The organism is Vibrio sp. 10N.239.311.G01, assembly GCF_041465805.1.
Taxonomy (GTDB): domain Bacteria; phylum Pseudomonadota; class Gammaproteobacteria; order Enterobacterales; family Vibrionaceae; genus Vibrio; species Vibrio crassostreae_C.
On sequence record NZ_JBFSRM010000003.1, the window covers coordinates 57,672 to 115,342 of the forward strand.

Sequence of the window (57,671 nt, forward strand, 5' to 3'; positions counted from 1 at the left end):
TCGGAGAATCTACCGTCACTAGTTCCGGGTTCTCTTCTTCGATCTTTAGCAATTGCTGCATTAATCGATCGTACTCGACATCAGGGATCTCAGGGCTATCTTCTACGTAATAACGAACGGCGTGATAATGCAGAGTTTCTCTTAACTGCTCTAAGGTAACTTGAATCGATTCTTTCATATCATTCTCTATCGTGATTGAAATATCAAAAAGGGCTCCCTTAGGAGCCCTTTTCTATAAATATAGATTATTTACAAGGCTAAACAATACGGCTAGGCATTCGATGCCGTCATAAAGTCTCTGATTTGCTTGCGGTAGTCAGATAAACGGTTTGGTGTCATTAAGTTGCGTGACTCATCCAACACGTTTCCGCCCATATCGTCAGCAATTTTCTGCGCCGCACTCAGCATCACATTGAAGTTTTGATCAGCTTGACCATAACAAGGCAACGTCATAAAGAACGAAATACCTTTAGTCGTGAAGTCAGCAGGATCATCATGTTCTAGCGTTCCTGGCTGCATCATGTTTGCAACGCTGAAAATAACCTTTGGTGCATCTGTAGATTGTGCAAAGCAGTGGTAAATAGACATCTCACCATAAGTTAAACCGTTGTTCTCCATGCTGCGGAAAAGTTCAGTCCCAACGAATGGGATCTCTCCAGCACAGTGAACATTAAGAACGATCACTTCTAAACCAAGTTCTTCATCTGGTTTTGCTTCTTCAACAGTCGCACTTTGCGGAGTCACGACTTCTTTCGCAACAACGGGCTCTCTTTGAGTAAGCGTTTCGTTTGGAACGACTGGCTCATCAACTGTTTCAGAAGGCTCTTCAAACGAACCGTACTGCACTTTAAAGCCGGCATGGTTTTCTTTTTGCTCGTCAGTCAACTCAAAGCTTGGAACTTCAGGCTCAACGTCCTTCTCTTCCTCAATCACTTCAAGTTCACTTTCAACCTTAATTGGGTCTTCTACGCTGAAAGAAGGAAGATCATTTAATTCGATATCATCTTCGTAAGCTTCTTTCGCTTGTGGCGCTGTTAGCGGATCTGAGTCGATCAGCGGATCAGTATCAGAGGGTGAAACAGCAAAATCCGGCTCTTTACGTTCTTTTCGGATTATCTCAAAATCATCTTCTGGGGCGAATGAACGGTTTGGAATAGTTTCTGCTTCATCTAAGCTGTCGTTATCAAGCTTACCGAGCGGCTTATCTCCAAACTTTGCTTTCCCTTCTTTTTTACTCGTCCATAGACCATGGAACAATAATGCGGCGATAGCTAATGCGCCAACAATAATGAGTACAAATCGCAATTCCTGCATTTTTCGCTCTCAGCTTTCTTAGTCAACTAGCTATAAACACGCTGTCACTAAGTTGGGTTAATTTGGCTAATCTCACTACTCTATCAAAAGTAGCCACTGTTTTAGAACAACTTAATACAATTAGTTCCTTACATGGTGTGATTTTCACCACGCTTTTTTTCTTAATTTCGGTCGAGTACACTAGACATGTTTGCTATTTAACCAAATTCACATGTGACCTAATTTAAATATGACTATTGAATCTGTTCCCCGCTCCGGCTTTGGCTATTTTATTTTCGGAATAAAAATCGCTTTATCACCGAGCATTCGTAAGTTTGTATTAATGCCACTTATCGCGAACGTGTTACTCGTAGGTGGTGCCTTGTTTTATATCTTCTCCAACCTAAACACTTGGATTGAAGGTTGGATTGGTGCATTGCCAAGTTTCTTGTCGTGGTTGTCATACATTTTATGGCCATTACTTGTGTTAACCGTCTTGGCCACATTCTCATATTTCTTTAGTACGCTCGCTAACTTCATTGCCGCACCGTTCAACGGTTTACTCGCGGAAAAAGTTGAAGAGTTGTTGAGCGGTAAAAAAGTTAATGACGATGGTTTACTTGATGTTCTCAAAGATACCCCACGTATATTAGCGAGAGAATGGCGCAAGCTTGTCTACATTCTGCCAAAAGCGATCGGTTTATTCCTACTTTTGTTAATTCCAGCACTAGGGCAAACCGTTGCTCCGTTTTTATGGTTCATTTTCACAGCATGGATGTTAGCGATTCAATACGCCGACTACCCGTTCGATAACCATAAAATCAAATTTGATGACATGAGAAACAATTTGAAACAAAAACAAGGCAAGAGCTACAGCTTTGGCGCGCTTGTTTCTGTGTTCACCACAATTCCAATTCTAAACCTGATCGTAATGCCCGTTGCCGTTTGCGGCGCGACGGCAATGTGGGTTGCTGAGTTTAAAGACCAAGCTCTGCGTTCTCGTCTATAATTCTCGTCTATTCCCCCGCCTATACTTCCTAGTTTCGCCTATCTTTTTGAAGTTCTGATTTCAATAAAGATAGGCGTGAATTCTGCTACATATCTATATGATATAACTTTTTAATCCTTTTACCTTTTTTTCAACTTGTTTAATCTAAATTCAAGCTGAATAAACATCGTAAGACACTAGACGGTAAAGTGATTGATATACTACGTTTAGTTCTGTCATTAAATGAAGGAATATCGCATGAGCAAGATCTACGAAGACAACACCCTAACGATTGGTAACACACCTCTAGTCCGCCTTAACAAAGTAAGCAAAGGTAACGTCCTAGCTAAGATCGAAGCTCGTAACCCAAGCTTCAGTGTTAAATGTCGTATCGGTTCAAACATGATCTGGGAAGCAGAAAAAGCAGGTACGCTTAAGCCAGGTATCGAGCTTGTTGAACCTACCAGTGGTAACACAGGTGTTGCACTTGCATTCGTAGCAGCAGCACGCGGTTACAAACTAACGCTAACTATGCCTGAATCAATGAGCCTAGAACGTCGTAAGCTGCTTAAAGCGCTTGGCGCAAACCTTGTGCTAACTGAAGCACCAAAAGGCATGAACGGCGCGATTGCTAAAGCAGAAGAGATTGTTGCTTCAGACCCAGACAAATACCTACTACTTCAACAGTTCAACAACCCTGCTAACCCACAGATTCACGAGCAGACGACTGGTCCTGAAATTTGGGAAGCAACAGACGGCGAAATCGACGTGTTTGTAGCGGGTGTTGGTACGGGCGGTACTATCACTGGTACGAGTCGTTACATTAAAGGTGAAAAAGGCAAAGCGATTACTTCAGTCGCGGTTGAGCCGGCTGAGTCTCCAGTGATTGCACAGGCACTTGCAGGTGAAGAAATCAAACCAGCTCCACACAAAATTCAAGGTATCGGTGCAGGTTTCATCCCTGGAAACCTAGATTTAGAGATTATTGACCGTGTTGAATCGGTAACTTCTGAAGAAGCGATTGAGATGGCTCAACGCCTAATGAAAGAAGAAGGTATTCTTGCAGGCATCTCATCTGGCGCGGCAGTTGTAGCAGCAAACAGAATCGCCGAACTACCTGAATTTGCAGGAAAAACTATCGTTACTGTACTACCAAGCTCTGGTGAGCGTTACCTAAGCACAGCCCTATTTGCTGGCATCTTTACGGAAAAAGAGAACCAACAATAATATGTGGTCAAATCAATTTTTCGTCCAAAAAAGCCCCGTTTAGGGGCTTTTTTGTTGATCCCTGCCCCACCTTTGGTAATATCAGGTCTGTTTTATTTTTCGCTTCAAAATAAAAGAAGCAATAAACAAATTCTGAAAGTCATGAGTACTCAGCAAAAGACGACCATGGCTGGATAAAAATTTATAACCAGTCTAAGTTCTAACACGAACATGGCGTACTAGCCTCTAGCGCATTTGGGCTAAAGCAGTTAAGCTAATCTGGTTACAAACTTACAAAAAATAAATTAATTGGGGTATATAAAATGTACGAGAAGCAAGTAGAAATCACAGCAGAAAACGGTCTTCACACTCGTCCAGCTGCACAGTTCGTTAAAGAAGCAAAATCTTTCGACGCTGACATCACAGTGACTTCTAACGGCAAAAGCGCTAGCGCGAAAAGCCTGTTCAAACTACAAACTTTAGGCCTAGTAAAAGGTACTAACGTTACTATTTCAGCTGAAGGTCCTCAAGCTCAGCAAGCAGTAGACCACCTAGTTGCTCTTATGGATCAACTACACTAATACGGTCTCCTTCTTTCAAAGCCATTTTGCATAGCAAAGTGGCTTTGTTCGAAATAGATAGGAATAAGCGCGACATTAGTCGACGACTTAAAGTCACACACTCTCCCGTTTACAGTTGAACAACTAAGGTAAGGCTATGATTTCAGGCATCCTAGCATCTCCTGGTATTGCTTTCGGTAAAGCACTACTACTTCAAGAAGATGAAATTGTCCTAAACACTCAATCTATCTCTGACGACCAAGTTGAAGCAGAAGTACAGCGTTTCTTTGACGCTCGTAACAAATCTTCTCAACAGCTTGAAGTTGTTAAGCAAAAAGCACTTGAAACTTTTGGCGAAGAAAAAGAAGCAATCTTTGAAGGCCACATCATGCTGCTTGAAGATGAAGAGCTAGAAGAAGAGATTTTAGCACTCATCAAGAAAGAAAAAATGCACGCAGACAACGCGATCCACACTGTGATCGAAGAGCAAGCTTGTGCGCTTGAATCTCTTGATGATGAGTACCTAAAAGAACGTGCAACTGATATCCGCGATATCGGTACTCGTTTCGTTAAAAATGCTCTAGGCATCAACATTGTGTCTCTATCAGACATCAGTGAAGAAGTTATCCTAGTAGCTTACGACCTAACGCCATCTGAAACTGCACAAATCAACCTAGACTACGTTCTTGGTTTCGCTTGTGACATCGGCGGTCGTACATCTCATACTTCAATCATGGCACGTTCTCTTGAGCTTCCAGCTATCGTTGGTACTAACGATATCACTAAGCAAGTTAAGAACGGCGACATGCTTGTGCTAGACGCGATGAACAACAAAATCATCATCAACCCTTCTGAAGCTGAATTAGCAGAAGCTAAGAAAATCAAAGCAGATTTTGAAGCAGAAGCGGCTGAACTAGCAAAACTAAAAGATTTGCATGCTGAAACTCTAGACGGTCACCGTGTAGAAGTTTGCGGCAACATCGGTACAGTAAAAGACTGTGACGGTATCCTGCGTAACGGCGGTGAAGGCGTTGGTCTGTACCGTACTGAATTCCTATTTATGGACCGTGACGCGCTTCCTACTGAAGAAGAGCAATACGTTGCTTACAAAGAAGTAGCAGAAGCAATGGAAGGCGAGTCAGTGATTATCCGTACTATGGATATCGGTGGCGACAAAGACCTACCATACATGGACCTTCCACAAGAGATGAACCCTTTCCTAGGCTGGCGTGCAGTACGTATCAGCTTGGATCGTCGTGAAATCCTACGTGACCAACTACGTGGCATCCTACGTGCGTCTGCACACGGTAAACTACGTATCATGTTCCCAATGATCATTTCTGTTGAAGAGATCCGTGAACTGAAAAAAGCAATCGAAGAGTACAAAGTTGAACTTCGCGCTGAAGGCCTAGCTTTCGATGAAGAAATCGAAATCGGCGTAATGGTTGAGACTCCAGCTGCTGCTGCAATCGCACACCACCTCGCGAAAGAAGTTTCTTTCTTCTCTATCGGTACTAACGACCTAACGCAATACACTCTTGCGGTAGACCGTGGTAACGAAATGATTTCTCACCTATACAACCCACTATCTCCTGCTGTTCTTACAGTAATCAAGCAAGTGATCGACGCATCACACGCTGAAGGTAAGTGGACTGGTATGTGTGGTGAGCTTGCTGGTGATGAGCGTGCAACGCTACTTCTACTTGGTATGGGTCTAGATGAGTTCTCTATGAGCGGTATCTCTATCCCTAAAGTTAAGAAAGTAATCCGTAACTCTAACTTCGCTGAAGTTAAAGCTATGGCTGACGAAGCACTATCTCTACCAACAGCTGCTGAAATTGAAGCTTGCGTAGAAAAGTTCATCGCTGAGAAAACTCAGTAATCGCCAATCGCTTAATAACGTTAGACGGCTAAAAATAGTCGTCTAATTTGTTAGATTGGTATAGTATATTCTACAGAATAAAACTAAACGTTAGGAGCATGACACAATGGGTCTGTTTGACAAACTGAAAAAGCTTGTATCTGATGACAGCGCTGATGCTGGTGCAATCGAAATCATCGCACCTCTTTCTGGTGAAATCGTAAACATCGAAGATGTGCCAGATGTAGTTTTCGCTGAAAAAATCGTTGGTGACGGCATCGCGATCAAACCAGCTGGCGACAAAATGGTAGCTCCAGTTAACGGTACTATCGGTAAGATCTTCGAAACTAACCACGCATTCTCTATCGAGTCTGACGACGGTGTTGAGCTTTTCGTTCACTTCGGTATCGATACTGTTGAACTTAAAGGCGAAGGCTTCACTCGTGTAGCTGAAGAAGGTCAATCTGTTAAAGCTGGTGACACTATCATCACTTTCGACCTAGCGCTTCTAGAAGAGAAAGCAAAATCTACGCTTACTCCAGTTGTTATCTCTAACATGGACGAAATCAAAGAGCTGAACAAGCTTTCTGGTTCTGTAACTGTTGGCGAAACTCCAGTTCTTAAAGTAACTAAGTAATCTCGATTACTTAACTGCTTTAATTAAAACGCTACCTAAGGGTGGCGTTTTTTGTGCCTGCTATATAGTTCTAATGCCAGATTACCAGCCGCTTTGGCCTTATACCTAACAACTACAAATCCCCTTCTTCTTTGGGCCTCTCACGAACAGAGATCCCTGACATCTCGCTCGGTTCGATTCTGGGATGACGATTAAACACTATGGTTTAAGCCTGAGTGATTGTTACTCAAACCGACCTCTTCTATACAGTTAGCTATAGAGTCACCAATACCCAACTCCCGTCATTCCCTACAGTGAGGCACGAACGTGATAGGGAATCTCGCTTTCCAATCAACTACCAACACCACAACTCCCCTCTCTTCTCCAAATTTCAGGCAATAAAAAACCCAGCCGAAGCTGGGTCTGTTTAGCGCTCATCTCTCACCACGAGCTAATTTGTGGAAGCCTAACGTCAACACTATCGGTCAACGTGGCTTTTCAATCGATTAACCTAGTAGGCTAAGTGCCGAGTTCGGTGCTTGCTTCGCTTGAGCAAGAATCGAGCTTGAAGCTTGAGAAAGGATCTGAGACTTAGTCATCTGAGTCGTTTCTTTCGCGAAGTCGGTATCTTTAATACGGCTCTTAGATGCGTTAACGTTCTCGTTAATGTTGTCTAAGTTGCTGATAGCGTGGTCGAAACGGTTTTGGAAAGCACCTAGCTCAGCACGGTGACTGTCTACATACTTAAGGGCCGCATCGATTACTGCTACAGACTCTTGTGCGCCGCCAACAGATGTTACGTCGATAGTATCAACCGTTACGTCTTTAGCTGCTTGAATACCTAGCTCGCCCGCAAGACCGCCAGAGAAAGACACATCGCCGCTCACTTTGTTGTTGCCTGTGAACATTTGTAGCTTGCCGTCTTCAGTAACAGACGCTTTAACAGAATCTTGTTGACCGTTGATGTAAGTCGCTAGCTCTTCGATGTCATCACCCGCTTTTGCGCTGATGTCGATTTCTTGTGCTTGGCCGAAGTTGTCAGTGAACGACAGTTTTAGGTCGTTAGAGCCCGCTTGAACGTTCCAGTCTTTGTCTTTCGCGTTCTCAGTTTGGTAGCTCTTACCACCCATCTGAGCGTTATCAGAGCGCATGTCTTTCAGTTGAAGCATTACAGCTTCACCGTTATCCGCACCGATTTGGAATGATTTAGTACCGTGAGTACCGTTAAGCAGCTTGTTACCACCAAAAGACGTCGTTTCCGCGATACGGTTCAGTTCGTCGTTCAGTGCTGTTACTTCTTCTTGAATCGCTACACGCTCAGATTTTGAGTTTGAGCCGTTTGAAGATTGTAGAGACAAATCACGCATACGTTGCAGGATGTTAGTCGTCTCGTTCATTGCACCTTCAGCAGTTTGTGCAATTGAGATACCGTCGTTCGCGTTACGTACAGCAACATCAAGGCCACGACTTTGAACGTTCAAACGGTTCGAGATTTGTAGACCCGCAGCGTCATCTTTTGCGCTGTTGATTTTTGAGCCAGAAGCTAGACGCTCCATTGATGTTTGTTGTGCGCTGTTTGCATTGTTTAGGTAACGTTGCGCTGTCATCGCTGAAACGTTTGTATTTACATTCACTGCCATGGTGATTTCTCCAATTGATTTTCCGGTATAGCGGTTTCCGACGTCTCGGAAAACCAAGTAGTTCTCTCAAAGTTACTTTTAATAACGGCGTGATTGGCGAAACCTTTAGGAAAAAAACAACAAATTTAAAGAAATAGCGGTAAAACAGAAGAAAGCGTGACTGGTCGTAAAATTATCGAAAAAAGATGAGAAAATCGCTAAAGTTGCCGGGAAGTCAGTCGAGTGAGAAATTGTATTTTTATTCGCCAAAAAGCACCGACCAAGCTGAAATGCTTTTATAAGATTGTAGGTAATTCATTAACCTAATAACGTTAAAGCTAGATTCGGCGCTTGCTTGGCTTGAGCGAGTATCGTTGTGCTCACTTGCTGCAGTATTTGTTGCTTGAGCATTTGAGTGGTTTCTTTGGCGTAGTCGGTATCTTTGATTCGACTGTTTGATGTCGCCAAATTCTCATGAACGTTTTCAAGATTGTTAATGGCATGATCAAAGCGGTTTTGCATTGCCCCTAATTCAGAGCGATGGCTATCGACATACTTCATCGCCGTATCCAAAATAGAGACGGCGCGCTGAGCACCACCCACATCCGTTACATTGATGTCATTAACTGACTCGTAATAACCCGCTGACATCGAAAGCTCACTGGCTAATGAACCTGAAAAAGAGATGGTACCCGCGGTATCTTCACCTGACATATAAATCTGAAGTTGTCCGTCATCATTAACAGAAGCCGATAAGAGATCCGTTTGACCATTAATGTAGGTCGCCAACTCTTCAATGTCATCGCCGACTTTCGCATTAATGATGATCTCTTGAGGCTGGCCAAAACGATCGGTAAACGACATCGTCATATCATTCTGGTTTGATTTCACTGCCCATGAATCACTGGCCATGCCATTAGCAACGTAGCTAAAGCCTCCCATGTTGATGTCATCAGTACGCATACTTTTCAAACCAATCTGCACGGCTTCGCCCGAACTGCCACCAATCTGAAATGACGTACTACCAAAATTACCATTGAGAAGTTTTTTGCCACCAAAAGAAGTGGTCTCTGCAATACGATTCAGCTCATCGTTTAAGGCGGTAATCTCTTCTTGAATCGCCGTTCTTTCCGACTGGCTATTTGAACCGTTGCTTGCTTGTAGAGACAAGTCGCGCATGCGCTGCATGATATTGGTGGTTTCATTCATCGCGCCTTCAGCGGTTTGCATGATAGATATACCATCATTCGCATTACGCACAGCGACATCAATACCACTCATCTGCGCTTCCAAGCGGTTCGAAATTTGTAGCCCTGCAGCATCGTCTTTAGCGCTGTTAATACGACTCCCTGAAGCCAAGCGCTCCAAAGATTGGTTCAGCATGTTATTGGCATTAGAGAGGTTTCTCTGGGCCACCAGCGCTGAGACATTGGTATTAACAGTTATAGCCATAGACCTTCGCTTACAAAAAGAGGAATAAAACTCACGATTGCTCTTATATCGACCAATTCATATAAAGCTTTAATAAAAAAGGAGCCCTGAGGCTCCCTTTGTTTATTCTTTTTGAGACGACTTACTTAATCGTTAATGCACTCAACATCTCAGTTGAAGGAGCAAAGTAATACGCGCCAGTCACCGCTTTAGTAAAGCGAAGCAGTTGGTCTGTTTTGCCATCAGTTACGCCGTACATGCTCTCTAACATCGCATCGAAGTTATGACGAACGTTACAGTAAGCAATGAACAATAAGCCGTGGTCGCCCGTAGCAGTACCGTAAGGTAGACTGTGGCGAACAATCTTAAGCCCCTTGCCTTCTTCTTTGATATCCACACGGCCAACGTGAGACGCCGCAGGAACATCATCTAACTCAATTGAATCAGGTTTAGTTCGGCCAATCACTTTCTCTTGTGCCGACACATTCAAGCGATTCCAAGCTGGCAGATTGTGCACAAAACGCTGCACCATCACATAACTACCACCAGCGAATTCACCCTCAGGCACAATAGCAACTTCAGCACGTTGTGCGTCTTTCGGGTTTTCAGTGCCATCAACAAAGTCTGTCATGTCACGAGAGTCTAGGAAGCGGTAACCATAAGTTTCATCAACCACTTCAACATCAGCTGCTACTTCAGATAGCAATTTACGCAAGATAAAGAAGTGCAGATCATGTCGGTTTGAATGACAGTGAATCAGAACATCAGACAGTGTGCTCGGCGCGGTGATATCACCTTCACCCAGCACAGGGAAGTCGATCAAATCAGCGGGCGCTGCTTGCTCGAACCTATCCCAAAAAGCTTTTGAGAACGCAACCGATGCCGTTAAGTTCGCATCAGGCTGAGTTTGGTTTAGTTCGTCGATTAGAGTCGGAAGCTTTTGAATTTCTGCTAGTACATTAGCAGTATTAGCGTTCACTTTAAGTTGAACGTAAAGCGCGAAAGGCCCAGCTTCAGGCAAAATAGCACTTTGAACGTTAGGCTGCTCATTTGAAACATTAAGCATAGATTATTCCTTCCAGTTTTAGCTTCTAAGTATAATTGTGAATGGGACAAATGTTTTGATGAGAATCAGTCTTCGAGCTCAACCACTTTAAAGCAATCCCTTGCAGCATGGCTATTGGTTAGATAAAGCGCTAACCACAGCAGCAACAATAGGGTGATGCCATTTGACCAACGGAACCATCCGTTATCCAAATAGATTAAATAAATCGTATGGGAGCCCTGTGCCAAGATAGCCATCATGGTAACCCAACGTCCCCATGACACGACTTTGTTAAGGCGCTTTCTATCTGGCGATCTTAGCCCAAATAACCACATCAGCAGCAAACTAGGCACACTCAACGCGATCCCGACATAAAACATCTGATGGTCTGGGTAGATTATCTCAAGAATATCGGTTCCCGATTCTCGGCTTGCGCCTGCAACAATGAAAACGACCAAGGCTTTCGCAAGAAACAACCAACCTAGCCAGAGCAAGATTGGAGCTTTCAAAAAGCCGTGCTTGTCGTATTGTTCTATGGAGTACCGCACAAATCTCACTTTCACTTATTTTCAAACCAACACTTTAACGCAAATCATTCATACTTAACTAGCTTTGCGTTATCTTAGTAGCCAATCCGTTTTAATTGTCGAACTCAGTATGAAAAACAAAACTAATACGCCCTCTGTTGAATCTCAACAGGAAGCACTGAAGATAGCCAAAGCGACTCAAAAGCCAGCTCAAACCAAAGAACAAACTAAACTGATTGCTCAGGGTATCGAGAAAGGCATCGCACTGTACAAGAAACAGCAAAAAGAACGCAGCCGCCAAGCCGATAAAGCTAAAAAGCGCGTACAGAAAGAGAAGCAGACTCTACAAGCGAACCAAGACCAAGACCAAGAACAGAATGTCGACTTGGATAATGAAACAACATCAAATCACGCCAGTAAATTGCCGTGGTTATTATTGTTCGCTAGCTGGATAGGCTTCGCGATTTATTTGATGAAATAACAGGATAAGCGTATGAAAAAGGAATTAATCGCTTTGGCTATGAGTAGCGTGTTACTCGGTTGCACGACACCGACATCAACGCCTCATAGCGAAGCTGCCAACGTGCAAATGGATTACCATGGCGTGATTAATATCGATAAATGTCAGTATAAAGGGGAAGTCACAGGCAGCGAAGGCCATTGGTACAACTACCTGTTTTACCCAAATGACACATTGATTCAAGGCGCCATGAATCAACTCAAGTCGAATACGATTGAGCTAGGCGCAGATACCGTGATATTCACACTTCCCCAAGATTTTTCCACATCCGTGACTATGCTGGGAACTGCCTATCTGTGTAAGTAAATAGAAACGTAATGGGGTAGCTCACAACTCATATTAGCGAGATGCTCCCTACTATTTCTATTCTAAAAAAAGAAAGCCAGCTTTCGCTGGCTTATGCACTAAATCCAAGGCTTGTTGCTATATCGCCTTTACGCTGGATAACCCATTGACTGTCAAATGGCCCCCAGTCGGATAACTGGTAATAGCCATCATTATGACGTCGCCCATCTTGAACAAACATAAGTTCGATACCGATCCCCGGTAACGCCTTGAGTACATCTTGAATAGTACGACGAGGCCACCCCGTTTTTTCGATGAGTTTAGGCACATTTGGCCTATCAAGGCTTTCCACTAACAATGCTAAATATAGCCGCCTTGCAAAAACAGGACTCAACTCCATTGACACCTCCTATATATGTGCAGCTCAATTATTTCTTTTTTCGCTGACAACATGTTGAGGCTGATCAATAAGTCTCCAATAGTGACATTTTCTTACGCTTTTTTTTCACTCTATGAAATATTCATCACTCTATTTTGTCTGAGTTGCTGCTTCCTGATAGGATTCAACTCATAACAATGAAATAAAATCACTCAAAGGAAGAATAATGACTATCACCATGTTTGGTATCCCAAATTGCGACACCATTAAAAAAGCAAAGAAATGGCTCGAAGCTGAAGGTATTGAGTTCGAATTTCACGATTATCGCAAACAAGGCATCACAGAAGAGCTAGTAACAAGCTTCTGCTCTGAGCTAGGTTGGGAGCTTGTGCTAAACAAACGTGGTACGACTTATCGCCAACTTTCTCAAGAACAGAAAGACACCCTAACAGAAGAAAAAGCGGTGACTTTGCTAGTTGAACAACCTGCCATGATCAAGCGCCCAATCTTAAAAGTTGAAGGTAAGCTTCACATCGGATTTAAAGCCGACCAATACGCGGCTATTTTTGCTTAGATCGTTGTATTTACATAGACAGACAACTGGACGTTGATCATTGAATCAGCTTCTAAAAATTAATGACTAGACGTTTTATTTAAACAAGGAATTCAAGGATGACAGATAGCCCAACTTTGGCTCTGGCAAAAGACCTAATCAGCCGTCAATCGGTAACACCAGAAGATGCAGGCTGCCAAGACCTGATGATTGAACGCTTAAAAGCACTCGGTTTTGAAATCGAAGTGATGGTATTTGAAGATACGACCAACTTCTGGGCTCGTCGTGGTACTGAAGCGCCTCTGTTTGCTTTTGCTGGTCACACTGATGTGGTACCTGCAGGCCCAATCGAACAGTGGAACACTAAGCCATTCGAACCGACTATCGTAGACGGTTTCCTACATGGCCGTGGCGCTGCTGATATGAAAGGCTCTCTGGCTTCAATGATTGTTGCCGTCGAGCAGTTCATTGCCAAACACCCAGACCACACAGGCTCAATTGGTTTCCTGATCACTTCAGATGAGGAAGGTCCTTTCATCAACGGTACTGTACGTGTTGTTGAAGCATTAATGGCGCGCGGTGAAAACATCGATATGTGTATCGTTGGTGAACCATCGAGCACTGAGTTCGTGGGTGATGTCGTGAAGAACGGCCGTCGTGGCTCTATCACTGGCGACCTAACGATTAAAGGCACACAAGGTCATGTTGCCTACCCTCACCTAGCAAACAACCCAGTACACAGCTCTCTGCTTGCTATTAATGAGCTAGCAACAACTGAGTGGGATAAAGGTAATGATTACTTCCCACCAACCAGTTTCCAAATCCCAAATGTAAGCGCGGGCACAGGGGCTTCAAACGTTATCCCCGGTGAGTTCAATGTTCAGTTTAACCTGCGTTTTAGTACCGAGTTAAGCAACGACATCATCGTTGAACGAATCACAACTACGCTAGATAAGTACGACTTCGAATACGACCTTAAATGGACATTCAATGGTGACCCGTTCTTAACAGACGCAGGCTCATTACTTGACGCTATTGTCGATGCAGTGGGTCACGTCAATGATGTGAAACCAGCACTGCTAACGACTGGCGGGACATCTGACGGACGCTTTATTGCACGCATGAAAGGGCAAGTCGTAGAACTAGGCCCTGTGAATGCAACTATTCACAAGGTTAACGAATGCGTGAAAGTGGCTGATTTAGAGAAGCTAACCGACATGTACGAAAAAACATTAGTGAACCTGTTCGCTAAATAGTTCTTTTATCAGCGATTCATAGCATCTAATTCTTGAGAGGCACGTTATGACACCAGAGCAGCTAACCGGACAATCAGATTCTCACCTAGAACCTAGCCTCATTGGCACCAAAACCTTCTTGGTTCACAGTGACGTCAAAGGTGACCTAAACAATTTGATTGAAGCTGCTCAACTCGCTGGTTTTAAAATGGAGATTGCCAGTGGTTTTCGCGACTATGAAAGGCAATCTCTGATTTGGAACCGTAAGTTTTCTGGTGACGCTCCAATATTAGATTCAGAAAGCCAACCACTTGATGCTTCAACACTCAGTGAGCACCAAAAACTGTCAGCCATTCTTAGGTGGTCTGCCCTTCCCGGTGCGAGCCGTCACCATTGGGGCTGTGACTTTGATGTCTTTGCTCGAAACAACTTACCAGAAGGTACACAGCTGCAATTAGAGCCATGGGAATACCTTACTGGCCACCAGCAAGCATTTTACCAATGGTTGTCTGTTCATGCTTCACAGTTTGGGTTCTTTTTTCCTTATAGCGAAGACCTTGGTGGTGTGGCGATCGAACCATGGCATATCAGCCATCGTAAAGTATCGGAGTCGTGTTTATCACAGTTATCTCCGACTTTACTTGGCAAGCAACTCCAATCTAAGCCAATATTAGGGTATGAGATTATTATGGAGCAGCTAGACGAGATCTACGCACGCTTCGTAGCGAACATCAGCCATTAGGAGCGCTTATGTTAGAGTGGCTTACAAACCCTTGGGTTATCATCATCATCGTAGTTAGCGTTGTGGTGGGTAACATCGCAGCTCTCAAACAGACCGCAAATATGGATCTGACGGGTCGTGGTAAAACAGAGCGAGACTTAGATAAGCTCAATCGCTTGGATAAACAGAATCAAGAGAAAGCTGAAAAAGAAGAATCCAAAGACAATAAAGACGCATAGCTTTTTTCTTTGGCTAATCCGCTTGATTGACCAATTTTGATTGACCAATGTAGCCTGATGACAACGAATACAATAAAAAAGAGGACACAGTGTGTCCTCTTTTTTATTTGCTTTTGCTAATCACAAGGCTGATTTAACTCAGCTTGTGACGGCTTGAATGACTACTCAGCTTTCGCTTCTTTGTCATCTTTGGTTTGGTCAGCAATATGCGCTAATACCGGAACCATAGACTTAAGCAGCTCTTCTTCTACTGGCTTACCTGATGCATCCGTTACGTTGATTGACGTACGGTTGCCAAGGTCACCAAATAGGAAGTTGTAAGTGCCTGGCGCTAAGTCGATAGGCTGTAGGCCAATTTCTTCCCAGAACTCATCATCTGGTGCTGCGTACTTCGCCTTCACCGTACCCTGAGATTGATTGCGTTCTTCAAGCTCAAAGCCCATTTCAGGCAACAAGTTAGGCAGACGCTGCCAGAATACATTGTATGGCGTACGAGCAATAATCACAGGGAAACCACTACGGTCAGCACCCATTGAAATTGGAATACGCTTCACCAACTCTTGCGCTTTCAGCGCCGCTTCAGCACGAAGGTTTTCATCGTACTTAGCCATAACTAGGTTGGTCAGGAACGCGTTGTAACGCTCTTTATTGGTTGCCGTTACTGTTTTCTCTTCAGTACCTTCACGCCAATCAATCAGATTAATCTTGAAGCCATGACGGTTGTTTGCTTGGAAGCGAGAGATAGAGTAACGACTACCAATCTCTACGTCTTCATCTTCAGAAACCCAAGTTACCCAATCGGTCTCAATCTCATTCTCTGATTGCTCACGAATACCAATACCACGTTGAGCCAGCATATCTACAGCCGTTTGCCACACGCGGTCTGCCTCTTCTGCGCGAAGAAGCCATAGTGTCACTTCACCGTTTTGACGCTCAGCACGAGCACCCGGGATCAGTTCAAGAACCTGTTGCGGTGGACGAATATCCACTTCACGACCAGTACCACCACTGAATTCACCGCTTGGGATGTCAAAATTTGGGTAGAACTGAGGCTGAGCATCTACAGGCAATTGCCATTGTGAAAACTCAGGTGTTTCTAAGTATTCGAAATCATCTTTGGCTTGGCGACGTTGAGTCGGGTTGCCAGAACATGCTGTAAGAACGAAAACAGCCAGTGACCCAATCACTAGCTGGTGAGAATACTTCATTTATACTCCTAAATGCCGAAGGTTCGCTTCGGCATCACTTCATACGTTTTAGTAAATGCACGCTTCAGTCATTGCTTGAGCAACAACAGGTTGAGCTGGCTCTGACAGTTCAGTCAGCGGTAGACGTAAGCCACCTTCAGCAATCAGACCCATTTTATGAACCGCCCATTTTACGGGAATAGGGTTAGACTCAACGAACAAATTCTTATGTAGAGGCATCAAACGCTCATTGATCGCTTCCGCTTCTTCAAACTTACCTTCTTTTGCTAGCTTGAACATGGTTGCCATATCAGCGGCTGCAACATTGTTCGTTACAGAGATCACGCCATCGCCACCACGCTTAACAAATTCTAGGCCTGTTAAGTCATCACCACTTAGTAAGATAAAGTCTTCGCCACAAAGTTCACGGTGAATTGCAATTCTGTCGAGATCACCCGTCGCATCTTTCAGTGCAACGATGTTTTCGATCTCAGCAAGACGAGCAACCGTTTCTGGCAACAAGTCTACCGCAGTACGACCTGGAACATTGTATAGAATTTGTGGAACGTCACTGACTTCAGCAATCGCTTTGTAGTGTTGGTACAAACCTTCTTGAGTCGGTTTGTTGTAGTAAGGCGTTACGCTCAGGCAACCAGCAATACCAGAACCATTCAACAAACGGCTGAATAGAACAGATTCATGAGTTGCATTTGCACCTGTACCAGCGATAACGGGAATACGACCATCAGCAAATTCAACGATCTTGTTGACGACTTTGACATGCTCTTCAATAGTGAGTGTTGAAGACTCACCTGTTGTGCCAACCGCAACCAGACCATCACTACCTGCAGCAATATGGTGCTCAACTAACTTTTTAAGGCTGTCGAAATCCACTTCACCATCTGTATTAAATGGCGTAACTAGCGCAACGATACTTCCTGAAAACATGTCTATCTCCCTTAATTTATTCTTTTTGCATGTTACTGTAAGCCAATCAATAAACACAAGACATTAAAGTGGCTTACCGGCAACATCTGCATTAAATATTGTCGTATGTTTGAGGTAAAACGACTTCTAACGGCGTTCTACCTAGAATTTGGGTAACCTGCACTCAATCTAGCGGATAGCACATCACTGGATGTCAGTAACAAGTAAGCTGTGCTCTCATCGCTCTATCTCATTTTTTAACGCGCTCGATATTCTTATCATTGGTTGCATGTTCGAAGCAAGGTCGCACATAAAAAGCCCCGCACGCACGCTTATTCCACGAGCTAACTGTGCTAACATGCATGAATCAATGGAATATAAAGAGACGTGATTTTATGACTCAACATCTAGTAATCACAGCTGTGGGCACTGATCGCCCAGGTGTATGCAACCAAGTGGTTCATTTAGTCACCCAATCAGGCTGTAACATTATTGATAGCCGTATCGCCCTGTTTGGCGAAGAATTTACGCTTATCATGCTGCTGTCTGGAAAGGCAAACAACATTACCCGCGTTGAAACCACCCTGCCCTTGCTTGGACAAGAGCACGACTTGATTACGATTATGAAGCGAACCTCAACTCATGATGTTATTGAGAACTCTTACACAGTAGAGGTGTTCGTTGAGTCAGACGATAAAATCGGACTTACTGAGCAGTTTACCCAGTTCTTCGCAGACCGAAACATCGGCCTCGATTCGTTAAGTGCACGAACCATCAATAAATCTAAGGTTCAACTCGACAACGACCAATTCCATATCTCTATTACCGCTTCTGTGCAATCAGAATGTAACTTGATGCAGCTACAAGAAGAATTCGATTCGCTGTGTCAGAGCCTATCAGTCCAAGGCTCGCTCAACTTTATCAAAAACAGTCTTTAAAAAGGAAATGTCATGAATACGCTAACGGCTGGTGTTCCAGCACCTGCTTTTTCTCTTCCAGATCAAGATGGCAATATCGTATCTCTTGGTGACTTCAAAGGTAAAAAAGTACTTTTCTATTTTTACCCTAAAGCAATGACTCCAGGTTGTATTGTGCAAGCGGAAGGCCTGCGTGATATCAAAACACAGCTTGATGACCTAAACGTGGTTGTTCTAGGTGTGAGTGTTGACCCAGTAAAACGTCTACCAAACTTCGTTGAGAAGAAATCTCTAAACTTCACCCTGCTATCTGATGAAGACCACAGCGTTGCTGAACAGTTTGGCGTTTGGGGCGAGAAAAAATTCATGGGTAAAATCTACGACGGTCTGCACCGTATTAGCTTCCTAATTGATGAAGAAGGTCAGATTGAACATGTCTTCAACAAGTTCAAGACTAAGACTCACCACGAAGTGGTTCTAGATTACTTCAATCAAGAAGCTTAAGGGCGATTTGAGTGAGTTAATGACTTAGATTCATCACTTTCTAAGGCAATAGCAACACTCATTAAGCTAATCATTAAGCTAATTATTAAGCTAATTATTAAGCTAAGAGCAAAAAGGCCGAACATCATGGATGTTCGGCCTTTTTCTATAACAAGATCAATTACTTTTGATGTTCGGGGTCATCGTCTAATGCGTGACTCGGTAAGGCATTCCAAACCGCCTTAACTAACGTTGCCAACGGGATAGCAAAGAACACGCCCCAGAATCCCCACAGTCCACCAAACACTAACACGGCAACAATAATGGCCACTGGGTGCAGGTTCACCGCTTCAGAGAAAAGAACAGGAACGAGCACGTTACCATCTAGCGCTTGGATAATACCGTAAGCGAGAAGCAACCAGTAAAACTGAGGTTCTAATCCCCACTGGAACAAACCGACAATCGCGACAGGAACGGTCACAGCCGCCGCACCGATATAAGGAATCAGTACCGAGAAGCCAACCGCGACAGCCAGCAGAGCTGAATAACGTAAATCTAGAATCGCAAAGGTCACGTAGCTGACACCACCGACGATCAAGATCTCAAGGACCTTGCCGCGAATATAGTTCGAGATTTGTTGGTTCATCTCAACCCAAACCTTGGTCGCTAGACGACGGTTTTTAGGCAACACGCCACTCGCCATGCTGATCATCTCTTCTTTATCTTTTAATAAGAAGAAGATCAGCAGCGGCACAAGAATCAAGTAAACCGCAAGCGTAGCCAAGCTCACAAGAGAAGCCAAAGAACCTTTAACAACACTTTCACCAAAGCCTAATGCTTTGTTTTTCGCGTTAGACACAATCGATTCAACGATCTGCAAGTTTGCTAACTCAGGATAGCGCTCAGGAATCGTCGCGATGAACTTCTGTAAGCCGCCATACATACTTGGAATATCATTGATGAGGTTACCCACTTGCTCCCAAATGGTAGGCACTAAACCAAACAGCGCCAGCAACATCAGGCTAAAGAACATCATGATCACCAACATCACCGAAGGCGTTCTTGGAACACCGAGTCTTTGAAGTTGGGTAACAGGCCACTCAAGCAAATAAGCCAACACAATTGCAACCAAGAGTGGCGCAATTAGGTGACCAAAGAAGTAGATCGTAATAAAGCCGAAGAGAATGATGGCAACCAAACTGACAGCATGGGGATCAGAGAAACGTCGTTTATACCAACGATTGACCATTTCAAGCATCTGACTGCAATTCCTTTTTAGTGACGAGGAGATGATGGTAATTAGAGCAAACCTCAGTGATGACGTCATAGGCTTGCTTAGACAAATAAGTAACAATATCTTTCATCGAACTGTTATCAGACACATAAATTGACAATGACTGCCCTACTTCTAACTTTACACTGTGACGCTTGGCTAATAATAGCGCCATTGGACAGCGCTCTTGGCGTAAATCTAGAATATTAGGTGTCATTCTTGAGCTCGATGCTTATTATAAGGGTCGTATTGTAATCTGTTTTTGAAAACGCGCCATCATTCATTCATCCTCCTTCATGATAGCGCACGCACTTGGCAAAGGTTAAATCAGATAAAGAACCAATTTCCATTGCACTTGTCTTACTGTCAGAAGAAACGGAGTATTACTGACTAATATGTTTAAACGCGCTCGCTCAATTGCTTGCTTATGCATCGCAGCTACATTAAGCACCCCAACTATGGCGAATACCAATAGTTTGGAGCTACCAGATATCGGTACCGCTGCTGGCGGCACACTCACTATCGACCAAGAGCTTATCTATGGTGATGCCTACATGCGCATCATCAGAAGTAGCCAGCCTATCGTAAACGACCCAGTTCTAAATCTATATATTGATACTCTTGGCCATCGTCTGGTCGCGAACGCAAATGATGTAAAGACACCTTTCCAGTTCTTTATGATCCGTGACCGCAACATCAACGCCTTTGCTTTCTTTGGTGGTTATGTTGCTTTGCACTCAGGTCTATTCCTGCATGCACAATCTGAAAGTGAATTAGCTTCTGTATTAGCGCACGAAATCGCGCACGTAACCCAACGTCACTTAGCGCGTAGTATGGAAGACCAAGCGCGCCGCTCTCCAGCAACCATTGCAGCGCTAGCAGCCTCTGTATTACTGGCAATTGCAGCTCCTGAAGCCGGCATTGCAGCCCTAACGGCAACGACTGCGGGTAATATGCAAAGCCAAATCAACTACACCCGTAGTAATGAAAAAGAAGCCGACCGCTTTGGTATCAACACGCTAGCAAAAGCTGGGTTTGATGTGAATGCGATGCCACGTTTCTTTGGCCGTTTAGCTGATGAATATCGCTATGCGAGCACACCACCGCCAATGCTACTGACTCACCCATTACCAGAAGACCGAATTACCGATTCACGTGCTCGTGCTCGTAGTTACCCGCCACTGAAACTGGCTCCCTCTCTGGACTACCACCTAGCAAGAGCCCGCATTGTTGCGCGCTATGCTGGCATTAATAATGATGCTGCTCTTGATTGGTTTGAGCGTCAGCTAAAGAAAGCCCCTAAAGCTTTGGTTCCGTCATTAGAATATGGCCAAGCACTGGTTTACCTAGACTCTAAAAAATTAGACAAAGCAGAGCCCATCCTGAACAAGCTGATTAACAGCGATCCAACCAACCTGTTTTATCTAGATGCTATTTCGGATCTGCACATCGAGAAGAAGCAGCCTGAGATTGCGATTAAAGAACTTAAATCGGCACTGGTTCGTCAACCAAACAACCCGGTTCTGACCATTAACTACGCCAACGCACTGATTGAAAATGAAGATCTTCAAGAAGCGGTTCGCGTATTGCAGCGTTACACGCACGATAACCCGAATGACACCAATGGCTGGCACTTACTTTCAAAAGTAAATACGAGCCTTGGTAATAGCGACGAAGAACTGGCTGCTCGTGCAGAAATTTTGGCACTGCAAGCCAACTGGAACAAAGCGATTCAGTACTACACGCAAGCAAGCCAAATCGCAGAATTAGGAAGCCTAAAACAAGCACGCTACGACGCTCGAATTGATCAGCTAATGATTCAACGAGAGCGCTTCTTGTCGCTACAATAGAGTGTTTACTGGTAACAGCTCGTTACCAGAATAAAAAGAAAGCTCAACGTTACACAAAAAAGAAGTCACCCCTGGTGGCTTCAGCTAAACAACTAAATCAAAAATAATAATGAGGAAGAACCATGTCTGTCGTGATTTATCATAACCCACGCTGCTCAAAGAGCCGTCAAACTCTAGAAGTGCTTCAGGAAAACGGCGTACAGCCAGAGGTCATCAAATACCTGGAGACTCCGTTAACAGTTGAACAGCTGAAAGTACTGTTCACTCAGCTTGGTTTTGACAGTGTTCGCGACATGATGCGCACCAAAGAAGCGGACTACAAAGAAGCAAACCTTGGCGATGCTTCAGTTACTGATGAAGATCTTTTCGCCGCGATGGCAACCAATCCAAAACTGTTTGAGCGCCCAGTCGTTGTCGCGAACAACAAAGCAAAAATTGGTCGTCCACCAGAGCAAGTGCTAGAGATTCTGTAATCCAATATGAGCATTAACATTCTTGTTCTTTATTACAGTCGCCACGGCAACACACAAGCTCTAGCAAGGCAGATTGCACGAGGGGTTGAGTCTATCCCAAACTGTGAAGCCATGTTAAGAACGGTGAACGACGTGTACACGGTAGAAGAGCAGCCTGATTCACGCTATCAACCAACCGATCCTATTGCCTCGTTACAAGAGCTTCGATCTTGTGATGGTTTGGCGCTAGGCAGTCCGGTTTGGTTTGGTAACATGGCCGGGCCAATGAAGCACTTTTGGGATAGCACGACATCAATGTGGATCAATGGTGATCTCATCGATAAGCCAGGTTGTGTATTTACCTCTTCTTCATCATTGCATGGTGGTCAAGAGACAACACAACAAAGCATGATGTTGCCCCTGCTTCATCACGGCATGTTAGTCGTGGGCATCCCCTACTCAGAACCGGCGCTGCACACCACTCAAACTGGTGGTACGCCTTATGGTGCAAGCAGTACTGGAGAGAGCGCTTCACTTAGCAAAGAAGAGATTGAGTTGGCGCAAAACCTAGGTAAACGCCTAGCGCGCATCGCAATAAATCAGAAGGGAATTTCTCAATGATGTATATGCCAGAGAAGGCTATGTCTCCCAAAACCAAGCTATTTCGCTACCTTGCTTTAGCGGGCAACTTGTCACTGTTATTCTGGGTGGTGGCTTGGCAGATGACGCTTTCACCGCACCCTCATCTCAGTAATGTCACACTGGCGATTGCTTGGGCTATCCCGCTGTTATTGCCATTACCGGGCATTTTAGCAGGAAAACCTTATACGCACGCATGGGCAAATTTCGTCTTGATGCTCTATTTCCTACACGCATTAACTATCTTGTATGTAGACGATGGTGAACGTTTATTAGCGGCTGTAGAACTGCTTCTGACGACTCTAGGTTTCGCGGGCAATATCTTATTTACTCGCTTTAGAGCCAAAGAGTTAGGCATCAAGTTGAAGCGCCTTTCCGAAGTAGAAAAGAGAGAGAAAGCTAAGTTCGAGCAATAATATTGAGCCCATGCTTTTAAACTGACCGCTTACAAACAAAAAGCCCTGCGAGATTGCTCTTGCAGGGCTTTTTTCAAGTTTTCATTTCAATCAGTCATGTCAGCTGACAATTATGAGCGAACCCACTCGTATACCAAGCTTGGCTTAGCATGTACTGGCGCAGTGATGGTTAGATCTTCTGTACTAGAATCCTCTAACGTTGCGTCAGGCGTATTCGTTAGCTCAGCATCCTCAGATACCTCGTTGCCCTTAATCACTTGTACGCCTGAGTCAGTTTCGTCACCAACGACTTCAGCAGCGTCTGTTGAATCATCACCTACAGACATTGTGTTGTCTTGAGTTTCAAATTCAGGGCTCACTTCAGGCTCAATGTAAGATTCTTCAACCTTCGCAACTTGGCGAATACTTGCTACTTCTTGCTCAAACTCTTGTTGAGTCGACAATAAGTGAATTCGGAAAGTGACTTCGTTGTTCTGAATCTTCAGAATATCTAGGCTTGCCACCGAGTTTAGACGCTTAAGTGCGTTCTCTAACTGGAAGAAGTCTTGAGCATTATTCAGGCTAATAAACTGCGTTAAAATCGATTCTGATGACTCACTCGCTACCGTCACAGCACTTTTGCCTGCGTAGTAGTTACTGATTTGGTCAACTAACTTCTTAGAAGTCGTGTCGCTGTTACCCGATAGTGAACCACTTACAGGCGATGTTGGTGCACTCGTCAATTGACTTGGCTTTTGATCGTATAGAGCCCAACGTAGGCCTGAAGATTGAGCCTTTATCACCAACACAGCATCAACAGGATAACGCTGACTCGCTTTACTGATTGGCGTAACAAAGCTACCCCACAAATCAGAAGTCGCAATACCCGTAATATCGTCAAAGTCACCCACAGGCAGCGTTAGAGGCAAGCCACGCTCTTTTGCCTTAGCTTGTAAGCTAGCTGCTAACTGTGAGTTAGAGTGTTCCCATACGATGTTCTTGTCGTAGTTGTCCTCTTCCACCAGCCAAACAAGGATGTTTGAACGCGTGTCAGGCCAGTAAGGTAACTGTGCTTGAGTCAACAGAGAACGGATTTGAGCACCGTTAAAACGCATACGCAATGTTGATTGGTCATTGCTTTCGCCAAAACTCATTTGAGACATGTACTGCGAACTCTTGCGCATCGCCTTTTGAATCGTCTCATTCGAAGCGACATCAGTTTGGCCAGTCGCACGTATCAATACCTGCTCCATACCTGTATTTCTTGCCACTTGTTCTGGCTGTTTGTCTTCAGCGTTAATCGCAACTTCAGCACTAAAAATATCTACTTGAGTTAAGGCATAACTCGGAGAGGCTAATAGTCCCATCAACAACAATGCTATGTAGCGCATACTGATCCTAATATTCAAATCTTGTGCCTAGATGATAAGCAACTATGGATTGAGGGGCAAGGTCGATAGCGCCCACTGTGTTTAATAACCACAAAATATCACCTGGCCATGATAAATCGCTCACTTATAAACTGAATTTCTAGGGCTTAGATGGATATAAAACATCACTAAGATAAATAAATTTGATCTATTTGGTGTAGCAATCGATTGCCAAGTGATAGAATCCCGCGAATTTTATTTTTCGCTTTTCATATAACGACCATTTTTAAGGACATAACATGAAAAATGCTCTGCAAGGTGCGCAAATGCTGTTTGTAGCATTTGGTGCGCTTGTATTAGTGCCGCTACTGACTGGACTCGATCCCAACGTTGCACTGTTTGGCGCAGGTATCGGTACCCTTTTATTCCAACTTATTACACGCCGTTCAGTGCCAATCTTCTTAGCATCTTCTTTTGCTTTCATCGCGCCTATCATGTTTGGTATTCAAACTTGGGGTGTTGGTGCAACCATGGGCGGCTTGATGGCGGCGGGTGTTGTGTATGTACTAATGGGCGCGTTAATTAAAGTTCGTGGCGTTGGCTTCATCCATAAACTGCTTCCACCAGTCGTTGTTGGCCCTGTGATCATGGTTATCGGTTTAGGTCTTGCACCTGTTGCAGTTAACATGGCGCTAGGTAAGACAGGCGATGGTGCGGTTCAGCTTGTTGATGCAGACGCTGCCCTGTGGATCTCTTCAATTTCACTGTTAGTGACGATTGTCATCAGTGTGTTTTCAAAAGGCTTCCTTAAGCTACTGCCAATCTTCGGTGGTATTGTTGCGGGTTACATCACCAGCTTGGTATACGGCGCGGTAGACTTCACTCCAGTAGCGCAAGCATCTTGGTTAGCACTACCTAACTTCACAGCACCAGAATTTAACATCAACGCTATCTTCTTTATGGTGTTTGTTGCTATCGCACCAGCCGTAGAGCACGTAGGGGACATGCTTGCTATCTCTAACGTAACCGGTAAAGACTACCTTAAAAAGCCAGGTTTACACCGTACTATCACAGGCGACGGCGTGGCTACAATTGCCGCTTCAATGCTGGGCGCTCCGCCAAACACAACCTACAGTGAAGTAACAGGTGCAGTAATGCTGACCAAAGCATTCAACCCAGTGATCATGACTTGGGCTGCTGTTACTGCTATCGTTCTTGCATTGGTTGGTAAGCTAGGCGCACTACTTCAAACGATTCCGGTTCCTGTAATGGGTGGCATCATGATTCTACTGTTTGGCTCTATCGCAACAGTGGGCCTTAACACACTCATCAAGAACAACGTTGACCTGCATAAATCACGTAACCTTGTGATTGTGGGCATTACTTTAGTCTTTGGTATTGGCGGCATGGCCTTTGGTATCGGTGACTTTAGCCTACAGGGCGTAAGCTTGTGCGGTATCGTTGCGATTCTACTTAACCTAGTACTTCCAGAAGAGCTAGGTGACAACACTGTGGTAGATAAAGCTCAAATCGATTAATGAGTCGGTAAGGCTAGATTCCAAAGAATCACAACCTAACAAGATCAAAAAAGGGAGAGCATCGAATGCTCTCCCTTTTTATTAATACGGTTAATTCAGCGAGTTAAGGAACTGTTTAGAGTCACTTAAGCTGAAACCGAATTACTTAGTACCGAAGATCTTATCGCCAGCATCGCCAAGACCAGGAACAATGTAGCCCTTGTCGTTTAGCTTTTCATCGATTGCAGCAGTGTAAAGTTCAACATCTGGGTGCGCTTTTTCTAGAGCCGCAATACCTTCAGGAGCCGCTACAAGAACAAGAATCTTGAAGTGCTTACAACCTTTCTCTTTCATTAAGTCGATAGTCGCGATCATAGAACCACCCGTTGCAAGCATTGGGTCTACCACTAGAGCGATACGCTCATCGATGTTAGATGCAAGCTTGTTGAAATATGGAACTGGCTCAAGCGTTTCTTCGTCACGGTAGATACCAACAACGCTGATACGTGCGCTTGGGATGTGCTCAAGAACACCGTCCATCATGCCTAGACCAGCACGTAGGATTGGCACTACTGTTACTTTTTTACCTTTAATTTGGTCAACTTCAACTGGACCGTTCCAACCGTTAATCGTCACACGCTCAGTTTCAAAGTCTGATGTCGCTTCGTATGTTAGAAGGCTACCCACTTCTGTCGCTAGCTCACGAAAACGCTTAGTGCTAATCTCACCTTCACGCATCAGGCCAATTTTATGTTTTACTAGCGGGTGTTTCACTTCAACAACTTTCATTTCCAACTCCGGCAATATTTAAACAAACCTGTAGATTATACACGAACTCTAAGGTTATTTCAGAATCTTTATTCTAATAAAAAAAACCGCGCAAACGTTTGCTCTTGGTAATCAAGCCCTGTTAGAATAGCGCCGTTTTCACATCCAACTTAAGTTCGAGGACTATCCCGTGAGTGGTAATACTTCTTCTCTAAGCTACAAAGACGCTGGTGTTGATATCGACGCAGGTAATGCACTAGTAGACCGTATTAAAGGTGCTGTTAAACGCACTCGTCGCCCTGAAGTAATGGGCGGTATTGGTGGCTTTGGCGCCCTATGTGAACTTCCAACGAAATACAAAGAGCCGGTACTTGTTTCAGGTACTGATGGTGTTGGTACTAAACTTCGCCTTGCTTTGGATCTGAAAAAACACGACACCATTGGTATCGACCTAGTGGCAATGTGTGTGAACGACCTAATCGTTCAAGGTGGTGAGCCTTTATTCTTCCTAGACTACTACGCAACAGGTAAGCTAGATGTAGACACAGCAGCAGACGTTGTTTCTGGCATCGCTGAAGGTTGTGTTCAAGCTGGTTGTGCACTTATCGGTGGTGAAACCGCTGAAATGCCGGGCATGTACGAAGGCGACGACTACGATGTTGCTGGCTTCTGTGTTGGCGTTGTAGAAAAAGCTGACATCATCGACGGCACTAAAGTAGCAGCAGGCGACGCACTTATCGCTGTTGGCTCAAGTGGTCCACACTCAAACGGTTACTCTTTAATTCGTAAAGTCCTAGAAGTTTCTGGTGCTGATAAGAGTGAAGAACTAGAAGGTCGCACTATCGGTGAGCACCTACTAGAACCAACTAAGATTTACATCAAATCGGCACTTAAGATGATTGCAGAGCATGACATTCATGCTATCTCACACATCACAGGTGGTGGTTTCTGGGAAAACATCCCACGCGTACTTCCTGAAGGTACTAAAGCAGTCATTGATGGCAAGAGCTGGGAATGGCCTGCTATCTTCAACTGGCTACAAGAGAAAGGTAACGTGGAGACATTCGAAATGTACCGCACTTTCAATTGTGGTGTAGGCCTAGTTGTTGCTCTACCTAAAGATCAAGCAGACGCTGCTGTTGAACTACTGAAAGCTGAAGGCGAAAACGCTTGGGTTATCGGTGAGATCGCAAACGCTGAAGCTGGCGAAGAGCAAGTTGAAATTAAATAAGTAATACGCTCACTTACTTAGTTAATCAATGAGGACCTAATGGTCCTCATTTTGCTATTTAGCCCGCAGAAAACCTTAGTTTATGTAGGTACATTGTAAACAATTCAGTTAATCAATCGTATGACCCACTCTATGAAAAACAATCACTCAAATAAAACCAGTCACTCTAATAAAAACATCGTTGTGTTAGTTTCAGGAAGCGGAAGTAACTTACAGGCAATTTTGGATGCCTGTGATAACAATATGATTGATGCTTCAGTTAAGGCTGTCTTTTCAAACAAAGCAGAGGCTTTTGGATTAGAACGAGCGAAAACCGCAGGTGTTGACGCACATTCAGTGAATCCAAAAGACTTTGGTTCACGTGAAGAGTTCGATCATGAATTGATGATTCAGATTGATGCATACCAACCCGATTTAATCGTACTTGCGGGGTACATGCGTATCCTGAGTTCAGAGTTTGTTCGTCACTATTCCGGTAAAATGGTCAACATTCACCCTTCCCTGTTACCTAAGTATCCGGGGCTGCACACCCACCAGCGTGCTATTGATGCTCAGGACAAAGAGCATGGCACCAGCGTCCACTTTGTTACCGAGGAGCTCGATGGCGGCCCTGTGATCTTGCAAGCTAAGGTGCCGGTATTTGAAAATGATGATGCTGATATGTTGGCAAGCCGAGTGCTGACTCAAGAACACTGCATTTACCCTATGGTCTGCAAGTGGTTCGCGGAAGACCGTTTATCAATGGTCAATGGACAGGCTGTGTTAGACGGTAAAGCGTTAGGTAAACACGGTTACGCAGAAGAGTAATTCGTCAAACGACTCTCAGACAACAAATTGCTGAAAAACAAAAAGGCCGCTTACTGACTGGTTAGTGCAGTAAGCGGCCTTTTTTATAGGGTTCAAATAATACTATTCGGGACACTTAGCTCAGCTCAATGGTTCAGTTGGCGCTTGGCTTGCTACCTTCTTCGGCGCATAAGCGACATCTTCCAGTGCTTTATGATTGTTGCCAATCAGCTCACCAAAATGAAACAGCGCGTATTCGCCCGGCTTCATTCTAAACCACTCTTCATTGTCTGTTAGAGGCTGAGTTGCCACCACTGTAACCACATCATTAGGCGTAGTTTCTTCCTGGAAGTTAATCTCAACATCTTCATCAATCAGGCTCGCTTTACCAAAAGGTGCGCGCCTTGTTATCCAGTACAAATGGTTGGTGCAGTAGGTCATGACATACTCACCATCACTGAGTAACATGTTAAATACGCCTTTCTCTCGCAGCTGGTCACAACACTCAGCCACAAAGCGGAACATACCTTCCATATCTTGAGGTGGCTCAGGGAAACGCTCTTCAAGTTGTTTGAGTAGCCAACAGAAAGAGAGTTCACTGTCTGTCTCGCCAACCGGTCTGAAACGACCACTAATCAGATCGTCGTAATCCGTTAATTGACCATTGTGAGCAAAGGTCCAGTATCGCCCCCAAAGCTCACGGGTAAAAGGGTGTGTATTTTCTAGATTAACGCCACCACGGTTGGCTTGACGGATATGACTGACAACAGCTTGGCTTTTAATTGGGTAGTTTTGAACCAACTCAGCGATCTTAGATTCACAGCTCGGATTCGGATCTTTGAAGGTACGAAAACCCTTTCCCTCATAAAAGGTAATACCCCAGCCATCACGATGCGGGCCAGTGTTGCCTCCACGCTGCATAAGACCAGTAAAGCTAAAACAAATATCAGTTGGCACATTCGCGCTCATACCGAGCAATTCACACATGGTTTAATCTACTCCCTATTAAAACCAATGGAGCCAAAAAGCTGGGCTCCAAATGTCTGTAAAACTATTATTCCATCTCTTTTTCGACAAGCTGAATCACAATGTGGATGATCTTAATGTGAATCTCTTGGATGCGATCTGCGTAGCCAAAGTGTGGTACTCGGATTTCGATATCCGCACAACCCGCCATTTTACCGCCATCTTTACCCGTCAATGCAATCGTCTTCATGCCTTTCGCTTGAGCCGCTTCAATCGCTTTTAGAATATTGGCAGAGTTACCTGAAGTCGACAGACCGAACAACACATCACCTTTACGACCCACCGCTTCTACATAGCGAGAAAACACGTGGTCGTAGCCAAAATCATTACTCACACAAGATAAGTGGCTAGGGTCTGAAATCGCAATGCCAGCGTAGCCCGGGCGATTTTCACGGTATCGGCCTGTTAGCTCTTCCGCGAAGTGCATTGCATCACAGTGTGAACCACCGTTGCCACAAGAAAGCACTTTGCCTTCTTGTTTGAATGAGTCAGCAATCAGTTTTGCCGCCGCTTCAATTTGAGCGATGTTATGGTCATCACTCAGGAACTTATTCAGAACGTCAGCAGCTTCGTTTAATTCACTTTTGATTAGGTCTTGGTACATAAGGCTTATCTCTTATTTTTTTTGACGCAGCTTAAAGTGCGTGAAATGAGAACTGAGGGTTTTCCCCTCTTTATAGCTGAGTTTACCCACAAACATGAAATAGTGTCGACACTTAAGCCCAAAGATTGCCACCTTAATTAACTTGTCGTTGTAAATCCGTCCAAATATTCGCCACCAACCTCTCACAATTAGAACTTTAACTCTATTGAGATCACTTTTTACTCACCTTGGAGTTTTACAAATATTTAATATTTTGTTTACACTTGACTGGTTAGACCTCTTACCTAAAACTTAATAACAATAAGTGATCTCTGAAAAGGAAATCGATCATGAACATATTGCTCTCCCTACTCGGCATGACCGCCATCTTAGGCGTCTGTCTTTACCATAGAGTTAGTCTGGTACGTGCATTAGTTGTATTAACCGGCGCAATGGTAGCATTAACACTGCTTGGCGGCGTGGCTGTTACTGGCTGGCTTTGCTATCTATTAGCCGTTGCGATCTTTGCTGTACCGACCATTCGTCAGACACTGATCAGCCAAAAAGCACTCTCTTTATTTAAGAAAGTTCTGCCAGCGATGTCTCAGACAGAAAAAGAAGCACTAGAAGCTGGCACAGTATGGTGGGAAGCAGAGCTGTTCAAAGGCAAACCTGAATGGAAGAAGCTTCAGAACATTGCTGACCCAAAACTCTCTGAGGCTGAGCAAGCGTTTTTAGATGGTCCAGTAAATACCGTGTGTGAAATGGTCAACGATTACCAAGTGACACATGAGCTTGCTGATTTGCCACCAGAAGTATGGCAATACCTGAAAGACCATAAATTCTTCGCCATGATCATCAAGAAAAAATACGGCGGCTTAGAGTTCTCAGCTTACGCTCAATCTTTGGTTCTACAGAAGTTGACGGGTGTTTCTAGTGTATTGTCATCGACGGTTGGAGTACCTAACTCATTAGGCCCTGGTGAGCTTTTACAACACTACGGTACAGAAGAACAAAGAAACCACTACCTGCCTCGCTTAGCGGAAGGTAAAGAGATCCCTTGTTTTGCTCTGACTAGCCCAGAAGCCGGTTCAGATGCAGGTTCAATCCCAGATTACGGTGTGGTTTGTAAAGGCGACTGGCAAGGCGAAGAAGTACTTGGCATGCGCCTAACTTGGAACAAGCGTTACATCACTCTCGCGCCTGTCGCGACCGTTTTAGGCTTGGCTTTTAAATTGCGTGATCCGGATGGCCTGCTTGGTGACCAAAAAGATCTTGGTATCACTTGTGCGCTTATCCCAACGGATTTAAAAGGCGTAGAGATTGGCAACCGCCACTTCCCACTAAACGTACCTTTCCAAAATGGCCCGACGCAAGGCGACGATATCTTCGTCCCTATCGATTTCATCATTGGTGGCCAGAAAATGGCCGGTCAAGGCTGGCGTATGCTGGTTGAGTGTCTGTCGGTTGGTCGTGGTATCACACTACCTTCAAACTCAACCGGTGGCATTAAGTCTGCCGCGCTTGCAACTGGCGCTTACGCTCGTATCCGCCGTCAGTTCAAACAGCCTATTGGCCGCATGGAAGGGGTTGAAGAGCCACTTGCACGCCTTGCAGGTAACGCTTATGTAATGGACGCTGCAAGTAACCTAACCGTTGCGGGCATCGACCTTGGTGAAAAGCCTTCGGTTATCTCTGCAATCGTTAAGTACCACTGTACTCACCGTGGCCAGCGCAGCATCATTGATGCGATGGATATCGTCGGTGGTAAAGGCATTTGTTTAGGCCCATCGAACTTCCTAGCTCGTGGCTACCAAGGCTCGCCTATCGCGATTACGGTTGAAGGCGCAAACATCCTGACTCGTTCAATGATCATCTATGGTCAAGGTGCGATTCGCTGTCACCCTTACGTACTGAACGAAATGGAAGCGGCTTATTCTGAAAGCAGCGATGCGCTTGATAAGTTTGATTCAGCGTTAGCAGGGCACGTTAGCTTTACGATGAGCAACCTAGTCCGCAGCTTGTGGTTTGGTTTAACCGATGGTCGTGGTTCTGATGCGCCAACACCTTCAAATAAAACAGATAAACAGACACAGCGTTACTACCAACAGCTAAACCGCTACAGTGCAAACCTAGCGCTACTGTCTGATATTTCAATGGCAGTTCTTGGCGGCTCACTAAAGCGTAGAGAACGTTTATCAGCAAGACTGGGTGATATCCTGAGTCAACTTTACCTAGGTTCAGCAACGTTGAAGCGCTTTGAAAGCGAAGGCAGCCACGCTGAAGATCTACCGTTAGTACATTGGGGTATGCAAGATAGCTTACGTCAGACTGAAGTGGCGATTGATGAGTTCTTAGCGAACTTCCCTAACCCTGTGATTGGTCGTCTGCTTCGTGTTGTGCTAATGCCATTTGGTCATATCCGTCGTGCTCCAAACGACAAGCTCGATAGCAAAGTGGCGCACATTCTACAAACACCAAGCGAAACACGCTCTCGTATAGGTCGCGGCCAATACCTAGAAGCGACGAAATACAACCCAGTAGGTAAGATTGAAAAAGCGCTAGAAGTGATTCTTCAAGCTGAACCTCTGTTCGACAAAGTCTGCAAAGAGACACATCAAAAACGTGCCTTCTTACGACTTGATCTTGTTGCTCAGTTGGGACTTGAGAAAGGCATCCTAACTGAGAAAGAAGCTGCGTTGCTTGTCAGTGCAGAGGAACACAGACTGTATACAATTAACGTTGATGACTTCTCACCAGAGGAGCTTGCAGCAAAGTCTCAGTACCCAGACCAATCGATTGATAACGTCGCTTAAGGCCAGAAAAAGAAACAAAAACGGGACTCCTATGAGTCCCGTTTTTTTGTTCATGATTTCATTGCCAAAAATTTCAATGCTTTATCTAGCGGCTTATTCTCTCTAGACAATCTAATCATCTAAGCGAGTTACTTGGGCGCCTTGAGCTGCATCTCAGGTAACGCTTTTTTCTTCGCCTTAACCTTACGAACCACAAACCAAATCAATAAGCCCAATAGAATAGCGACCACATTACCCACCGCAATAATGATCATACTGCGCTGTCTGTCATCTTCACGTTTTTGAAGGATCATCAACTCTGTTGCGATACGCTTCTGTTCAGCAAGAGCTTCTTCTTGAAGACGTCGTGACTCTGCTAAGTCGATATCTTCAACAACGCTGTACGACTGCTCGGTAATTGGAAAAATCAGCGGGCGCTGACTTGAAGCATCAGTGGCATAAACCATCCCTGACCAATTATAAATTCCTAAATCGCCATTATAAGGCACCTCTAAAGCGACTTTCATTGCGTCGACTTCAGCTTGCCCCTGCTTGTACATCACATATTCATCAGGAGCCTTGTGCTCAACATGAACCGCTAACGAGCTCGGTGCGATCATCCCCTGTTCACCAGACACCACAATAGTATGAGGTAAACCCTCTTTTCGTGATTGAATGAAGGTGCTAGTGATCGGTGTTGGGTAAACCAAGACTTCTTGCTCTTGCGCTCGCAGGAACACGCCATTACCAGAGGTAATACGCGCTCGGTATTTACCGGGCTCGATATCAATTGGCAAAGAGACAGTGAACACACCATCTCCGGCCTTTTCATCAAGATCAGCGCCATCATCGGCAAACTCGCCCATCACAACCGGCACCGGGCGCGCTTCTCTCACCAAAGACTCTTCGTTTTCAACAAACTTAGTAAAGGTAACCTTAAGCTTCACGCGATCGAGAAAATCGCGCAGCACCAGCGGCTTGCCATCAGAAGTCAAACGAGCCGTAAATTTAATGTGTTCGGTTTGATACAGTTTGTCTGGGAAGTCATTGGCATCCAAAACAAGGTGAGACAATAGCTTGATGTTGTTCTTAGGTGAGACCTTACCGACCGCTTGCCAAGGGCCAGGCATCGGATTGTCGATAGAGATAATGTCCATGGACGATTCTTCGTACCAACGGACATTATCAGCATTGCGCCAAGAGTAGTATTTCTTGCCATCAGGGCGAACCAAAACGACAGGTTTAGAGTTATCGGCTCGATAAATCACAAAGGTGACTTGTTCAATACTGGGATCAACTCTAAAACGGTTGTCCAATAAACTCATAACGGATTCTGTTGCTGCATGTAAGCCAAAACTTAACAGCAATAAGCAACCGGTAGCCAATACCCTTAACATACTTTCTCCCTACTGACGCCAGAGGCAGCTTCCGCTTTTCTCGACGAGATCTAAACGACTTTGATGCGCTTCTACTTCATCGGCCGTAGCTCGTAAAACCTTTAGGGATTTTCGACCACTTTCTACTCTTCGTATGCTTTCGGCTTCACCTTCCTGTTGACCAGCGTTAAATTGCAGCGAAGTTTGACCACCCGTCATCAATAAGTAGACGTCGGCTAGGATCTCCGCATCGAGCAATGCGCCGTGGAGAGTGCGGTGCGAGTTATCGATACCGTAACGGTCACATAAGATATCTAGGTTGTTTCTTTTACCTGGGAATATCTTCTTCGCCATTGCCAAGGTATCGGTAACTTTACAGTAGTCATCCGTTTTACCTATCGCTGGGTTGAGCTTCTCAAACTCATAGTCCATGAAGCCCGTATCGAAGGGCGCGTTATGAGCCACCAGCTCCGCACCTTTGATAAAGTCGAGAAACTCTTTATGAATGTCTTGGTATTCAGGCTTATCAATCAAGAATTCATCGGTAATACCGTGAACGCCAATCGCCTCTTCTTGAATCGCACGATCGGGCTTGATGTAGACGTGGAAATGACGCCCGGTCAGCCTACGGTTGATGATCTCTACTGCACCAATTTCAACGATGCGGTGACCCATATAGTGAGGGCCACCTTCTGTATTCATACCGGTGGTTTCGGTATCGAGTACAACAATGCGCTTATTTTCGTTCGAACTGTTTTTTTCGTTCGTGCTTTGTTCTGGAGTGCTACTGGTATTCATAAGGATAACTGTGTCAGACTATGCCGATAATGTGCTTGAGGTAATAGTATCAAATCATGACGAAACAAGTTGAAATTTTCACTGATGGTTCTTGTTTAGGCAACCCTGGTCCCGGCGGCTATGGCATCGTACTTCGCTACAAAAAAGTCGAGAAGACGCTAGCAGAAGGTTTCACGCTAACAACCAATAACCGTATGGAAATGCTCGCCGCTGTCGTTGCTCTCCAAGCCCTCAAAGAACCTTGCTCTGTGATTCTGACCACAGATAGCCAATACGTGCGTCAAGGCATCACACAGTGGATTCATAACTGGAAAAAGCGTGACTGGAAAACAGCCGACAAGAAACCGGTTAAAAATGCCGATCTGTGGCAAAGGCTCGATAAAGAAACCGCTCGCCATAGCGTTGATTGGCGCTGGGTAAAAGGACACGCGGGACACAGAGAAAACGAAATGTGTGATGATTTAGCGCGAAATGCAGCGGAGAATCCGACTCTAGAAGATACGGGCTATCAACCAAGCTAATCGTCTTTTTAATTAGACGCACATTTCAGAAAGCGATTTATAATTTCTTAAACTAATTGACAATTTCTCAATCGAATTGATAGATGAAAAGCCGACAACTAATCGGCTTTTTCTGTTTTTAGCGGATATGACGCTTTGGCTGAATCCATTGTACGTCGCGTATTGGTTCTAAAACTTGCCCCAACAGGCGAGAAACGTCGCTTGAGGTGCCAATGTGGTTTGATGGGTTTTAGCGGGTAAGTACGCTTACGAGCAACAATAAAGTATTGGCTTCCGGCGAAGGATGCACAACCACCTAAGCTGTTCTCCAACCACGTCCACATCGCTTGATACTTACTCATCGGAAACAGCGCGTAGGTGTCACAATGAATTACTTCATAGTTAAGTACACCTAACCAGTCTTTAATTCGACTTGGCGTGTACATACGCCCACTCCAAGGCAAGCTGTTCTTTCGCCAAGGCATCAAACTGGCAAGCCCAGTGACACTGATTGGGTTGAAGCCCGTGATAATGATATAGCCATCGTCCATCATCACTCGATCGACTTCTCTCAATAAGCGATGCGGGTCATTGCTATAATCTAACTGATGACTCAACACTACAACATCAAAGCTTTTCTCCAAAAAGGGTAAATTATAGCCATCCGCTATCACATTATGTAATGGGTTCTGGATATCTAGGTTTACTTGATGTTGAATGTTGCATGTGCAGCTAGAAATCTCACTACTGAGGCCACCGAGCTTGAGCATATGGTAACCAAATAGCTTTGGGCACCACTCATCGAGTCGAGTTTGAATAGATTCTCTCAACCAGTCCCCATTGTGCAATTGCGCCCAAGTGTAAGGACGTTCAAACTTCTTTCTGCTACGTGCTGGCTTCATCAATAATCTGTCTCACTTATTCTGTCGCACTAATAGTGACTGGAGAACCAATAATGTTACATATCAAAAGCATACCTGCATTTAACGACAATTACATCTGGCTGATTCAAAATAGCGATCGCCGTTGTGCTGTCGTCGACCCTGGTGATGCGGCTCCAGTATTAGAGTACTTGGCACACCATGAGCTAACTTTAGATGCAATCTTGATTACACACCACCACCACGATCACATTGGTGGTGTTCCAGAACTCGTTAGACAATTTCCCGGCGTGGATGTTGTCGGTCCAAGGAATGAACCTATCCCTACCTTAACTCATCCGGTCGATGATGGTGATCAATTAGAACTGTTTGGCGAAGTATTCCTCGTCCTAGGGCTCAGTGGCCATACTGCGGGTCATATTGGTTATGTGGGCGATGCCAAACTGTTTTGTGGTGATGTGTTGTTCTCTGCGGGCTGTGGCCGAATCATGGAAGGCACACCACAACAGATGTTCGATGCACTGAATAAGATCACGGCTCTGCCTCAAGAAACCGAAGTTTATTGTGCACATGAGTACACTGCAGCCAATATCGCTTTCGCATTAGCCGTAGAGCCTGATAACCAACATTTGCAGCAATATCGCGACCAAGTGAACCGACTACGAGCTCAAAATAAGTCGACCATCCCAACAAATTTGAGACAAGAGAAGTTTGTGAACCCTTTCTTGCGTTACACCGAACCAAGTGTAGTGAAATCAGTGTCTAATCGTACAGAGCAGACCGATCCTCTATCAGTATTCACCGCTTTACGTGCGTGGAAGAACGAATTTTAACAAATACAGACTTGTCACTCATAGGGGGTGGCAAGTATTATCATCGGCCGTTTATTAAAAAGGCTGTAACATGCGAGTTAAGTACAGCTGGGCTTTGGTATTACTACTTTCTGGTTGCCAATTAACTCAGTCAGAGAATCCAGACCAAGCTTCCGAGCAAACCAACACATCTCCTACTAAAGAAGTTTCTCAAGCGAACGTTTCATCAGAAGCAACAGCCAAAGAAGATCAAAAAGTTGAAGCACCTGTCGTTACTCCACAAACACAAGAAGATGTTTGGAAACGCATTGCGATGCAACTTGAAATGGAAGTGCCAGACCAAAAGAAGGTCGACTACTACCGAACTTGGTATCTCAAGCACCCGAGTCATCTAAAAACAGTATCAAAGCGTGCTGAACCTTTCTTGTATCTGATCACGACTAAGATTGAAGAAAAAGGCTTACCACTAGAATTGGCACTACTACCCGTTGTAGAAAGCTCTTTCGATGCGTTTGCCTACTCTCATGGCAGTGCTGCTGGTCTATGGCAATTCATTTCAGGCACTGGCAAAGACTACGGGCTTGAACAGAACTTTTGGTATGACGGTCGCCGCGATGTTGCCGCCTCTACCGACGCCGCCTTGGACTTCCTCTCAGATCTTAACCGACGTTTCGATGGCGACTGGAATCATGCGATTGCTGCCTATAACAGTGGTGGTGGTCGAGTAAACAGCGCAATCCGCAAGAACAAGAAGCTTGGCAAGCCAATCGACTTTTTCTCTTTGGACTTACCAAAAGAGACCAGCAGCTATGTACCTAAACTGCTTGCTCTAGCAGATGTCATTGCCAACCAAGAAAAGTATGGCATCGATATTCCGGCGATCCCGAATAAGCCAGTGCTGACTCTGGTTAACCCTGAAGAACAGCTTGATTTAGCCATTGCTGCGAACTACGCAGGCATTCCTGTCAAAGAACTTCAAGGTTACAACCCGGCTTACAACCAATGGGCAACGGCACCAGAGAAACACCAACAACTATTACTTCCTTTAGATTCAGTTGAGAAATTCAACAAAGAAGTCGCTGCCAATAAAGGCAAAGGCATGAAGTTGGTGCGTTACAAGGTTCAATCTGGTGACAGCATTAGCGTACTGGCAAGCAAATATAACACCACCAGCAAAGTGATCCGCTCTGCAAACGGTTTGAGCAACAACAATATTCGTATTGGCCAGCACTTACTTATCCCAACATCCACCAAAGACGACAAGACATACGCCCTAAGCGCCTCAAACCGCCTAGCAAGCACACAGTCGAAGAGTCGTGGTCAATATAAGCTCAGCCATACTGTAAGAAGTGGTGACAGCCTATGGACGATTGCACGCGCAAATAAGGTCTCTCATCAATCACTGGCTAAGTGGAATGGCATGGGACCACGCGACACGCTTAGAGTTGGTCAAGAACTGGTCATTTGGAAGAACGGCTCAGACGGCGCCATCATCCGTACGATCTTTTATAACGTAAGATCAGGTGACACAGTCAGCGGTATTGCATCAAAGTTCAAAGTAAAAAGTACAGATGTTGTAAAATGGAACACTTTGCAGAACAAAAAATACCTACAGCCAGGACAAAAACTGAAGCTGTATGTTGATGTAACTAAGGTAAGTGTATGAACCCGTCAAGTAACCCACTCGTCATGCTGTTGGATATATTCCGTTCGCCAACAGCTTGTTTCTTAGCGCTTTATCAACGAAGTGCTTGGGGATGGCAACCCTACGTCGTATTAATGCTCAGCCCATTTTTGTTTTGGGGTGCTTATTTTTCGAATGTAGATTTTGCATGGTTAAGTGCAGAGCTCTCGCAGCAACTGGCTCAAACGAACCCTGACCAATTGGCGTTACTTGACAGCAATACCTTACTCGCAAGTGAAATCATCAGCGACGTATTTGGCCGAACATTAACCATCGTTCTATTGGCATTCTGGTTTAACCTAGCAACCAAGCCAAGCCAACATCAGCACAGCTTTTGGCGATGGTTTGCAGCGGCATCGGTTGTTATATTCCCAGCTGTTTTAGGTGATGTAGCAAGCTACGCAAGCCTGATACTCAAGCATGGACATGTGATGAACTACGCTGCCGACTTGAACAGCTTAAATGGCTTGATCAAGTTACCGCTAACTAATGATTGGTCACAGTTTGCTAGCTCATTACCACTGCTTCTGCCATGGTACATCGTGCTAGGTTATGCTGCGGTATTAACGTGGACTGAGTTTGAACGCGGGCAAGCGCTTGTGATTTCAGGCTTACCATGGGTTGGCTACTACCTAATCTGGGCGCTCTACATTTTAATCTTTTAAGTAGAAGAGATAAGGCTAGCGAAGACTCTCTAGCCTATTGTTCCGTTAGATTTCCCAAGGTAACCACCGTGCGAATGGTTAAGTTCCAATGACTAATAGCTAATCACTATTTAGCCTTAAAGGTCACTCGCATAGGGTTATGATCAGAAGCGTCCGTAATGGGCGCTTTTGCTTTTTCTACCTCTAGCCCTCGATAGAACACATGGTCGAGCACCAGTCCTGTAATGAACTGAGTTCTGTTATCTGGCTCAAAGGCAACTTCCGTCAAACCAACCTTCTCCAACGCATCTTTCAATACAGCAAAGCGAGCTTCACTCCAGCTATTAAAGTCCCCAGCAAAAATAACCGGCCCACGATACTTTTGCAGATTGTCAGTTAAGCTCTTGAGCTGAGCCTCGTAATCTTCCGTACCAAAGGTAAAGTTCACAGCGTGGATATTAATCACAGCCAGCTCTTCGCCATTGTTTAGTTGGTAACGCGACCAAAGCGCCGATTTAGGCAGTTGAAGCCAAGGTTCTTCATGAGTATAAGCACACGCTTCAATCGGTAAATGGGTTGCTAGGTTGAGTACCCCAGCACTTTGCTCAAAGGCCTCAAACGCATTAACACGTGTGCTTCCCCACTGTCCGCTCATTACCCATTGGCGAAGTCCTTCTGTCATACTAGCTTCTTGCAGCAAGACTAAATCGCTACCTGCCGACAGCTTATTTAACTCACTCTGCCAATTATTTCGGTTTTGCTTGTAGATATTCCACACCGTAATGTCTAAGCCATCAGACACATCAATCGCTTTCGGTGCAGAGTTTTGGTAGCAACTGTAGATGTCGTTACTGGTACTTTGAGAGGAAATGATCAGGTTGGGTTTATTCGGGATCACGAAGATAAAATGAAAACTAACGACAGCAAGCGTTATCAATAACGTGATAACAATGATGGTTTTCTTAAACATACAGCACCCTACCAGAGATGAAAAAGGAGCGATAAACGCTCCTTTTAGGGTAATAGTTTTTTTATACGGCGTCTTCGTCTTCTTCGCCAGTACGAATACGTACCACACGTTCAACTTCAGTAATGAAGATCTTACCGTCACCAATTTTACCTGTTTGAGCCGTCTCAATGATGGTATCAACACATTGGTCAGCCACTTCGTCGGTCACAACGATTTCTAGTTTCACTTTAGGTAAAAAGTCGACCATGTACTCTGCGCCGCGGTATAGCTCAGTATGACCTTTTTGACGTCCAAAGCCTTTAACTTCAGATACTGTCATACCCGTAATACCCACTTCTGCAAGTGCTTCACGTACATCATCAAGTTTGAATGGCTTGATAATGGCTTCAATCTTTTTCATGTTCATCCCTTAAACTGTGCGAATGGCTCATTATCGGTTAGCTATAGTAAACATTCAATGAAAAAAGCCAGAGCTTTAAAGCTCTGGCTCGAAATTTATCATCTTGTTTAATCAGCGCTTTGAGAAGGTTTTACTTAAGGCTTGCGTAGTAAGCGGCTAGATTCGCGATGTCTTCATCACTCAGCATTGAAGCTTGAGCCTGCATTACAGCGGCCAAACCGCCGGTGCGCTGGCCATTCTTATAGGCCTTAATTGATGAAGCGATGTATTGCTCGTTTTGACCTTTAAGGTTTGGATAGCCAGGGATCACTGCGATACCGTCTGCACCATGACATGCCGCACAGATTGCTGCTTTAGCTTGACCCGCAGCAACATCAGCCGCCAGAGCGTTACCACTCAATAGTCCAAATCCAAGAACTAATCCTAGTGTAATTTTCTTCATTGCATATTCCATTAATTATTTTTATTAAAGTGACGGTGAATTGTGACATAAACTTTTTCTACTTGCTCCAAAGCGCTTCACAATCTTGACCTTCGTAGTTTTTATCTACGAATAAGCCTAAAACAGCGATCACTCGATCGCCATCCATTAATATCGGCGTTTTGCGTCTTAACCAACTGGGTACTTGGTACTCTTGAAACAACTTCTTAAGCTTCCTGCTATGACCGCGCCCAACAGGGTGTGCTGACAATCCCTCAGGGTTAAATATCACTCGCAGTGTTCCTCTCGTTGTGTTGAGACTAAAATGTTGCGCATCACAGTGGTTAGATACACCATCACTCGCCGCTGAAGTTAAGTGTAGTTCCCCTAAACCGTCAGGCAAAACTAAGCTCTCTTCCATCGAGATATCACTTTGCCAGTTCGACAAGTCTTTGGTCTCTTTTACGACATGGAGCTGATGATTAAAACGTCTAACCTCAACCTCATTCAACACCAGCTTAGGGTTGGCGTCTGCCTGAGCACATGCCACCTCATCCCATATAAGTTTGAGCTGCTTTTGGCTCGGCATCGGTTGATTACAGCGGCTCAGCCACATTCTTAATAAGCGTGCACGCAGTAAATCAGAGTACTGAGATAATACCTCAATACTTAAGCTGTGCTTCTCAGTCAAAGCTTGTTGTAAGTGAGATTCTAACAACTCATCCAACAGTAACTCTTGCTCTGCACATAGCTGAGCACTACGACTGACCGATTCTCGAAAACTAGGCCAACGCTCGGTCAGTGTCGGAGTGACTTGATGACGAATAAAATTACGGTCAAAGCGAACGTCTTGATTACTCTCATCTTCTACCCAAGTTAAAGCCATATCGCGCGCCGCCACTTCAATATCCGTTCTCGTCACCGACAGCAGTGGGCGAACGATATGAGCACCTGAAAATGGCATCACTTTCGCCATTGAAGAGAGCCCTTTCGGACCACTGCCACGCTTAAGAGCTAACAAGAAGGTCTCGACTTGGTCATCGATGTGCTGGCCTGTCACTAACACATCACCTTGTCTAATATGCTTTTTAAGGGCTTGGTATCGCGCGTCTCGAGCCAGCTTTTCAACGCTTTCTCCACGGCTAATATCTAGCGAGACTCGTTCAATGAACAAGGATACCGACAAAGCATCACACCATGTTTTGCACTGCTCTGCCCAATAATCAGCATTGTTGCTTAAGCCGTGGTGAACATGTACCGCACAGCAATCGATGTGATGGGACTTAGCGAATTGGGCAGCCAACTCCAACAACACTCGTGAATCGACACCACCACTGAAAGCGACGATCAACCGACAAGGCTTAAGCGCGCTTTGATCAAGTACAGATGTGAAGGTATCAATTAAGTGTGTCATGAGGCTAATAAACCAAGAGATCGTGTGTTAAGGGATAATGTTTTAATAATAAAAAAGGGTTGGCACTGAGTCCAACCCTTTCATCATTTGTTCGTATAGCTAGCCTTATCGCTAAGGCAAGTTATCAGCAGTAGCCGTAGCTCATTAGACGCTGGTAACGACGCTCAAGCAGCGTTTCGTTATCAAACTGCTCTAGCTCTTCTAGCTGTTTAACTAACATGTCTTTCATGTTTTGAGCGGTTTGTGCAGGGTCGCGGTGCGCGCCACCTAGAGGCTCAGGAATGATTTCGTCGATAAGCTCAAGCTCTTTAAGACGAGGAGCAATCAGGCCCATCGCTTCAGCTGCTTGTGGTGCTTTATCTGAATCGCGCCATAAGATTGAAGCACAACCTTCTGGAGAGATTACTGAGTACGTAGAGTACTGAAGCATGTTCACGTAGTCACCAACACCAATCGCTAGTGCACCACCAGAACCGCCTTCACCCACAACGTTACAGATAACAGGAACTGAAAGGCCAGCCATCACTTTTAGGTTTTTAGCGATAGCTTCAGATTGACCACGCTCTTCAGCACCAACACCTGGGTATGCGCCCGCTGTGTCGATGAAAGTAATAATAGGCATGTTGAAACGCTCAGCAGTTTCCATTAGACGTAGCGCCTTACGGTAACCTTCTGGCTTTGGCATACCAAAGTTACGGATCACTTTCTCTTTAGTCTCACGACCTTTCTGGTGACCAATAACCATAACAGGACGGCCATTTAGACGAGCCATACCACCCACAATAGCTTTGTCGTCAGCGTAAGCGCGATCGCCCGCCATCTCTTCAAACTCTGTGAATGCATGCTCCAGGTAATCTTTGGTGTAAGGACGTTGAGGGTGACGAGCAAGTTGAGCTACCTGCCATGCACCTAAGTCACTAAAGATTTTCTGTTTAAGCTCTAAGCTTTTTTTCTCTAGTTGTTCGATTTCTTTGTCTAGATCTACCGCTGTGTCACCACCGTGACGCGAAACGTCACGTAGCGCTTCGATTTTTGCTTCAAGTTCAGCGATAGGCTTTTCAAATTCTAGAAAGTTCAGGCTCATCTATGAATCCTTGTTGATTCAGCTCCGCATTCGCGAAGCTAAATTTTAGTTAAATTCGAGTTCTACTTGGCTATTTCCAAGCAGCTGTTTTAATTCGTCTAGTAATGTATCACTTGGCGTCACACGCCATTCTGTGCCCAATGTTAACCGCGCTCTAGCGTCGGCACGCTGGTAGTATACATTGACTGGGACCGTTCCGGCTCTATAAGGTTCTAAGATTTGACTAAAGCGTTCAAAAAATTGACCGTTAATTTGGGATTGGTCGATAGATATCGACACCCCACGAGCATATTTCTCACGGGCGCTTCCTAAGTCCATGACCTCGCGCGCGGACATTTTAAGCCCGCCATTGAAATCATCAAAGCTGACCTGTCCGGAAACGACCACAATTTTGTCTTTTTCGAGCAATTCTGCGTAGCGATCGAGCGCATCCGAGAACAACATCACTTCCATTCGGCCCGATCGGTCATCAAGTGTCATCAAACCAATTCGCGTGCCGCGCTTCGTCGTCATCACTCTCGCAGCAATCACCAAGCCTGCAATTGTTAGTGATTGGTCACGACGCGTTGGCGTGGCATCTTTCAAACGACAGCTAGTGTATTTCGCTAACTCTTTGATGTAAGCGTTAACCGGGTGACCCGTTAAATACAAACCAAGCGTTTCACGTTCACCTTCAAGCCAAACCTTCTCAGGCCATTTAGGCACTTGGGTATACTTGTGTTCAACCTCTTCCGGAGCGTCGGTCAACACGCCAAACATATCAGATTGACCAAAAGACTCGGCATGGTGATGTTGACTCGCTGCCTTCACCGCATCTTTCAAAGATGCCATCATCGCCGCTCGGTGAGGACCTAATCTATCTAAGGCTCCGGATAGAATCAACTTTTCGATAACACGTTTATTAACCTTCTTCAGATCAAGACGTGCACAGAAGTCGAATAAGTCTTTAAAGTAACCACCTTTATTTCGCGCTTCAATAATCGCTTCAATAGGGCCTTCACCGACCCCTTTGATCGCACCGATGCCATAAACAATCGCGCCATCTTCATCCACGTTAAAGCGGTACAGACCCGAGTTGATATCTGGTGGTAAAAGCTTGAGCTTCATACGGAAACATTCATCAACAAGGCCAATAACCTTCTCGGTGTTATCCATATCTGCCGTCATTACCGCAGCCATAAATTCCGCTGGGTAGTGCGTTTTCAGCCATAGCGTTTGATAAGAAACCAGTGCATATGCTGCGGAGTGAGATTTGTTAAAGCCGTAGCCCGCAAATTTCTCTACCAAGTCAAAGATCTTCATGGCCAGCTCGCCATCAACACCATTGGCTTCAGCACCCTCTTTAAAGGTACCACGCTGCTTTGCCATCTCTTCTGGCTTTTTCTTACCCATCGCACGACGCAACATATCCGCTCCACCAAGCGTATAGCCAGCAAGGATCTGTGCGATTTGCATTACCTGCTCTTGATACAGGATGATGCCGTACGTAGGTTCTAGCGTCTCTTTCAGCGATTCGTGTTGCCACGTTTCATCAGGGTAAGAAACCGCTTCACGGCCGTGTTTACGGTCGATAAAGTTATCTACCATGCCTGATTGCAGAGGACCCGGACGGAACAGGGCTACCAATGCGATAATATCTTCAAAACAGTCGGGCTGTAGACGTTTGATAAGGTCTTTCATACCACGCGATTCCAGCTGGAATACCGCGGTGGTTTCAGAATTTTGTAATAGGTTAAATGACGCTTGGTCATCAAGAGGAATCGACTCGATACGAACCGGTTCTTTCCCCTCTTTCTTCAAACGTGGATTCACTAGGCCTAACGCCCAGTCGATGATGGTCAGGGTACGCAGCCCCAAGAAGTCGAACTTAACCAAGCCAGCCGTTTCAACGTCATTCTTATCGAACTGCGTTACTGGGAAGTTACCTTCTGCGTCGGCATAGATTGGCGAAAAATCGGTGATCGTGGTGGGTGAGATAACAACACCACCTGCGTGCTTACCGGCATTTCGCGTACAACCTTCAAGGATGCGACACTTATCAATCAGCTCACGAACTTCTTCATCGCCATCGTAAAGCTCTGGCAATGCAGGTTCAGCAAGGAATGCTTTCTCTAGCGTCATACCCGGGTCTGGCGGTACAAGCTTTGAAATTCGATCGACGAAACCAAACGGGTGGCCCAATACACGGCCTACATCGCGGATTACCGCTTTTGCCGCCATGGTACCAAAGGTGATGATCTGAGAAACGGCATCACGACCGTACATTTCAGCCACGTGATCAATAACTTGGTCACGCTTATCCATACAGAAGTCGATATCGAAATCGGGCATGGATACACGTTCTGGGTTCAAGAAACGTTCGAAAAGTAGATCGTATTCAAGTGGATCGAGATCGGTGATATCCAAGGCGTAAGCGACTAGAGAGCCGGCACCAGAACCACGGCCAGGACCTACTGGCACATCGTTGTCTTTTGACCACTGGATGAACTCCATTACGATCAAGAAGTAACCTGGGAAACCCATGTTGTTAACAACTTCGAGCTCAATCTTGAGTCGCTCATCGTATTCCGGTCTGCGCTCAGCACGCACTTTTTCATCTGGGAATAGGAACGCTAGACGTCGCTCAAGGCCTTCTTCAGATTTCTTGATCAAGAAGTCTTCAATCGCCAAACCTTCCGTTGGGAAGTTAGGCAGGAAGTACTCGCCCAGACGAACCGTTACATTACAACGCTTAGCAATCTCAACACTGTTCTCAAGTGCTTCAGGAATGTCTGAGAACAGCTCACACATCTCTTCTTCACTACGTAGATATTGCTGCGCGCTGTAGTTCTTAGGGCGACGAGGATCGACCATAGTGAAACCATCATGAATCGCCACGCGGATTTCGTGAGCATCAAACAGGTCTTCAGTTAGAAAAACCACTTCGTTGGTTGCGACAACAGGCAGGTCTTCCTGTTCAGCAAGCTCTAACGCAAAGTGTAAGTATGACTCTTCATCTGGTCGTCCGGTACGAATCAGTTCCAAGTAAAAACGATCGGCGAAGTACGTTTTGTAAAACTCGACGCTGCTTGCAACCAAGTCACGGTTACCTTTCAGCAACGCCTTACCAATCTCACCTTCTTTGGCGCCCGATAGAATGATCAGGCCTTCTGCATTCTCAATTAGCCACTCTTTATCAATAACAGGCTGATGTTGAACATGACCACGAAGGTAAGCTTTTGAGATGAGTAACGTTAGATTGTTATAACCTTTATTGTTCGTTGCGATAACGGTGAGCTTGGTCAACTCGTCACCGAATTCTGGAGACTGCATCAAGAAGTCAGCACCAATAATAGGTTTAACCCCACACCCATGGGCAGTACCGTAAAACTTCACTAAACCACACAGGTTGGTAAAGTCGGTCAATGCTAGAGCAGGCATACCCATTTCAGCGACTTTTTTAACTAATGGTGGCACCTTGGATAGGCCATCCACCATCGAAAAGTCACTGTGTACGCGTAGGTGAACAAATTTTGGATCTGACATTATTTTTCCTGAGTTCTAGGTTTGAGCCTAGGATTACAACTGTGTGTATTCTATTTTTTTCTAATACAAGTTAGCAACTTTATTCGATGCTAAGCTCTAGTTAACGTAAAGCTCTAATCTATACCAAGAATACGTTTTACTGGCTTAAAGCTCTTGCGGTAATGCTCGGTTACACCATGTTTTTCAATCGCTTCGAAATGCGCTTTGGTCGGGTAACCTTTATGCTTAGCAAAACCAAACTCTGGATGAAGTTTATCAAGATCTTCCATCTCTTGGTCACGAACGACTTTTGCGATAATAGACGCCGCACTGATTTCAGCCACTCGCAAGTCCCCCTTCACAATCGCAAGACCATCCATCGGCAGTTCTGGGACTCGGTTTCCATCTATCAACGCCATATCAGGTTGAACGCTCAACCCCGCGATAGCTCGCTGCATAGCAACCATCGTCGCTTGCAGAATATTCAACTCATCAATTTCTTGTGGAGAACAACGACCGACAGACCACGCCAAAGCTTTCTCTTTGATTTCAGGAAGTAACGCAAGACGCTTTTTCTCAGACAATTTCTTTGAGTCGTTCAAGCCTTCGATTGGGTTGTTTGGATCAAGGATAACCGCAGCGGTCACCACGTCGCCAACCAAAGGGCCACGCCCTACTTCATCCACGCCAGCAAACAGCTGGTAACCTTGCGGGTATTCAAATGGAGGAAGCTCTTTTTTTTCTTTTACTGCCATAACTAATCTCTTAATGTTCTGTAAATAAGCGCTTTATGCTTCAACAAAAGGTCGGTCAATCAATTTCAATACTGCGTTAGCGGCTTGTTTGTCTGCGTCTTTGCGGATCCAGTGATGCATCTCGGTAAAGCGTTTGATCAAGGCACTGTTATCGGCTGATAGCATTTTATCGACAGACGGGAACAAAAAGTCTGGGTGGCACTCTTCAAGAATATGCTCTTTCACGATCTCTTCACCAGCCAAAATATTCGGCAGTGACACAAACTCAGTGATCGCCAACTTCTTAACAATGTAACCCGTCAGCTTATTTACTTTGTAACCAACCACCATAGGGCGTTTAAGCAACATACATTCAAGAGCCACGGTACCTGAAGCCAAGAGCACAGAATCAGCGGCGGTAATCACGTTGGTTGCCGTATCTTCGACTAACGTGAATTCAAGCTCAGGTGCGGTCGATTGCCAGATTTCAGTAAACTGCTTTTTACGCTGCTCGTTAACGAGCGCAACAACAAAATTGATATCCGGATACTTCTGCTTGATACGTTGGCAAGTTTCGATAAATGGCTGAGCAATCAAACCCATCTCACCACCACGGCTACCCGGTAATACGGCTAACCACTGCTTGTCTTGATCAAGACCTAACAGCTCTCGAGCATCTTGTTTACTAGGCTCTAAAGGAATCGCGTCTGCCAACGTGTGACCAACAAACTCACAGGCAACGTTATATTTATCGTAGAACGCTTTTTCGAACGGCAAGAAAGCCAAGACTAAGTCGGTTGCTTTGTCGATTTTAAAGATACGCTTTGGACGCCAAGCCCACACTGAAGGGCTCACGTAATGCACCGTTTTGATACCAGCGTTCTTAAGGTCTAACTCAAGCCTTAGGTTGAAATCGGGCGCGTCGATACCGACAAAGACATCGGGTGGATTTTGAGTGAAATACTTAACCAGCTCTGCTTTTACTTTTAACAAGCGAGGTAAACGGCCAAGCACTTCAACTAAGCCCATAACGGCCAGCTCTTCCATCTCGAAAAGAGACTCACAACCAAGGGCTTTCATTTTCGGCCCGCCAATGCCAACGAACTCTGCATTCGGGTATTGTGATTTGATCGCTTTGATAAAGCCTTCACCAAGCGTATCGCCAGACAGTTCGCCGACAACAATGCCTACGCGCAATGGTTCATTCGAAACGAAGTCCGAGCTATTGGTTGCTGCTTCTTGCTGTGCCATAGTTTTTCAATTCCCTTGTTGCCTAAAACAAAAAAGACCGCCTAACGAGTAGCGATCTTTTTGTTATACCATTCTGATGAAGTAGTTATTGCCATACTCACATTGATTGGTACATAACCATATCGAGTATTAACGAATAATACCGCGCTCAGAGTTCTCTAGCATTTCAAGCATAGGCGCTACCGAAGTAAACTCTTTTGCCATTTCAACTAAAGCCACTTTCGCTTCTTCAAGTGTTTTACCTGAACGGTATAACTCTTTGTACGCCTTCTGTAGTGCACGAATTTCAGGTTTTTCAAATCCGTTACGCTTCAAACCTACTAGATTAAGACCGAATGGAGCCGCGTGGTTACCCTGTGCAAGCACGTACGGCAGTACATCTTGAACAACTGCAGAACAACCACCAATGTATGCGTAAGCACCAATTGAGCAGAATGGGTGAATCGCAGAAAGTGCCATAACACCAGCGTAGTCGCCAACCGTTACATGACCGCCAAGAATAGCGTTGTTACCAATGTGAGTGTGGTTACCAACAATAACATCGTGCGCTACGTGAGCATTAACACAAAGTAAGTTGTCATCACCAATCACTGTGGTTGCTTTGTCTTGAACCGTACCACGATGGATTTGAACCGCTTCACGAATTACGTTGCGATCACCGATTACAACTGTTGTGTCTTCGCCGCCGTATTTCTTATCTTGGTTTTCTTCACCGATAACAGCGTGTGGGAAGATACGATTTTCTTTACCAATGGTTGTGTGACCTTTGATCACAACGTGCGACATCACTTCAGTGTCGTCACCAATTGTCACGTTACCAGCAATGTAAGTGAAAGGCCCAACCGTCACGTTAGCACCGATAGTTACATCACCTTCGATTACTGCTGCCGGGTGAATTTTCGCTGTTTCATGAATCATATTAAAACTCTCTACGAGCACATTTAAGTTCAGCTGAACATACAACTACGCCGTCAACCTTAGCAACACCATTAAACGATGCGATGCCACGACGTTCTTTTAAGAATTCAACTTCGATAACCAGTTGGTCACCTGGTACTACTGGCTTACGGAATTTAGCTTTATCTACGCTAGCGAAGTAGTACAACTCGTTGCCAGAAGGCGCACCGAAAGATTTGAATGCTAGAAGGCCTGTTGCTTGTGCCATTGCTTCTAAGATCAACACGCCTGGGAATACAGGAAGCTGAGGGAAGTGGCCTGTGAACTGAGGTTCGTTAACAGAAACATTCTTAATTGCGGTCAGTGTTTTTTCTTTTTCAAAGCTAGTCACACGATCAACCATTAAGAATGGGTAGCGATGAGGTAGTAGTTCCTGAATTTCAGTAATGTTCATCGTTGTCTGTTCAGTAGTCAAAGTCGTATTCCTATGTATATTCTTTATTTAATTAGAAGGATTATAAACGAAAAAGACTCGCTGTACGCGAGCCTTTTATTAGAAATGCTGGAATTATGATTCCGCGCTCTTCTCAATAAGTTTTTCAACGGTTTTCAAACGCTTGTTCATTTCATCAATACGATGAACTCGCGTCGCTGTTTTACGCCAGTCTTTATTTGGCTGTAAAGGAATACCCGAAGAGTACATGCCTTTCTCAGTGATGCTGCGCATTACCATCCCCATACCGGTGATTGTAACGCCGTCAACGATTTCAATGTGACCATTAATCACACAACCACCACCAATAATACAGTACTTACCTATCGTCGTGCTGCCTGCAATGATAGTACCACCAGCAAGAGCTGAACCATATCCGATGTGAACATTGTGAGCAATTTGAAGTTGGTTATCTAGGATAACGTTGTCTTCGATGATTGTGTCATCTAATGCGCCGCGGTCGATGGTAGTACACGCGCCAATTTCTACGCGGTTACCAATGCGAACAGAGCCGACTTGCGGGATCTTAACCCATTCGCCTTTCTCGTTCGCATAACCAAAGCCATCAGAGCCAATAACAGTACTTGATTGGATCAGACATGCTTCACCAATCACAACTTCATGGTAAACACTTACGTTAGCCCACAGCTTAGTGCCTGCGCCAATTTTTGCATTTTTACCAATAAAGCAACCAGCACCGATGATCACATCATCACTAAGTACTACACCAGACTCAATCACAGCGTTCGCACCAATAGACACATTTTGTCCAATAGTTGCATCGCTAGAGATTGAAGCAGAATCAGCAATAGCCGCTGCGGGTGCAGGAGTAGTATCAAGCGCTTGAGCAACCTTAGCAAAAGCAACGTAAGGGTCACTAACCACAATAACGTTGGTCTTACACAATTCGCGCTCACTCTCTTTAACCATAATAGCGGACGCTTTACAGTCACCTAGGTGCTTGCTGTACTTCACGTTAGAAAGGAACGTAATGTTACCTTCTTGCGCTTTATCCATAGGAGCGACTGCTGAGACGGTAATCGTACCGTCTCCGTGTAGCTCTCCCCCAGTAATCGTTGCCAATTCGGCTAAAGTCAGGTTCTTCATAAAACTTATTTCAGTGATTTAATTACTTGCTCAGAGATGTTGTATTCAGGCTTACCGTATTGTAGAGCTTGAATATCAACGATCATGTCGTAGCCTTCTTTCTCTGCAACTTTAGTTACAGCATCTTGAATCACTTTGAACAGCTTCTGCTTCTCTTGTGCTTCACGACGTTGACTTGCTTTTTCTAATGCTTGAGCTTTGATTTTGTACTTGCTGTCTAGTTGGCCAACTTCGATACGAAGCTTCTCAACTTCTTCAGGACCTAGTAGCTCGCCATCACGCTTAAGCTTTTCAATCTTGGTTTTCGCTTCAGCTTGAATGCTCTGTAGCTCAGCCGCTTTATCTTTGAACTCTTCCTGCATTTTTTGAAGAACAACTTCACGCTGAGGTAGAGCCTGGAATACTTGTGCAGTGTTTACATAACCCACTTTTTGCGCAGCTTCAGCAGCTGTTGCAAAGAAAGAAGAGCTAAGAACTACAAGGCCTAAACCTGCTGCTTTAATCATATTTTTCAAAATATTGTCCTTTAAATATTAGAAAGTTCTACCAATGGTAAATGTGAAGAACTCTTCATCATCACCTTCGTAAACTTTAATTGGTTTCGCTAGAGAGAAAACCAGTGGGCCCATTGGTGACATCCATTGAAGAGCGGCACCATAAGATGAACGGTAATTTGTTGGGTCAGAGTAATCGTAGTAGTACTGGCTGCCACTATTTGGTGCGCCGCGGTCTACGAACTCTGTGTCCCATACACTTGCCATGTCGAAGAAAACACTGGTTCGAATCTGGCTGCGCGCTTCATCAGAAGCAAACGGCGTTGGTACAATTAACTCTAAGCTTGCTAAGGCAACCGCGTTACCACCCACTGAATCATCAGTAGCGGTATCATAGGTTGGGTTGTTACCTGTGCTGCTTCCGTAAACGGCTTTCGGGCCAGCTGAGTTAGAACCAAAGCCACGTAGGGTTGTAAAACCACCTGCGTAGTAGTTCTCGTAGAATGGGAACAAGTTATCGTTACCATCTGTTTGACCATAACCATTACCATAGCCTAATCGGCCACGCATCAATAGTGTGAACTCATGCTTTTTGGTCAGCGGGATGTAATGTTTTACATCGTACTGCATTTTGAAGTACTGAGCATCAGAGCCTGGTACCGTCATTTTAGCGAAAGCACGTTGGTGGTTACCCTCTGTTGGGAAGAAACCACGGTTCAAGTTGTTACGCGTCCAAGAGATATTGATATCGAAGTCATCGGTTAAGATGTGCTCGTCACCGTATTGGTCGATACTTCTCGCGAACTGTTCAACTTGGATATAAGTCGGTACGTTACCGATCTTGTTGTGCGTATAGCCCACACCAAACTCGATACGGTTCAGCTCATCCATAGGGAAACCCCATGTTAGGCTGGTACCGTAACTTTGGTTGGTATAGTCGACGATGCCCGCTTCAGAGGCTTCAAATTCGTTGTAGAAGATCTTACCGCCTAAGCTCACACCATCCAGGTTCCAGTATGGGTCACGGTAGTCTAAGCTCACGTTTTTTTGGTAATCGTTCATCATGGCACTTACGCCAACACGGTTACCAGAGCCCGCAAAGTTGTCTTGTTGCAGGCCAACTTGGAAACTCACACCAGATTCAGTACCGTAGCCGACACCAAAGTTGATACTGCCTGAGTTCGCTTCCTTAACGTTGTAAACCAAATCAACTTGGTCTTCACTGCCAGGAACACGCACTGTTTGTACATCAACCGTTTCAAAGAAACCTAAACGGTTAAGACGGCTCTTACCGGTATCAATGGACTTAGAGTTAAGCCAGCTGCCTTCCATTTGACGCATTTCACGACGCAGTACTTCGTCTTTCGTTGAGTTGTTACCCGTGAATCGAATATCACGAACATAGATACGGCTGCCCGCTTCTACATTGATAACCAACGACACTTCTTTGGTCTCATCGTCAAATTCAGGAATCGTGCGAACTTGTGGGTACGCGTAGCCAGATTCACCAAGAATTCGTTTTACGTTCTCTTCCAAAGACGTTACCGAAGAACCGTTGTACGTATCGCCGTCTTCGAATGGCACTAACGCTTCGAAGTCAGCCTCACGACCGATTAATTCACCACGGAAAGAGACATCTTTAACGGTGTAGGCTTCGCCTTCATCGAGGCCAAGCGTGATGTAAACACCTTTTTTGTCTGGAGAGATCGCCACCTGCGTAGAGTCAACCTTAAACTTAAGGTAACCACGGTCAAGGTAGTAAGATTTCAGCGCTTCGATATCACCGGCTAATACTTGCTTTTGGTATTTTTCATCCGCAAGGAAATTCCACCATGCAACATCAACATTCAGATTGAAACGACTAAGCAGTTCAGAGTCAGAGAAGACTTCATTACCGATAAAGTTGATTTGCTGAATCTTAGCGGATACGCCCTCAGTAAACACAAACTTAAGGTCAGAACGGTTACGTGGCAGAGGTGTCACAACCGCTTTTACTGTCGCGTTGTACTTACCAACACTGTAGTAAAAATCTTCAAGGCCTTTTTCAATGTTACTCAGCGTAGTACGGTCAAGGGCTTCACCTTCACGAACACCAGACGCATCTAGGTTCTGCTGAAGCTGTTCTTCTTTAATCGCTTTATTACCAGAGAATGAGATGCTTGCGATGGTCGGTCGTTCTTGAACTTGAACAATCAATACACCTTCATCACGAAGGACTTTAACGTCCTCAAAGTTGCCCGAAGCATACAATGCACGAATGATCTCAGACACATCGCTTTCATCCACTTCATCGCCAATACGTACTGGCATTTTCAGTAGAGCTGCACCAAGTGCAACACGCTGTAAACCTTCGATCTTGATATCTTGAACTACAAAGTTTTGTGCTCCGTTCGCAGCCACACTAGTGGCCAATAGACTTGCGAACAGAATTTGCTTAATCGCCATACTTATTCTAATTATTCCTTGCTACTACCAATGCCTGTGAGAAACCATTCACAGACGAGTAAAATCGTTAAATATTGCCAGAGCCATCAATGAGAAGAGGATTGCCCCTCCCACTCTGTATCCCATTTCCTGAACTTTCTCAGGTACCGGTTTACGAGTAACGGCCTCAATAGCGAAAAACAGCAAATGTCCGCCATCAAGCATAGGCAGCGGAACCAAATTAATAATCCCTAAGTTAACACTAATCAGAGCCAAAAAGCCCAAGAAGTAAACCAGACCATAATCGGCGGTTGTACCTGCACCTTTAGCGATTGAAATAGGGCCACTCAAGTTGTTTAAGCCAACATCACCAACGATGAGCTTCTTAAGCATTGTCAGTGTCAATCCAATGATTTGACCTGTTTTATCAAATGCTTTTCCTACAGACTCAATTACACCAAATTGTAACTCAAAGCGATAATCTTCTGGCCATTCTGCGACTTCCGGAGCAATACCTGCATAGCCGATTGTCGAACCATCAGAAAGCTCTCGACTTTTTGGTGTCATAACCAATGACTGCTCGGCACCATTTCGCAATACGACCAAGTCCAATGATGTCATTGGATTAGCACGAATTAACTCAACAACCGACTGCCACTGTTCAATAGGTTGCCCGTTAATCTCAACAATTTTATCGCCAGCTTCAAGACCTGCATCGTATGCAGCGCCATCATCAATGATTTGAGCCAGTACGGTCGATATCTCTGGAGAATACGGTCTAAAGCCCAGCGTTGTCATTGCAGATTCAGTTTCTGGGTTGAACGACCAGTCTGAAATATCCAATGTCATTTGTTGCTCAAAGCCGATGTCGTCTTGAGAAGCAACCGTCACTGTCATGGATTGATCACCAATGTGCGATATCAACCCCATATTGACTGATTCCCAATCTGCGGTTTTGATTCCTGAAATAGATTTAAGTTCCATTCCAGTTTCAATTCCGGCTTGTGCAGCAATAGATTGTGGAGTGACTTCACCAATCACGGGCTTAACCGCGGGTACGCCAATCAAAAATACTAACCAATACGCGAACACCGCAAAGATAAAGTTGAATGCAGGGCCTGCACCCACAATCGCCGTTCGTTTCCAAAGCGGCTTCTTGTCGAAAGCGTATTGCTGTTGATCTTCAGAAAGATCGTCAACACGACCATCGAGCATCTTAACGTAGCCGCCCAGTGGAATCACTGACAAGCTGTATTCAGTACCATCACGGCCCACTTTACTCCAGATTGATTTACCAAAACCAATCGAGAATTTTTCAACTTTCACACCACAACGACGAGCGACCCAGAAGTGTCCAAACTCATGAACAGCAACCAGAATGCCAAGCGCTACGATAAAAGATGCGAAGTTCCACAGAATTCCACTCATGCTAGCTGCTCTTTAATAAATTGAATGGCTATTTGACGAGACATATTATCGAGCTCGAGAAGGCTTTCCAAGCTATCTAAACCCTCAGAGTTATGTTGTTCACATACTTTGCTCATAACGTGTTCGTTAATGACAGCAATATCGGTAAACTTCACCTGATTGTTCAAGAAAGCATCGACCGCGATCTCGTTTGCTGCATTAATGGCTGTTGTCGCATGCTGACCTAAGTAGCACGCTTCAATCGCTAACCTCAAACACGGGTAACGACTGAAATCTGGTTCTAAGAAGGTAAGCTCACCCACTTTAGTAAAGTCTAAAGGCTTAACACCCGCCTCGGTACGATTAGGGTAAGACATCGTCAAAGCGATTGGCGTTGCCATATCTGGTTCGCCCATTTGAGCAAGCACAGAGCCATCCTTGTACTGAACCATCGAGTGAATCACAGACTGCGGGTGAATGATGACCTTTAACTGCTCCTGAGAAGCATTAAATAGCCATTTCGCTTCAATGTACTCTAGCCCTTTATTCATCATAGTCGCAGAATCGACAGAGATCTTAGGCCCCATAGACCAGTTAGGGTGTGCAATTGCGCGTTCAGGAGTCACTGATTCGAGTTCAGCCACATCGGTATAACGGAAAGGACCACCAGAACCAGTCAGAAGAATATGGTTAATGCCGTTTTCTTCAAGGTTACAGCGGCCTAGGTTAGTTTGTACGTTCTGCGGAAGGCATTGGAAAATAGCATTATGCTCGCTATCGACAGGAAGCAGCTCTGCACCGTATTTTTCCACGGCGTCGATAAACAACTGCCCAGACATCACCAAAGCTTCTTTGTTTGCAAGCAAGATACGCTTGCCCGCTTTAACCGCAGACATAGTAGGAAGTAAACCAGCGGCACCAACAATCGCGGCCATTACCGTGTCCACTTCCTCTAGAGAAGCAACCTGACACATGCCTTCAGTGCCTGAAAGTACTTTTACGTTAGGGTAACTCACGGACAACACTTCAGTCAGTTGAGACGCTGCATCAGAGCAAGCCATAGCAACATAGCTTGGTTGCCACTTTTCAACTAACGCCA

Annotated in this window: 58 protein-coding genes (2 of these 58 cut by a window edge); 25 read left to right on the top strand and 33 right to left on the bottom strand. The window is 44.9% G+C overall.

Annotation, left to right across the window (positions count from 1 at the left end):
* Positions 1-178: the 5' end (the start) of an NAD-dependent DNA ligase LigA gene (gene ligA, locus AB6D06_RS03055; protein ID WP_372100960.1), read on the bottom strand. It extends 1,835 nt beyond the left edge of the window; only the first 178 of its 2,013 coding nucleotides appear in the window; the start codon lies at positions 176-178; its stop codon lies beyond the left edge, outside the window.
* 92 nt (positions 179-270) lie between these two features.
* A complete protein-coding gene (zipA, locus tag AB6D06_RS03060; RefSeq protein WP_372109927.1) occupies positions 271-1,314 on the bottom strand; it encodes a cell division protein ZipA in 1,044 nt (347 codons plus the stop codon).
* 229 nt (positions 1,315-1,543) lie between these two features.
* Here zipA and cysZ point away from each other — a divergent pair, with 229 nt between their 5' ends.
* The 5 genes from cysZ to crr all read left to right on the top strand — a co-directional run bounded on the left by cysZ (position 1,544) and on the right by crr (position 6,545).
* Positions 1,544-2,302 carry a sulfate transporter CysZ gene (gene cysZ, locus AB6D06_RS03065; RefSeq protein WP_029235129.1) on the top strand — a complete coding sequence of 253 codons (759 nt, stop codon included), beginning with the start codon at positions 1,544-1,546 and terminating at the stop codon, positions 2,300-2,302.
* A gap of 237 nt (positions 2,303-2,539) precedes the next feature.
* On the top strand, positions 2,540-3,508 hold the full coding sequence (cysK, locus tag AB6D06_RS03070; protein ID WP_017061934.1) for a cysteine synthase A: 969 nt from the start codon (positions 2,540-2,542) through the stop codon (positions 3,506-3,508).
* Between the two features lie 302 nt (positions 3,509-3,810).
* Positions 3,811-4,068 carry an HPr family phosphocarrier protein gene (locus AB6D06_RS03075; RefSeq protein WP_004734263.1) on the top strand — a complete coding sequence of 86 codons (258 nt, stop codon included), beginning with the start codon at positions 3,811-3,813 and terminating at the stop codon, positions 4,066-4,068.
* Positions 4,069-4,204: 136 nt separating this feature from the next.
* A complete protein-coding gene (ptsI, locus tag AB6D06_RS03080) occupies positions 4,205-5,929 on the top strand; it encodes a phosphoenolpyruvate-protein phosphotransferase PtsI (RefSeq protein ID WP_017063391.1) in 1,725 nt (574 codons plus the stop codon).
* A 106-nt stretch (positions 5,930-6,035) separates the two neighbouring features.
* On the top strand, positions 6,036-6,545 hold the full coding sequence (gene crr, locus AB6D06_RS03085) for a PTS glucose transporter subunit IIA (RefSeq protein ID WP_004737851.1): 510 nt from the start codon (positions 6,036-6,038) through the stop codon (positions 6,543-6,545).
* Between the two features lie 485 nt (positions 6,546-7,030).
* Here crr and AB6D06_RS03090 read toward each other — a convergent pair whose 3' ends face one another.
* The 4 genes from AB6D06_RS03090 to AB6D06_RS03105 form a co-directional block, all read right to left on the bottom strand.
* Positions 7,031-8,164 (bottom strand): flagellin, encoded by a 1,134-nt coding sequence (locus tag AB6D06_RS03090; RefSeq protein ID WP_102300543.1) that lies wholly within the window; start codon positions 8,162-8,164, stop codon positions 7,031-7,033.
* A 297-nt stretch (positions 8,165-8,461) separates the two neighbouring features.
* Positions 8,462-9,595, bottom strand: coding sequence for a flagellin (locus tag AB6D06_RS03095; RefSeq protein ID WP_017070285.1), 1,134 nt, complete (start codon positions 9,593-9,595; stop codon positions 8,462-8,464).
* Positions 9,596-9,716: 121 nt separating this feature from the next.
* The gene (locus AB6D06_RS03100; protein ID WP_137001211.1) at positions 9,717-10,640 is read right to left on the bottom strand and encodes a Dyp-type peroxidase; all 924 of its coding nucleotides are present in this window, start codon (positions 10,638-10,640) and stop codon (positions 9,717-9,719) included.
* Positions 10,641-10,705: 65 nt separating this feature from the next.
* Entirely contained in the window at positions 10,706-11,167 is a 462-nt protein-coding gene (locus tag AB6D06_RS03105; RefSeq protein ID WP_017060696.1) for a DUF2919 domain-containing protein, read from the bottom strand.
* 109 nt (positions 11,168-11,276) lie between these two features.
* Here AB6D06_RS03105 and AB6D06_RS03110 point away from each other — a divergent pair, with 109 nt between their 5' ends.
* Together AB6D06_RS03110 and AB6D06_RS03115 are read left to right on the top strand one after the other, a co-directional pair.
* Positions 11,277-11,627, top strand: coding sequence for a DUF2956 domain-containing protein (locus AB6D06_RS03110; protein ID WP_372109928.1), 351 nt, complete (start codon positions 11,277-11,279; stop codon positions 11,625-11,627).
* A 12-nt stretch (positions 11,628-11,639) separates the two neighbouring features.
* The gene (locus AB6D06_RS03115) at positions 11,640-11,972 is read left to right on the top strand and encodes a DUF4156 domain-containing protein (RefSeq protein WP_065585044.1); all 333 of its coding nucleotides are present in this window, start codon (positions 11,640-11,642) and stop codon (positions 11,970-11,972) included.
* Positions 11,973-12,063: 91 nt separating this feature from the next.
* Here AB6D06_RS03115 and AB6D06_RS03120 read toward each other — a convergent pair whose 3' ends face one another.
* Positions 12,064-12,351, bottom strand: a complete 288-nt coding sequence (locus AB6D06_RS03120; RefSeq protein ID WP_004734273.1) for a helix-turn-helix domain-containing protein — start codon at positions 12,349-12,351, stop codon at positions 12,064-12,066.
* A 205-nt stretch (positions 12,352-12,556) separates the two neighbouring features.
* Between AB6D06_RS03120 and AB6D06_RS03125 the strand changes: the two genes are divergently transcribed.
* The 4 genes from AB6D06_RS03125 to AB6D06_RS03140 all read left to right on the top strand — a co-directional run bounded on the left by AB6D06_RS03125 (position 12,557) and on the right by AB6D06_RS03140 (position 15,078).
* On the top strand, positions 12,557-12,904 hold the full coding sequence (locus AB6D06_RS03125; RefSeq protein WP_017060699.1) for an ArsC family reductase: 348 nt from the start codon (positions 12,557-12,559) through the stop codon (positions 12,902-12,904).
* Positions 12,905-13,002: 98 nt separating this feature from the next.
* The gene (gene dapE, locus AB6D06_RS03130; protein ID WP_372099685.1) at positions 13,003-14,139 is read left to right on the top strand and encodes a succinyl-diaminopimelate desuccinylase; all 1,137 of its coding nucleotides are present in this window, start codon (positions 13,003-13,005) and stop codon (positions 14,137-14,139) included.
* 46 nt (positions 14,140-14,185) lie between these two features.
* Positions 14,186-14,860 (top strand): M15 family metallopeptidase, encoded by a 675-nt coding sequence (locus AB6D06_RS03135; RefSeq protein ID WP_285954329.1) that lies wholly within the window; start codon positions 14,186-14,188, stop codon positions 14,858-14,860.
* Between the two features lie 8 nt (positions 14,861-14,868).
* The gene (locus tag AB6D06_RS03140) at positions 14,869-15,078 is read left to right on the top strand and encodes a DUF2897 family protein (protein ID WP_102432036.1); all 210 of its coding nucleotides are present in this window, start codon (positions 14,869-14,871) and stop codon (positions 15,076-15,078) included.
* A 161-nt stretch (positions 15,079-15,239) separates the two neighbouring features.
* Here the strand turns inward: AB6D06_RS03140 and bamC are convergent, their stop codons facing one another.
* Positions 15,240-16,286, bottom strand: a complete 1,047-nt coding sequence (gene bamC, locus AB6D06_RS03145; RefSeq protein ID WP_017060703.1) for an outer membrane protein assembly factor BamC — start codon at positions 16,284-16,286, stop codon at positions 15,240-15,242.
* A gap of 48 nt (positions 16,287-16,334) precedes the next feature.
* Positions 16,335-17,213: a 4-hydroxy-tetrahydrodipicolinate synthase gene (gene dapA, locus AB6D06_RS03150; RefSeq protein ID WP_017060704.1), complete on the bottom strand. Its 879-nt coding sequence runs from the start codon at positions 17,211-17,213 to the stop codon at positions 16,335-16,337.
* Between the two features lie 374 nt (positions 17,214-17,587).
* Here dapA and AB6D06_RS03155 point away from each other — a divergent pair, with 374 nt between their 5' ends.
* Positions 17,588-18,130: a glycine cleavage system protein R gene (locus tag AB6D06_RS03155; RefSeq protein ID WP_017060705.1), complete on the top strand. Its 543-nt coding sequence runs from the start codon at positions 17,588-17,590 to the stop codon at positions 18,128-18,130.
* A gap of 12 nt (positions 18,131-18,142) precedes the next feature.
* Positions 18,143-18,613, top strand: coding sequence for a thioredoxin-dependent thiol peroxidase (gene bcp, locus AB6D06_RS03160; protein WP_017060706.1), 471 nt, complete (start codon positions 18,143-18,145; stop codon positions 18,611-18,613).
* 160 nt (positions 18,614-18,773) lie between these two features.
* On the opposite strand, the gene AB6D06_RS03165 is transcribed toward bcp, so the two are convergent.
* Together AB6D06_RS03165 and AB6D06_RS03170 are read right to left on the bottom strand one after the other, a co-directional pair.
* Positions 18,774-19,850, bottom strand: coding sequence for an AI-2E family transporter (locus AB6D06_RS03165; RefSeq protein ID WP_017060708.1), 1,077 nt, complete (start codon positions 19,848-19,850; stop codon positions 18,774-18,776).
* Positions 19,843-20,082: a sulfurtransferase TusA family protein gene (locus tag AB6D06_RS03170; RefSeq protein WP_017060709.1), complete on the bottom strand. Its 240-nt coding sequence runs from the start codon at positions 20,080-20,082 to the stop codon at positions 19,843-19,845. The genes AB6D06_RS03165 and AB6D06_RS03170 overlap by 8 nt, the downstream gene beginning before the upstream one ends.
* Before the next feature lie 178 nt (positions 20,083-20,260).
* On the opposite strand from AB6D06_RS03170, the gene AB6D06_RS03175 reads away from it, so the two are divergent.
* The 4 genes from AB6D06_RS03175 to AB6D06_RS03190 all read left to right on the top strand — a co-directional run bounded on the left by AB6D06_RS03175 (position 20,261) and on the right by AB6D06_RS03190 (position 23,222).
* Positions 20,261-21,715, top strand: coding sequence for a M48 family metallopeptidase (locus AB6D06_RS03175; protein ID WP_017060710.1), 1,455 nt, complete (start codon positions 20,261-20,263; stop codon positions 21,713-21,715).
* A gap of 122 nt (positions 21,716-21,837) precedes the next feature.
* Positions 21,838-22,188, top strand: a complete 351-nt coding sequence (gene arsC, locus AB6D06_RS03180) for an arsenate reductase (glutaredoxin) (RefSeq protein ID WP_017060711.1) — start codon at positions 21,838-21,840, stop codon at positions 22,186-22,188.
* Between the two features lie 6 nt (positions 22,189-22,194).
* Positions 22,195-22,788 (top strand): NAD(P)H:quinone oxidoreductase, encoded by a 594-nt coding sequence (gene wrbA / locus AB6D06_RS03185; protein WP_017060712.1) that lies wholly within the window; start codon positions 22,195-22,197, stop codon positions 22,786-22,788.
* On the top strand, positions 22,785-23,222 hold the full coding sequence (locus tag AB6D06_RS03190) for a DUF2069 domain-containing protein (protein WP_017060713.1): 438 nt from the start codon (positions 22,785-22,787) through the stop codon (positions 23,220-23,222). The genes wrbA and AB6D06_RS03190 overlap by 4 nt, the downstream gene beginning before the upstream one ends.
* A gap of 110 nt (positions 23,223-23,332) precedes the next feature.
* Here AB6D06_RS03190 and AB6D06_RS03195 read toward each other — a convergent pair whose 3' ends face one another.
* Complete coding sequence (locus AB6D06_RS03195) at positions 23,333-24,592, bottom strand: DUF2066 domain-containing protein (protein ID WP_136978524.1); 1,260 nt, start codon at positions 24,590-24,592, stop codon at positions 23,333-23,335.
* Positions 24,593-24,870: 278 nt separating this feature from the next.
* Between AB6D06_RS03195 and AB6D06_RS03200 the strand changes: the two genes are divergently transcribed.
* Positions 24,871-26,109 (top strand): uracil-xanthine permease family protein, encoded by a 1,239-nt coding sequence (locus tag AB6D06_RS03200; protein ID WP_065583985.1) that lies wholly within the window; start codon positions 24,871-24,873, stop codon positions 26,107-26,109.
* Positions 26,110-26,250: 141 nt separating this feature from the next.
* Here AB6D06_RS03200 and upp read toward each other — a convergent pair whose 3' ends face one another.
* A complete protein-coding gene (upp, locus tag AB6D06_RS03205; protein ID WP_017060716.1) occupies positions 26,251-26,877 on the bottom strand; it encodes a uracil phosphoribosyltransferase in 627 nt (208 codons plus the stop codon).
* Positions 26,878-27,046: 169 nt separating this feature from the next.
* Between upp and purM the strand changes: the two genes are divergently transcribed.
* Together purM and purN are read left to right on the top strand one after the other, a co-directional pair.
* A complete protein-coding gene (gene purM, locus AB6D06_RS03210; RefSeq protein WP_008222945.1) occupies positions 27,047-28,087 on the top strand; it encodes a phosphoribosylformylglycinamidine cyclo-ligase in 1,041 nt (346 codons plus the stop codon).
* 132 nt (positions 28,088-28,219) lie between these two features.
* On the top strand, positions 28,220-28,894 hold the full coding sequence (purN, locus tag AB6D06_RS03215) for a phosphoribosylglycinamide formyltransferase (protein WP_136978525.1): 675 nt from the start codon (positions 28,220-28,222) through the stop codon (positions 28,892-28,894).
* A 120-nt stretch (positions 28,895-29,014) separates the two neighbouring features.
* Here purN and AB6D06_RS03220 read toward each other — a convergent pair whose 3' ends face one another.
* Complete coding sequence (locus AB6D06_RS03220; protein ID WP_048616160.1) at positions 29,015-29,860, bottom strand: class II glutamine amidotransferase; 846 nt, start codon at positions 29,858-29,860, stop codon at positions 29,015-29,017.
* 67 nt (positions 29,861-29,927) lie between these two features.
* A complete protein-coding gene (lpcA, locus tag AB6D06_RS03225) occupies positions 29,928-30,503 on the bottom strand; it encodes a D-sedoheptulose 7-phosphate isomerase (RefSeq protein ID WP_017063379.1) in 576 nt (191 codons plus the stop codon).
* A 329-nt stretch (positions 30,504-30,832) separates the two neighbouring features.
* Between lpcA and fadE the strand changes: the two genes are divergently transcribed.
* Positions 30,833-33,298 carry an acyl-CoA dehydrogenase FadE gene (gene fadE, locus AB6D06_RS03230; RefSeq protein WP_372109929.1) on the top strand — a complete coding sequence of 822 codons (2,466 nt, stop codon included), beginning with the start codon at positions 30,833-30,835 and terminating at the stop codon, positions 33,296-33,298.
* A gap of 128 nt (positions 33,299-33,426) precedes the next feature.
* Here the strand turns inward: fadE and AB6D06_RS03235 are convergent, their stop codons facing one another.
* Together AB6D06_RS03235 and dnaQ are read right to left on the bottom strand one after the other, a co-directional pair.
* Entirely contained in the window at positions 33,427-34,674 is a 1,248-nt protein-coding gene (locus AB6D06_RS03235; RefSeq protein WP_372099680.1) for a TIGR03503 family protein, read from the bottom strand.
* Between the two features lie 9 nt (positions 34,675-34,683).
* On the bottom strand, positions 34,684-35,451 hold the full coding sequence (gene dnaQ, locus AB6D06_RS03240) for a DNA polymerase III subunit epsilon (RefSeq protein WP_017060722.1): 768 nt from the start codon (positions 35,449-35,451) through the stop codon (positions 34,684-34,686).
* A gap of 56 nt (positions 35,452-35,507) precedes the next feature.
* Between dnaQ and rnhA the strand changes: the two genes are divergently transcribed.
* The gene (gene rnhA, locus AB6D06_RS03245; protein ID WP_017060723.1) at positions 35,508-35,972 is read left to right on the top strand and encodes a ribonuclease HI; all 465 of its coding nucleotides are present in this window, start codon (positions 35,508-35,510) and stop codon (positions 35,970-35,972) included.
* A gap of 98 nt (positions 35,973-36,070) precedes the next feature.
* On the opposite strand, the gene AB6D06_RS03250 is transcribed toward rnhA, so the two are convergent.
* Positions 36,071-36,853, bottom strand: a complete 783-nt coding sequence (locus AB6D06_RS03250; protein WP_017060724.1) for a class I SAM-dependent methyltransferase — start codon at positions 36,851-36,853, stop codon at positions 36,071-36,073.
* A 53-nt stretch (positions 36,854-36,906) separates the two neighbouring features.
* Between AB6D06_RS03250 and gloB the strand changes: the two genes are divergently transcribed.
* The 3 genes from gloB to AB6D06_RS03265 all read left to right on the top strand — a co-directional run bounded on the left by gloB (position 36,907) and on the right by AB6D06_RS03265 (position 39,993).
* Complete coding sequence (gene gloB / locus AB6D06_RS03255) at positions 36,907-37,665, top strand: hydroxyacylglutathione hydrolase (RefSeq protein ID WP_017060725.1); 759 nt, start codon at positions 36,907-36,909, stop codon at positions 37,663-37,665.
* Positions 37,666-37,735: 70 nt separating this feature from the next.
* On the top strand, positions 37,736-39,310 hold the full coding sequence (locus tag AB6D06_RS03260; RefSeq protein ID WP_017063374.1) for a LysM peptidoglycan-binding domain-containing protein: 1,575 nt from the start codon (positions 37,736-37,738) through the stop codon (positions 39,308-39,310).
* Positions 39,307-39,993, top strand: coding sequence for a YIP1 family protein (locus AB6D06_RS03265; RefSeq protein ID WP_017060727.1), 687 nt, complete (start codon positions 39,307-39,309; stop codon positions 39,991-39,993). Before AB6D06_RS03260 ends, AB6D06_RS03265 begins: the two co-directional genes overlap by 4 nt.
* Positions 39,994-40,099: 106 nt before the next feature.
* On the opposite strand, the gene AB6D06_RS03270 is transcribed toward AB6D06_RS03265, so the two are convergent.
* From AB6D06_RS03270 to ispC, 15 genes are all read right to left on the bottom strand, one after another.
* Positions 40,100-40,942: an endonuclease/exonuclease/phosphatase family protein gene (locus AB6D06_RS03270; protein ID WP_017060728.1), complete on the bottom strand. Its 843-nt coding sequence runs from the start codon at positions 40,940-40,942 to the stop codon at positions 40,100-40,102.
* A 61-nt stretch (positions 40,943-41,003) separates the two neighbouring features.
* Positions 41,004-41,342 (bottom strand): nitrogen regulatory protein P-II, encoded by a 339-nt coding sequence (gene glnB, locus AB6D06_RS03275; RefSeq protein ID WP_017063373.1) that lies wholly within the window; start codon positions 41,340-41,342, stop codon positions 41,004-41,006.
* A 130-nt stretch (positions 41,343-41,472) separates the two neighbouring features.
* Positions 41,473-41,796, bottom strand: a complete 324-nt coding sequence (locus AB6D06_RS03280) for a cytochrome c (protein WP_170791809.1) — start codon at positions 41,794-41,796, stop codon at positions 41,473-41,475.
* A gap of 46 nt (positions 41,797-41,842) precedes the next feature.
* Positions 41,843-43,177 (bottom strand): tRNA lysidine(34) synthetase TilS, encoded by a 1,335-nt coding sequence (gene tilS / locus AB6D06_RS03285; protein ID WP_372109930.1) that lies wholly within the window; start codon positions 43,175-43,177, stop codon positions 41,843-41,845.
* A 124-nt stretch (positions 43,178-43,301) separates the two neighbouring features.
* Positions 43,302-44,261: an acetyl-CoA carboxylase carboxyl transferase subunit alpha gene (accA, locus tag AB6D06_RS03290; protein ID WP_017060731.1), complete on the bottom strand. Its 960-nt coding sequence runs from the start codon at positions 44,259-44,261 to the stop codon at positions 43,302-43,304.
* Positions 44,262-44,306: 45 nt separating this feature from the next.
* Positions 44,307-47,786: a DNA polymerase III subunit alpha gene (gene dnaE / locus AB6D06_RS03295; RefSeq protein WP_372099678.1), complete on the bottom strand. Its 3,480-nt coding sequence runs from the start codon at positions 47,784-47,786 to the stop codon at positions 44,307-44,309.
* A gap of 113 nt (positions 47,787-47,899) precedes the next feature.
* Positions 47,900-48,520: a ribonuclease HII gene (gene rnhB / locus AB6D06_RS03300; RefSeq protein ID WP_017063371.1), complete on the bottom strand. Its 621-nt coding sequence runs from the start codon at positions 48,518-48,520 to the stop codon at positions 47,900-47,902.
* Positions 48,521-48,553: 33 nt separating this feature from the next.
* Positions 48,554-49,750 carry a lipid-A-disaccharide synthase gene (gene lpxB / locus AB6D06_RS03305; RefSeq protein ID WP_017066406.1) on the bottom strand — a complete coding sequence of 399 codons (1,197 nt, stop codon included), beginning with the start codon at positions 49,748-49,750 and terminating at the stop codon, positions 48,554-48,556.
* A gap of 129 nt (positions 49,751-49,879) precedes the next feature.
* Positions 49,880-50,668, bottom strand: coding sequence for an acyl-ACP--UDP-N-acetylglucosamine O-acyltransferase (gene lpxA, locus AB6D06_RS03310; RefSeq protein ID WP_017066405.1), 789 nt, complete (start codon positions 50,666-50,668; stop codon positions 49,880-49,882).
* A 1-nt stretch (position 50,669) separates the two neighbouring features.
* Positions 50,670-51,122: a 3-hydroxyacyl-ACP dehydratase FabZ gene (gene fabZ, locus AB6D06_RS03315; protein ID WP_009847408.1), complete on the bottom strand. Its 453-nt coding sequence runs from the start codon at positions 51,120-51,122 to the stop codon at positions 50,670-50,672.
* A 93-nt stretch (positions 51,123-51,215) separates the two neighbouring features.
* Positions 51,216-52,247: a UDP-3-O-(3-hydroxymyristoyl)glucosamine N-acyltransferase gene (gene lpxD / locus AB6D06_RS03320; RefSeq protein ID WP_017066404.1), complete on the bottom strand. Its 1,032-nt coding sequence runs from the start codon at positions 52,245-52,247 to the stop codon at positions 51,216-51,218.
* A gap of 5 nt (positions 52,248-52,252) precedes the next feature.
* Positions 52,253-52,753 (bottom strand): OmpH family outer membrane protein, encoded by a 501-nt coding sequence (locus AB6D06_RS03325; RefSeq protein WP_017063367.1) that lies wholly within the window; start codon positions 52,751-52,753, stop codon positions 52,253-52,255.
* 27 nt (positions 52,754-52,780) lie between these two features.
* Positions 52,781-55,186, bottom strand: coding sequence for an outer membrane protein assembly factor BamA (gene bamA, locus AB6D06_RS03330; RefSeq protein ID WP_017060735.1), 2,406 nt, complete (start codon positions 55,184-55,186; stop codon positions 52,781-52,783).
* A 48-nt stretch (positions 55,187-55,234) separates the two neighbouring features.
* Positions 55,235-56,593 carry a sigma E protease regulator RseP gene (rseP, locus tag AB6D06_RS03335; protein ID WP_017060736.1) on the bottom strand — a complete coding sequence of 453 codons (1,359 nt, stop codon included), beginning with the start codon at positions 56,591-56,593 and terminating at the stop codon, positions 55,235-55,237.
* On the bottom strand, positions 56,590-57,671 hold the 3' portion of the coding sequence (gene ispC, locus AB6D06_RS03340; RefSeq protein WP_017060737.1) for a 1-deoxy-D-xylulose-5-phosphate reductoisomerase. Its footprint extends 127 nt past the window's final position; 1,082 of the gene's 1,209 nt are visible here — the last part of the coding sequence; the start codon falls outside the window, past its right edge; its stop codon occupies positions 56,590-56,592. Before ispC ends, rseP begins: the two co-directional genes overlap by 4 nt.

Coding starts and splice junctions, on each gene's coding strand:
- lpxD (WP_017066404.1), bottom strand. CDS start 52,247: ATGAAGAACCTGACTTTAGCCGAATTGGCAACGATTACTGGGGGAGAG.
- AB6D06_RS03280 (WP_170791809.1), bottom strand. CDS start 41,796: ATGGAATATGCAATGAAGAAAATTACACTAGGATTAGTTCTTGGATTT.
- AB6D06_RS03090 (WP_102300543.1), bottom strand. CDS start 8,164: ATGGCAGTGAATGTAAATACAAACGTTTCAGCGATGACAGCGCAACGT.
- AB6D06_RS03200 (WP_065583985.1), top strand. CDS start 24,871: ATGAAAAATGCTCTGCAAGGTGCGCAAATGCTGTTTGTAGCATTTGGT.
- lpxB (WP_017066406.1), bottom strand. CDS start 49,750: ATGGCACAGCAAGAAGCAGCAACCAATAGCTCGGACTTCGTTTCGAAT.
- AB6D06_RS03170 (WP_017060709.1), bottom strand. CDS start 20,082: ATGACACCTAATATTCTAGATTTACGCCAAGAGCGCTGTCCAATGGCG.
- bamC (WP_017060703.1), bottom strand. CDS start 16,286: ATGAAGTATTCTCACCAGCTAGTGATTGGGTCACTGGCTGTTTTCGTT.
- AB6D06_RS03190 (WP_017060713.1), top strand. CDS start 22,785: ATGATGTATATGCCAGAGAAGGCTATGTCTCCCAAAACCAAGCTATTT.
- fadE (WP_372109929.1), top strand. CDS start 30,833: ATGAACATATTGCTCTCCCTACTCGGCATGACCGCCATCTTAGGCGTC.
- AB6D06_RS03135 (WP_285954329.1), top strand. CDS start 14,186: ATGACACCAGAGCAGCTAACCGGACAATCAGATTCTCACCTAGAACCT.
- AB6D06_RS03165 (WP_017060708.1), bottom strand. CDS start 19,850: ATGCTTGAAATGGTCAATCGTTGGTATAAACGACGTTTCTCTGATCCC.
- lpcA (WP_017063379.1), bottom strand. CDS start 30,503: ATGTACCAAGACCTAATCAAAAGTGAATTAAACGAAGCTGCTGACGTT.
- AB6D06_RS03195 (WP_136978524.1), bottom strand. CDS start 24,592: ATGCGCTACATAGCATTGTTGTTGATGGGACTATTAGCCTCTCCGAGT.
- AB6D06_RS03100 (WP_137001211.1), bottom strand. CDS start 10,640: ATGCTTAATGTTTCAAATGAGCAGCCTAACGTTCAAAGTGCTATTTTG.
- AB6D06_RS03260 (WP_017063374.1), top strand. CDS start 37,736: ATGCGAGTTAAGTACAGCTGGGCTTTGGTATTACTACTTTCTGGTTGC.
- AB6D06_RS03125 (WP_017060699.1), top strand. CDS start 12,557: ATGACTATCACCATGTTTGGTATCCCAAATTGCGACACCATTAAAAAA.
- upp (WP_017060716.1), bottom strand. CDS start 26,877: ATGAAAGTTGTTGAAGTGAAACACCCGCTAGTAAAACATAAAATTGGC.
- cysZ (WP_029235129.1), top strand. CDS start 1,544: ATGACTATTGAATCTGTTCCCCGCTCCGGCTTTGGCTATTTTATTTTC.
- ptsI (WP_017063391.1), top strand. CDS start 4,205: ATGATTTCAGGCATCCTAGCATCTCCTGGTATTGCTTTCGGTAAAGCA.
- AB6D06_RS03095 (WP_017070285.1), bottom strand. CDS start 9,595: ATGGCTATAACTGTTAATACCAATGTCTCAGCGCTGGTGGCCCAGAGA.
- AB6D06_RS03120 (WP_004734273.1), bottom strand. CDS start 12,351: ATGGAGTTGAGTCCTGTTTTTGCAAGGCGGCTATATTTAGCATTGTTA.
- gloB (WP_017060725.1), top strand. CDS start 36,907: ATGTTACATATCAAAAGCATACCTGCATTTAACGACAATTACATCTGG.
- dapA (WP_017060704.1), bottom strand. CDS start 17,213: ATGTTTTCAGGAAGTATCGTTGCGCTAGTTACGCCATTTAATACAGAT.
- AB6D06_RS03175 (WP_017060710.1), top strand. CDS start 20,261: ATGTTTAAACGCGCTCGCTCAATTGCTTGCTTATGCATCGCAGCTACA.
- AB6D06_RS03250 (WP_017060724.1), bottom strand. CDS start 36,853: ATGAAGCCAGCACGTAGCAGAAAGAAGTTTGAACGTCCTTACACTTGG.
- bcp (WP_017060706.1), top strand. CDS start 18,143: ATGAATACGCTAACGGCTGGTGTTCCAGCACCTGCTTTTTCTCTTCCA.
- AB6D06_RS03235 (WP_372099680.1), bottom strand. CDS start 34,674: ATGTTAAGGGTATTGGCTACCGGTTGCTTATTGCTGTTAAGTTTTGGC.
- crr (WP_004737851.1), top strand. CDS start 6,036: ATGGGTCTGTTTGACAAACTGAAAAAGCTTGTATCTGATGACAGCGCT.
- AB6D06_RS03265 (WP_017060727.1), top strand. CDS start 39,307: ATGAACCCGTCAAGTAACCCACTCGTCATGCTGTTGGATATATTCCGT.
- AB6D06_RS03270 (WP_017060728.1), bottom strand. CDS start 40,942: ATGTTTAAGAAAACCATCATTGTTATCACGTTATTGATAACGCTTGCT.
- accA (WP_017060731.1), bottom strand. CDS start 44,261: ATGAGCCTGAACTTTCTAGAATTTGAAAAGCCTATCGCTGAACTTGAA.
- dnaQ (WP_017060722.1), bottom strand. CDS start 35,451: ATGAATACCAGTAGCACTCCAGAACAAAGCACGAACGAAAAAAACAGT.
- cysK (WP_017061934.1), top strand. CDS start 2,540: ATGAGCAAGATCTACGAAGACAACACCCTAACGATTGGTAACACACCT.
- AB6D06_RS03325 (WP_017063367.1), bottom strand. CDS start 52,753: ATGATTAAAGCAGCAGGTTTAGGCCTTGTAGTTCTTAGCTCTTCTTTC.
- AB6D06_RS03115 (WP_065585044.1), top strand. CDS start 11,640: ATGAAAAAGGAATTAATCGCTTTGGCTATGAGTAGCGTGTTACTCGGT.
- purN (WP_136978525.1), top strand. CDS start 28,220: ATGAAAAACAATCACTCAAATAAAACCAGTCACTCTAATAAAAACATC.
- bamA (WP_017060735.1), bottom strand. CDS start 55,186: ATGGCGATTAAGCAAATTCTGTTCGCAAGTCTATTGGCCACTAGTGTG.
- glnB (WP_017063373.1), bottom strand. CDS start 41,342: ATGAAAAAGATTGAAGCCATTATCAAGCCATTCAAACTTGATGATGTA.
- dapE (WP_372099685.1), top strand. CDS start 13,003: ATGACAGATAGCCCAACTTTGGCTCTGGCAAAAGACCTAATCAGCCGT.
- tilS (WP_372109930.1), bottom strand. CDS start 43,177: ATGACACACTTAATTGATACCTTCACATCTGTACTTGATCAAAGCGCG.
- AB6D06_RS03220 (WP_048616160.1), bottom strand. CDS start 29,860: ATGTGTGAATTGCTCGGTATGAGCGCGAATGTGCCAACTGATATTTGT.
- zipA (WP_372109927.1), bottom strand. CDS start 1,314: ATGCAGGAATTGCGATTTGTACTCATTATTGTTGGCGCATTAGCTATC.
- rseP (WP_017060736.1), bottom strand. CDS start 56,593: ATGAGTGGAATTCTGTGGAACTTCGCATCTTTTATCGTAGCGCTTGGC.
- arsC (WP_017060711.1), top strand. CDS start 21,838: ATGTCTGTCGTGATTTATCATAACCCACGCTGCTCAAAGAGCCGTCAA.
- rnhA (WP_017060723.1), top strand. CDS start 35,508: ATGACGAAACAAGTTGAAATTTTCACTGATGGTTCTTGTTTAGGCAAC.
- AB6D06_RS03155 (WP_017060705.1), top strand. CDS start 17,588: ATGACTCAACATCTAGTAATCACAGCTGTGGGCACTGATCGCCCAGGT.
- AB6D06_RS03140 (WP_102432036.1), top strand. CDS start 14,869: ATGTTAGAGTGGCTTACAAACCCTTGGGTTATCATCATCATCGTAGTT.
- dnaE (WP_372099678.1), bottom strand. CDS start 47,786: ATGTCAGATCCAAAATTTGTTCACCTACGCGTACACAGTGACTTTTCG.
- lpxA (WP_017066405.1), bottom strand. CDS start 50,668: ATGATTCATGAAACAGCGAAAATTCACCCGGCAGCAGTAATCGAAGGT.
- AB6D06_RS03075 (WP_004734263.1), top strand. CDS start 3,811: ATGTACGAGAAGCAAGTAGAAATCACAGCAGAAAACGGTCTTCACACT.
- wrbA (WP_017060712.1), top strand. CDS start 22,195: ATGAGCATTAACATTCTTGTTCTTTATTACAGTCGCCACGGCAACACA.
- AB6D06_RS03110 (WP_372109928.1), top strand. CDS start 11,277: ATGAAAAACAAAACTAATACGCCCTCTGTTGAATCTCAACAGGAAGCA.
- rnhB (WP_017063371.1), bottom strand. CDS start 48,520: ATGGCAGTAAAAGAAAAAAAAGAGCTTCCTCCATTTGAATACCCGCAA.